Here is a 57,671-nt window from a genome sequence, read left to right as displayed (position 1 = left end):
GCCATGCCGACGATAGTTTCGATTGCCGAGGACGCGCTTTATTCGGTGCCCAAGAGCTATAAAGAAGGCGCGTTTGCTTTAGGAGCTACGCATTGGCAGACAATTTACCGGGTTTTGCTTCCGGCTGCCTCTTCAGGGATTGTCGCCGCGGTAATGCTTGGCATAGGCCGCGTAATTGGTGAGACGATGGCGGTAATGATGATTACCGGCAACGCCGCGGTTATTCCGCAAAGTATTCTTGTGCCGGTGCGCACTTTGACCGCCACCATTGCCGCGGAGATGGGTGAGGCTGTTGTGGGCAGTGAACATTATTTTGCGCTTTTTGCTATCGGGATAGTCTTATTTATCATAAGTTTTATTATTAATGTTACCGCGGATCTATTTTTACATAAGAGGCATTAATGCGTAATACACAAAGGTCGCAAAAGATCGCCTTCCTTTTTCTTCTCCTGGCCACACTTTTAATTGTTGTGCCGGTTGGTTTGATCGTTGTAATTATCATTCAGAAAGGCCTGCCGGCGATTAACTGGCAGTTTTTATCGGATATTCCGCGACAGGGGATGCGTACAGGAGGGATCTTCCCGGCAATTATCGGGACATTTTACCTTGTCCTGGGCGCGATAATCTTTGCCCTGCCTATCGGGCTGCTGGCGGCAATTTATTTAAGTGAATACGCCAAAGAGAATATACTTAACCGCATAATCAAGCTGGCAATCGTAAATCTTTCCGGAGTGCCTTCGGTTGTCTATGGCTTGTTTGGTTTGGCGCTTTTTGTGGTTTTCTTAAAATTCGGGGCATCGATTTTATCCGGTTCACTCACTTTAGGGATAATGATCCTGCCGATAATCATTACTACGTCTCGGGAAGCTTTGGAAAGCGTGCCGCAGTCATTTCGCGAGGTAAGCTTATCTTTGGGCGCAAGTAAATGGCAAACCATAAGGCATATAGTTTTACCCAATGCTATTCCGGGTATTTTAACCGGTACCATCCTTGGGTTAGGCAGGGCAGCGGGTGAAACCGCTCCAATTCTTTTTACCGTCGCCGCTTTCTATCTGCCGCAGCTGCCCAAATCTATTTTTGACCAGGCGATGGCATTGCCGTATCACTTGTATGTAATTTCAACCCAAGTGCCTAATGTGGATGAAAAAATACGTTATGGCACGGCTTTGGTTTTGTTATCTTTAGTTTTGTTTATGAATTTAATTGCCATAATTATCCGTTATAACTTCAGGAAAAAGAAAAAATGGTAAAGTTTAGCGCTAAAAATCTGAACATCTGGTTTAGCCATATTCACGCTTTAAAAAGTGTGAACATCGAGGTAGAGGCCAATGAGATTTTAAGCGTAATCGGCCCGTCCAACAGCGGAAAGACAAGTTTCCTGCGTATGCTCAACCGTTTAAATGATCTGCATCCGGGTTTTAAAATGAGCGGATGGCTGGAGCTTGATCAAGAAGATGTAAGAAAAATAGATATTGAGGTCTTGCGTAAAAAAGTAGGCATGGTTTTTGCTTTACCCCTGCCCCTGCCTCTATCAATTTTTGAAAACGTGGCTTATGGCGTCAGGATGCACGGAGAAAATAACCGCGGCAGGATTTCAGGGGTTGTTGAGCGTGCATTAAAACAAGCCTATCTCTGGGATGAGGTTAAGGATAGGCTGGATGTCTCGGCTTTTAAATTATCCGGCGGACAGCAGCAGCGTCTCTGTATTGCCCGGACCCTGGCAGTTGAGCCGGAGGTTATTTTATTTGATGAGCCTTGTTCCGGGCTTGACCCGATTTCAACCGCCAAAGTTGAAGAGGCAATGCTTAAATTAAAAAAAGACTACACGATAGTTTTAGTAACCAATAATGTAAAGCAGGCAGCCAGAGTGGGGGATCGTACAGCATTCTTTCTGTCAGGGGAGTTGATAGAATTGGACCGGACCGAAAAGATATTTACGGCACCAGGCGACCAGCGTACCGATGGCTATATTAGAGGAAAATTCGGATAATGGCGGAGATTAAGGTAAATAATTTAAATTTATGGTACGCGGATTTTCAGGCGCTGATCAAGGTGAACGCGCATTTTACCCAAAACCAAATTACCGCCATGATCGGGCCATCGGGATGCGGTAAGTCGACTTTACTGCGGGTATTTAACCGGATGAACGACCTTATTGAGGGGGTGCGCGTTGAAGGAGAAGTAATTATCGACGCACAGAATATAATTTCCGATAAAACGGATTTAGTGGGCTTGCGTAAAAAAGTAGGTATGGTTTTTCAGCGTCCCAATCCTTTTCCGTTATCTATTTATGAGAATATTGTTTTTGGCCAGAAGGTGCATGCCGAAGGCCTAACCAAGCTTAAACTTGATGGGGTGGTTGAGGATAGTTTAAAATCCGTTCTTTTATGGGATGAACTTAAAGATAGGCTGAATAAATCCGCGCTGAGCTTATCGCTCGAACAAAAGCAGCGGCTTTGTATTGCCCGGCTGATCGCGGTTAAGCCCGAGATTTTACTGATGGATGAACCCTGTTCGACCCTTGACCCGCAGGCAACCAGCCGTATTGAGGAATTAATGCGTGAACTCAAGAATAACTATACGATAATAATTGTTACGCATAATATGCAGCAGGCAGCGCGCGTTTCGGACCAAACGGGTTTTATGCTTTTAGGCGAGTTGGTTGAGTTTGGTAAAACAGAGGATATTTTTACCAGGCCGAAAGATAAGCGGACAGAAGACTATATTACCGGCCGATACGGTTAAGGAGGAGTCCAATGTTAAGACACTTAGATGAAGAATTAAAGGAACTGCACAAGGAAATTTTAAAAATGGCGGTATTTGCCCAGGAGTCGATATTTAAATCTATCGAGTCGCTAAAGAACCGCGACAAATACCTGGCTCAGGATGTAATTGATACCGATAATAAGATCGATGAACTGGAGTTGGCAATCGATGAGAAATGCATCGATCTTATTGCCCGTTACCAGCCGATGGCAGGAGACCTAAGGTATATTACAACCGGGATGAAGATAAATACGGAACTGGAGCGGATTGCCGATATAGCTTTGGATATTTCACAAAAATCCTTAGGATTGATGGACAAGCCTTTACTTAAGCCATTAGTAGATATTCCCAAACTTTCCCAGGTGGCGCAGAATATGGTAAAGGATGCAATTGACGCATTTGTAAAGAAAGATGCCCAGCTGGCCCGGCAGGTAGTTTTAGCGGATTGCGAAGCTGATAAGCTGCGTAATCTGGTGCAGGATGAACTGGTTAATGAATATCTGGCACGTGATCCCAAAACCGCTGATCGTGCCGTGGCATTGATACTTATTGCCAGATACCTAGAGCGTATCTGCGACCATACTACCAATATCGCCGAAGATGTAATTTATATGGTTGAGGCGAAGGTAGTCAAGCACCATCCCGAAGAATTAAAATAGTTAATTTCCGTCTTTTGCTTTCCTCTAATCGGGGACGTCCTGTTAGGGGACACCCTTTTCTAAGGGTGTCCCCTAACAGGACGTCCCTTAGTAGCGTCCCTTAGTAGTTTTTTGCAAATATATCTCCTTGACCCTCAGAATTTAGTGGTATATAATCCATTCTATATTGAAAAGGCGCGGATATTTGCCATATTTAGACAATACCCCGCGCCTATAATGAATTGCGCGGGTGTGCCCTTGTGGCAAGGAGGAATTGAAAATGGATGAGATTTTAGAAATTTTAGAAAAAGACGGTCGGGCAAGCGTGGAGGATATCGCCAAGATGACCCGCAGGAAACCCGAAGAGGTAAAAAAAGCGATTAAAAAATACGAAAAAGAAGGGGCAATTTTAAAATACAAAGCAGTAATTAATAAGGATTTGATTAAAGACAATGAATCCGAAGTTAGGGCTTTGATTGAAGTAAATATTGTTCCGCAGAAGGATTTGGGTTTTGAGAAAATTGCCGAGCGGATCTATTCGTTTCCCGAGGTAACCAGCTGTTATCTTATCAGCGGAACATATGATTTATTGGTGGTTGTCGAGGGTAAGAATCTGCATACGGTCTCCAATTTTGTGGCGGAGAAGCTTTCCTGTTTAGAGCATGTCCGCGGCACAGCTACGCACTTTTTATTAAAAAAGTATAAGGAAGACGGAGTAATTTTGAAGCAGAAGCCGGAGAACAAAAGGATAGCGATATCCTATTAAAGAGCAAATGCAAATATCAAAAACTGTAGAAAAAATGCAGTCATCGGGAATCCGGGCATTCTTTGATTTAGTGCTTGGGATGAAGGAGGTTATATCCTTGGGAGTAGGGGAGCCGGATTTTGTCACCCCTTGGCAGATCCGTGAGGCAGGGATCTATTCCCTGGAGCAGGGTTTTACCAGTTATACTTCAAACAAGGGTCTCTATAAACTGCGCATAGGAATCCACCGTTTTTTAAAAAGTGAATATGGCTTAGACTATTGCCCGGATGAAGAAATATTAATTACGGTGGGAGTCAGCGAAGGCCTTGATTTGCTTATGCGGGCGATCATTAACCCTGGGGATAAAATATTGGTTCCCCAGCCCAGTTATGTTTCGTATGGCCCGGTTACCGAGCTTGCCGGCGGCACTCCGGTTTATATCGATACTTCCAAAGATGGATTTAAAATCACTCCCAGGCTTTTAGAAAAACATATTGATCAGAAAACTAAAGGCATCGTTTTAAATTACCCCACTAATCCTACCGGTGTTTCATATCATCGTAAGGAGCTGGTGAATATAAATAAAGTTTTATTAAAACATAAAATACTTTGTATTAGTGATGAAGTTTATAGCGACCTGACTTATGATTTTGAGCATGTTGCTTTTCCAACTTTACCGGGTGCCAAGAAAAACACGGTCTATTTTAACGGATTCTCCAAGTCATACGCGATGACCGGCTGGCGTGTGGGATTTGCTTGTGGGCCAAAAGAGGTTATCGCGGCGATGACCAAAATTCATCAATATACGATTATGTGCGTGTCGATTACCAGCCAGATGGCTGCGGCAGAGGCTTTGGTTAGCGGCAGAAGATCAGTAGAGCAGATGAAACGCGAGTATAACCGCAGGCGGGAGCTTATGGTGTCTGAGTTAGATTCTTTAGGATTAAAATGCTTTCGGCCGCAGGGGGCTTTCTATGTTTTTCCTTGCATTAAAAGCACAGGTTTATCTTCTATGGAATTTTCGCGCCAATTATTGGAAGAGGAGAAGGTAGCGGTAGTCCCGGGAACTGCTTTTGGTCCCTGCGCAGAAGGCTATATCCGGATTTCTTACGCTTCTAGTATGGATAATTTAAAGGAAGCTTTAAGTAGGATTAAAAAGTTTTTAGAAAAGAGGAGATAATGGCTGCCAAAAAGAAAGATAATTTTCAGGTTTACGTAAAACAGATCGAGGCAATTTCTAAAGTAGCCAACCTGATTACTTCAGGTATGTACCTTGAAGAACTGTTGCGCCTGGTTGTGCAGGTTACCGCTGAAATTATGAGCTCTAAGATTTCTTCTTTGATGTTGCTTGATCCGGATAAGAAGGAGCTGGTAGTTAAAGCTACGCAGTCAATATCTGAGGCCTACAATAAAAAGCCCAATATCCGTTTAGGCGAGGGCATAGCCGGCGTGGTTGCCAGAGACAACAAGCCGGTGTGTATTTTGGATGTTAAAACCGACGGCCGCTATCTAAACCAGGATCTGGCTAAAAAAGAGGGCCTTTGTTCTTTGGCCTGTGTGCCGTTGGCAGTGAAGGGAAGAGTTATCGGAGCGCTTAACTGCTATACTTCTAAAAAGCACAAATTTTCTAAACACGAATTGGATCTTTTGACGGCTTTGGCAAACCAGGCAGCGATTGCCATTGAAAACGCGGAGCTGGATTTACGCGTTCGCTCGGCAGAAGAGGCTTTGAATATTCGTAAATTAGTCGAGCGGGCAAAGGATATCCTTTCTCAAGAAGCTAATATTCTACCTTCAGAGGCATATCGCTTGATCCAGAAGCAAAGTATGGATATGCGAAAATCCATGCGCCAGGTGGCCGAAGCGATTATTTTGGCAAAAGACATAAGAGCCAAGAAAAATGAAAGATAAGTCTTTACGCGTAGCAATCGCGCAGGTAAATTCCACTGTCGGCGACCTGCAGGGAAATGCCGCTAAAATCATCCGCTATATCGAAAAAGCAAAAGATTACGGCACAGATATAATCTGTTTTCCGGAATTGGCGCTTTGCGGATACCCTCCCGAAGATCTCCTGTTAAAACCAAAATTTATCAGCGATAATATCGATGCCTTAGAAAATTTGGCAAAAAATATCAATGGTAATGTTGTAGCGATTGTGGGTTTTGCTGATGGCAGGTTTAAAGAAACATACAATGCCGCCGCGATAATTTATAACAGGCAAATTAAAGGGGTGTATCGTAAAATTTTTCTGCCCAATTACGGGGTTTTTGATGAGCGGCGTTATTTTGACCCCGGGAATAAATCTCTGGTTTTTGGACTCCGCGATTTTATCTTTGGGGTAAATATCTGCGAAGATATCTGGTATCCGGACGGGCCGACAAAATCGCAGGCAGCATCGGGAGCAAAATTAATCCTGAATATCAATGCTTCTCCCTATTATGCGGCTAAATTTAAGGAAAGGCAGGCGATCATTACCAATCAAGCCAAGACTAACAAGGTATTTGTTGTTTACGCTAACCTTGTCGGTGGCCAGGACGAGCTGGTATTTGACGGCCAGAGTATGATTGTTGATAATAAGGGTAAGATGCTGGCCTGCGCCAAGGCCTTTGCGGAAGATTTATTAATTCAGGATTTAGCTATTCCCGTAAGGAGAATAAGGTTTTCTAAAAAGATAATTAGAATCTCAAGCACAAAGGCACCGGCAAAGAAAAAAATAGCTATCCGGCAAGAGCCTAAAATTTTAGAACCGGCAGCTGAGGTTTATCAGGCATTAGTTTTAGGATTAAAGGATTACGTGCTTAAAAACGATTTCGGAAAAGTTATAATCGGTTTAAGCGGCGGGATTGACTCTTCTCTTGTGGCAACACTAGCGGTTGATGCTTTGGGCCGAGAAAATGTTACCGGCGTATTTATGCCTTCGCGCTATTCTTCCAACCAGTCACATGAAGACGCTATCGCGCTAGCGAGAAATTTAGGGATTAAATTTATCACTATTTCTATCGAACAAATATTCAGGTTTTACCTGTTGGTGCTTGAGCCGCATTTTACAGGTTTGGCAAGGGATACAGCCGAGGAGAACCTGCAGGCGCGCATAAGAGGCAATATCCTGATGGCTTTTTCCAACAAGTTCGGCTGGCTGGTTTTGACTACCGGAAATAAATCGGAGATGAGCACAGGTTACGCCACTCTTTATGGCGATATGGCCGGCGGCCTTGCCGTGATAAAAGATGTGCCCAAAACATTAGTTTATAAATTATCCCGATACCGGAATTCTATCTGTCAGGTTATCCCTGAGCGCGTATTTACCAAGGCCCCTACTGCCGAACTAAAGCCAAACCAAAAGGATCAGGATACTTTGCCGCCTTATGAAACCCTGGATGCGATCCTCAAAGCCTATGTTGAGGAAGATAAGGATTTAGCGAAAATTATTTCTTTAGGTTTTGATAAAGAAATTGTTAATAAGACCGTAGGTATGGTGGATAAAAATGAATATAAACGCAGGCAGTCTCCTCCGGGTATCAAGATCACGCCTAAAGCCTTTGGCCGGGACAGGCGCATGCCGATTACCAATAAGTATCGCGGTTAAGAAAAGGTAAGAAATAAGCTAATCTTATGATTCATAGCGCAAATCATGTGGTAAACTTGATCAATGGATTAGGGGATATCGGTGTCTTTATCGGGATGTTCCTGGAATCCAGCGTTGTGCCCATACCCTCGGAAGTCGTTATTATCGGCGCTAGTTCAGTCGGCATACCGGTAGTTTCTATAGCAATTTTTGGATCTTTAGGGGCTACCTTAGGGGCAATGGTGGGCTATCTTTTGGGTAGATGCGCGGCTATGCCGGTAATCTTAAAATACGGAAAGTTTGTTTTGATTAAGCCTCACCATATCGAGAAAGCGGAAAAATTTGCCAAAAAATATGGTGTTTACAGCGTTCTCATCGGCAGGGTTTTACCCGTGGTGCCTTTTAAGGTATTTTCCATTGCCGCGGGAATTACAAAAATACCTTTTGTGCCTTTTGTGGTCTGTACGTTAATCGGTGTGGTTCCGCGTATATTCCTTTTAGCGATGTTTGGCCTTAGCCTGGCTAAATTTACCAAGCCTACGCTTATGGTTGCCGGCGGTATTGTTTTGATATTTTTAGCTTATAAGGCAAGCCACGCGTTTTATAAAAGTGCTTCAAGAAAAAGAATCAAGTAGCTAAGTAAAAATTTAGGTTACCAATGCCAGCATCTTTTTACTTGTACTAATGTAAGGCATGCAGTGATGCATAAAAAAGACACAGGCGTTCCAAGATAAGGAACGCCATTTTTATTTTTTTATCAGTTGTTTAAGACGCAGGCGTCTTTTAATCCGAAGATGGATAAAAAAGACGCTTTTTAATTTTTATCAACTAACTGTGTAACCAAATGTGAAAGGGGGATTAATATGGCACAAAATCAAAATGACTTATCTCTAGTAAAACCTAAGCTGGGGTTATTAGGTGCGGCGATGAACGCGATGGCCTTGATTGCCCCAGGGGCATTTTTGTGGATTACCTATCAGCTGCAAGCCGCTGCTAGTGCGCCAAGCGGGGCATCTGTTGCAAGCGATATCTGGGCAGGTATTGCGCTTGCTCTGACCGTATGTTTTTTGACAGCCCTATCCTATTCGGAACTTGCAAAAATTTATCCTGAGGCGGGTTTTGCCAGCTGCACCTACTTTGCGGAAAAGGCTTTCTTGGACGCTCGCAAGGAGAAAGTCAGCGGCCCCACTTCAATGGCCCGCATAGCTAAGCTTGTTACTGGTTGGGCAGCGCATCTTTTCTATTGGGTTTATCCGGGAGTTATGGTCGCGATGATGGCGACTCTTATCGGTTATATTTATACACAGTTTACCGGGCATACTTTATCGATAATGAATATGACTGTTATCGGTATTGCATTTACAGTTGTTACCGGCTATATAGCCTACCGGGGAGTGACAGGCTCAACGGTGGTAGCAATCTGGATCAATGTTATCCAATGGATTACCTTAATTATCTTTACCGCCTTAGCCATCTGGTACCGTATTGCTAATCCCCAACACGCAGCGCAATGGGTTTTTAGCGGAGGTGTGGATATTATTAGGATACATTCCTTGCAGGGTATTTTGGTTCAGTCGACCATAGCTATTTTAATCCTGGTTGGTTTTGAAAGCTGCACAGCTTTAGCAGCTGAAACAAAAAACCCTCAATCAACAATTCCTAAGGCGATTATCATTTCTCTTATTGTCCAGGGGTTGTTTGCTTATCTGTTTGAGTATTTCGGCGCAAGCTTTATGATTAGTGAGAAGTTAGTCAATACTACTGGTACCACCACGGTAACCGGTATGGCTGCTGCCGCGGCATCAGGCGCTCCAATCGGAGACCTAGCCAAGTTGATCGGAGATTCTCTGTTCCATGGCTTGGGATTTGGTTTAATGATTACTATGGCAATTACTGTAGCCATTGCGGTAATCGGAACAACCTTAAGCTGTATGAATACGGCAATGCGTGTGAGTGCTGGTATGGCAGAGGACAGAGAGCTGCCTTCCTCGCTAGGTTTTATACATACTAAGTATATTACCCCACATGTTTCCCTTGCAACCTTGATCCTGATTACTTCAGTAGTCGGGGCTATTGGCGTTCGGTCAGTAGTCGGGCTAACGGGTATTACTCTTGCTTCAAACCTAGGAACATTCATACTTTATGGCCTGACCTGTGTATGGACTATTGTGGCATTCAAGGGCAGGGAAGATTTTAATCTTTTAAAGCATGGTATTATTCCTGTGGCAGGCGTCATTGCCAATGTTGTTATGACCATAGGTATCCTTTACCTATATATTATTGGTAATGCCGATGCCAAGTCAGAAGCAAAGATTTGCTTTATGTTCGCCGGAGGATGGGCTCTGATAAGTATTATCTATGTTGCAGTAACTACCGTGCGAAAAACATACCGCTTAAAAATGGTATCTGGCATGATCCGTCCGGAACAGTTGAATATTGTGGTGCAGGCCCTTAAAGAGGACGACTGTATTCTAGGCATGACTGTTACAAAAGTAAAGGGGTTCGGCAGGCAAAAAGGACACCTTGATGGAGAGCCGGAAAGTGATAAAATTAGTTTTATCCCCAAGATTAGGATTGATGTCGTAGTTAAAGAATGGGATGTTCCTCAAATAATGGATATTATAAAGGAGGCCGCCTGTACCGGTAATGTCGGTGACGGTAAGATCTTCGTGACCGATGCATCGGAAGCTATGCGTATCCGAACAGGAGAACAAGGGGTTTGGGCAATATAGACAACATAAATGTAGCGTGAAATCATGAAGAAGATAGAATGCATTATCCGTTCGGAAAAACTAAAAGAGCTGACTGAGGCGCTGCTGGGAGCCGGGATAGGGGGAATGACAGTAAGTGAAGTGCGTGGTTTTGGCATCCAGAGCATAAGGCCGGAAAGTTTCCTTTTTGTGCATAAAACCAAGATCGAGGTTTATGCCCTTGATTCTCAGGTAAATGAAATTCTGGCCGTAATCTTAAAAGAATGTTTTTCCGGCCATGCCGGTGACGGCAAAGTCGCTGTAATGCCATTGGATAACTGCATTCGTATACGTACAAAAGAAAAAATGGATAAGGCAGTTGTTTAAGAGGAAGGAGAAAAATGATGGAGAAGTTTGGGAGTATATTTAAAGGTATCGTAAGCGGTAGTATGGTAGTAATATTTTTGGGATTATGTTTTCTTGGAGTAAATATTCCTTCTGTTTTGGCGGAGGATGCCGGCAATATGGCACCAGCAGCTGCGCCTGCGGCCACACCTGCGCCAGCGGCTACACCTTCGCTTGCGCCATTGATGAGTATTTTGGACAAGGCAGGACTGGCTAACCCTTTGAGCAAACTTGGGATTAACATCTATGGCTACAGCCAAGCCGGTTACATGTACGATAGTACAGTACCAAAAAAGGGCCAGACCTTTATGGGATTCAATAACTTAAAGAACACCCCGCTTCTTGACAAGATTGGTTTAACTATTGAGCGGACAGTAGATCCTTCTAAGAGACAGCTTGACTGGGGTTTTCGTTCGAAGACTATCTGGGGTTTTGATTCAAAATGGATACATTCAAACGGCCTTGTTGCTACGCAGACCGGACGCTACCAATGGGATCCTCTGGAAGCATACGTAGACGTAGCGCTGCCTTATGTGCCTATGAAAATTCGCGTCGGAAAATGGATTGAACTTGCCGGTTTTGAGCAATTCGACGCCAACATATATGGCGCATTCGGAGATCCATCCAGGGCACTATATTCCTATAGCTACTCGTTCCTCTATGCGGAGCCGGGTACGCAGACAGGGGCCTTTGCTACCTATATATTGAATCCTCAATGGACCTTTGACGCCGGCCTTACACGGGGTTGGAACCAGTCAACGCGGGATTCTAATGGTACTTCTGACTTCTTGGGCCGCGTTACCTATACGCCTAGCGATAAGACTTGCGTTATTTTCGTTATGACTGAAGGTCCGGAATACCCTATAGCTGTAGGAAGTAATTTACCTGCTGGCGACAACAAACATTGGTGGACTGCGTTGGATTTGGTGGTAACACAGAAGGTAACCGACAAATTGAGCCTGGGTACAGGCCTTGACTATGTTGACGCTCCGCAGATCCCCGGCTTAAAAAATGGCACCAAGCAATGGGGAGCCGTGGATGGCTATGTAAGCTATGCTTTCGATCCACACTTCACGCTTAATGGGCGGTTGGAATGGTACAACGATTCATCCAATGGTTTTGCTACTGGCGCATCCACCGGTGCCAATTACTACGAGTCCACAGTGGGCGTGGCTATCAAGCCGTTTCCAAAAGACAAGATTTTATCTAATTTGCTGCTAAGGCCGGAAGTCCGCTATGACTGGGCTAACCGCAAGGTCTTTGACAACAAGGATAAAGGTCAGTTGATGTTAGGCGGGGACATCTTGTTTACTTTTTAGAAACGCTCTTTTTGAGTTTAGCAGTCATTTTTTAGACAGATATCGATTCCTAATAAAGGGGTGAGACTATGAAAAAGATAGAAGCTATAATTCGTCCCGCAAAAGTCGGCGATGTGTGCGCTGCCCTGGAGAAGGTTGGACATCCGGGGATTATGATTACTGAAATCGAAGGGCACGGCAAACAAAAAGGCATAGAGCAGGAATTCCGCGGCAAAACCTATAAAACAGAATTACTGAGCAAGGCAAAACTTGAGGTTGTGGTCAATGACCGGGATTTGGATAAGACAATCAAAGCTATGCGCGAAGCTGCTTTTACCGGGAAGGTGGGGGATGGTAAAATATTTGTTTATCCGGCAGATAACGCAATCAGAATCCGCACCGATGAAAAAGGAGAGGACGCGGTATAGCCGGAGGAATTTCTAGATGTTGGATACGGAATTAATTAGCAAACTTTTACAGTTTAAAGAAGAAAGAAAGTATACTCTTTACGATCTATCTAAGAAACTCGACCTCCAAGTAACTACTATAGAAAGATGGTTCAGGACTAAGCACATTAATAAAGTTTATGCCAGATTAGTCAGGGAAACATTGAACATAGATTAATTTTATTCATTATTAAATAAATTAGAGAAGTTTTGAGCTTGACAAAGGTATTTTTTGCGGTATATTTATTTTAATAAGCTTAATCTTTTTTTAGACTTGTATGTGAATCTAAAAAGATAGCGGGGAATCCAAGAATCCGATCGACTAAAATGATCTTGGGGCCAATATCTGGAAATATCAGATTAGGGTTACTCGACCCGAGCCCGACAGCTAACCTCGTAAGCCAATTTTGAGAGAACATGCCAGGGAAAGCGTTCTCTGGTTTTTTATTTGTATGAGAACGCTGGTATAAAAGGAGAGCAAGAAGTGAAAATCGCGGATTTGGTATATAAGGATCTATTAAGCGTAAACTTGAAATCCCGTACAAGTGAAGGTGTAATCCGGGAGATTGTCGACCAGCTTTATAAAAGCCGCAAAATTAAAGACAAAAAACGTGTTTTAGAAAGCCTTCTCAAAAGGGAAAAGCTTGGCAGTACCGGAATCGGGGATGGCATAGCTATCCCCCATGCTAGAATAGCTGAACTAAAAGAGGGATTGATATTTGTTGGCATCTCAAGGGAAGGAATAGATTTTTCTTCCATTGACAAGAAGCCGGTGCATTTGGTTATGTTTTTTCTGACTCCGCTGGTAGAAAGCGAAATGCATCTTAAAATTTTATCGAAGCTGGCCGTACTCTTGGATAATAAAGTATTTGTCCGGCAGATCCTGAACTGCTCAACCAACGAGGAGCTCTATCGGGCCTTAAAGTATGGAGGAATCGAGAAAGAAGGTTTTATCGCTTTAAGCAAAGAGGAGATTTATCTTGAATTGGCAAGCAGCGATAACGGTATCTCTGAAGTTTCCGCGGGAAAACGGCTGGAGGTATATGGAACCAATAAATTGAAAGCCGTTAAAAAAACCCCCTTGATTATAAGGTTCTCGCTCCATCTTACTAATTTACTGGCGGTGATGATGTGGATTTGCGGCGCCCTTTGTTTTTGGGCGCAGATGCCGGAGGCAGGTTGGGCCTGCATTGCCGTAGTCTTTATTAACGCGATATTTAGTTTTTGGCAGGAGTTTAAAGCGGAGAAGGCGATTGAGGCGCTTTCCAAACTGATTCCATCTAATGCCCGTCTAATCAGGGAGGGCAAGGAGAAGCTCGTGCCTACAAGCGAGATTGTCCCGGGAGATATCATTATGCTGGAGGAAGGAGATAACGTCCCCGCGGATGCCAGGTTGATCGAAGCTGCCGAATTACGCTTGAACAATAGCGCCTTCTCCGGAGAATCCAAGCTGGCCTATAAATTTTCAGAGGAATTTCATGACGGAAAGGATTTTCTGTGGCTGGAAATGCCTAATTTGGTTTTTGCCGGAACCAGCGTTGCCTCAGGCATGGGAAAAGCGGTGGTCATTGCCACGGGTATGGGGACCGAGATTGGTAAAATCGCCTACCTGACGCAGACGGTCAAAGAAGATCTCAGCCCGCTGCAAAGAGAGGTCAATCGCATCGGCAAATTGATTTCATTTATATCGGTAGCTATGGGTTTGGTTTTTTTCTTTGCGGGTTTATTTTTTACTAAATTGACGGTTTTTGCTTCGGGAATGTTTGCGATAGGTATTATTACGGCCAATGTTCCTCAGGGGCTCATGCCTACTTTGACCCTTGCCTTGGCCATGGCCGTGCAGCGGATGGCTAAGCGGAAAGCCCTGATCAAAAAACTTTCTTCAGTAGAAACGTTGGGTTGTACCAACGTTATTTGCACGGATAAAACCGGCACGCTGACAACCAATCAAATGAGTGTCCGGAAAATTTGGATCGATGATAAGGTTATCGAAGCCTCCGGAAGCGGATATGAACCGGCAGGAGAATTTACTTGTAAGGGCAGCGTTCTTTTAAAAAATGTTCTTCGGAGCGCTGCTTTTGATCAGCTGATGCATATTTGCGCATTATGCAATACCGCAAAGCTAAATTCTCCCTCAGAGACGATAACGTATTGGAGTATTATTGGCGATCCGACGGAAGCCGCATTATTGACCTTAATGCGAAAAGCCGGTTATGACGCCGACCAAGAGCGCCTAAAATATCCGGTACTAAAACGTTTTCCATTTGAATCGATACGTAAGAGAATGAGCTCTATCCATACTCTTCCCGATGGAGATACTTATGCGTTGGTTAAGGGCTCTCCTAAAGAGATCCTGGAGCTTTGTAATAAGGTTATGCTTGGAAACGATATCGCGGATTTGACTGTAGAGAAGAAATCGGAAATATCCGCTTCTGTAGAGAGGTTTGCCGAAGAAGGTTTAAGGGTTTTGGGTTTTGCATTTTGTAAAATTAATCCCAAGGATATTTCCGGGGCGACGGCGCAGTCGGTTGAAAAAGAGTTGGTTTTTGTCGGAGCCACGGGTATGTATGATCCACCCCGGCCGGAAGTAAAAGATGCTGTCGGGATTTGCAAAAAAGCCGGAATTCGCGTGGTGATGATTACCGGTGATTATCAGGTAACCGCCCTATCTATCGCCAGGCAGGTAGGGATTGTGTCTTCGCAAAATTACGAAGTTATTAACGGAACAGATTTGATTCATATGAGCGATGAGCAATTAAAGGAGAAGGTTGGCAGCAAAGAAATTATTTTTGCCAGGGCAAATCCCGAGCATAAATTAAGGGTGGTAAATACTTTTAAGGAGATGGGTAATATCGTGGCGGTGACCGGAGACGGCGTCAACGATGCCCCTGCCCTTAAGCGTTCCGATATTGGCGTGGCGATGGGGCTGCGCGGGACTGACGTGGCCAAAGAATCCGCCGAGATGGTTCTGCTCGACGATAATTTTGCCAGTATCGTTTCGGCTATTGAAGAGGGCCGGGCGGTATTCGATAATATCAAGAAATTTATTACCTATATCTTCGCCCACCTTGTACCCGAGGGGATACCTTTTATATTCTATGTTTTATTTAAGATTCCCGTGCCGATTGCCGTACTGCAGATTTTAGCTATTGATTTGGGCACGGAGATTTTTCCCGCCTTGGCCTTAGGCGCGGAGAAACCCGAGCCGGGGATAATGAACCTTCCGCCAAGGCCTAAGAATAAAGGAGTGATTGATAAAATGGTGCTCTTTAGAGGTTATATCATTTTGGGGCTGTTGAGCACGGCGGCAACCTTAGGTTCCTATTATCTTATACTTTTTCAGGGAGGATGGAAACCCGGAATGCAGCTTGAGCCAAATGACACTACCTTTACTAATCCGCTGCATCTGAAGGCAATGACCATTCTTTTTGTTGGTATTGTCGTGATGCAAATCGCCAATGTTTTTAATTGCCGCAGCGAAAAATATTCAACATTTAGGATCGGGTTTTTCAGTAATATGCGTATTTTCTGGAGTATTGCCATTTCGTTTATTTTTACCTGCGTCTTGATCTACGTGCCGTTTTTTCAGAAGATATTCAATACTACGGGTTTAAGCTCAGGGGACTGGGTGATATTATTTCTATTTATGCTATCGATATTTGCTATCGAAGAATTGCGGAAACGTTTTGGGAATTTTAGTTGACAAATCCCTGAAATGTGTTAAACTTTAAATAGATTACAGCGTTGTAGCAAAAGACACAGAAGTCTTCTGGCGAGAAAGGTTTGCCGGAAGGCTTTTTTATTTTGTCAGGACTAAGGCGTCCTTTGCCCACCAGGGCACACCCGCGCAATACATTATAAGCGCGGGGTGTACCCATATGGGACCAAAGGACGTTTTTGTTTTAACAAGGGAGTAAACTATGGGTTTTGAGGAGTTGCACCGGAAACTGTCGCCAACCATTAAGCGGATTGCCTATAAGTTAAACGGACGCTATCGTTCGTTTAGCCATGAGGATCTGTATCAGGAGGCCTCAATCCACCTTTGGAGTAATTTTCTAAAAGGCAAGCTTAGCGATAAGACCGACAGCTATATCTTGCAGGGATGTTATTTCCACTTGAGGAACTATATCCGTAAAGTAAATGAGCGTTCCAATATTATTAGTATGGATGCTTCTTTGAATACCAATAATGAGGCAACCGTAGAAGAGGTATTGGGGAAATATTGGTCTTGTCCGGATTGCCGGCAGGATTTACACAATAAGTTTTTAGCGCAAAGCATCCGGGATAATGGTTTTAACCCGAAAGAGAAAAGGCTGCTTGATTATTTTAGCCAGGGCCTGACTACCAGAGATATAGGCAAGCGTATGGGGATATCCCATGTCAGCGTGGTTAAGCTGATGCGCAAGATCAGGGCTAAATCCCAAAAACATTTAGATAAAATTTAGTTACCAGATTTAAGTATTTTTTACTTGTAGTAATGTAAGACACATTGAAGTGTGAGACTTAAACATAGGCGTTCTATGAAAATAGAGCGCTTTTTTATTAACTTTTTTTGCACATTTGTTTTATCAAATGCATATGTAATTTCCATGATTGACGGAAAATTGATCGATAAATTGATCCAGCTAAAAGAAGAAAGAAGCTATACCTTGTATGATTTATCCAAAAAGCTGGATATTCAGGTGACTACAATTGAGCGCTGGTTTAAGACCAAGCGCATCAATAAAGTTTACGCGCAGATGGTGAAGGATAAATTAAGAATAGATTAATATAAGAAAAGGAGAGCAAGATGATTAATTCAGGCGATACGGCGTGGGTTTTGATTTCATCAGCGCTGGTTTTATTGATGACTCCCGGCCTGGCTTTTTTCTACGGCGGCATGGTCAGGCGCAAGAATGTGTTAAGTGTTTTGATGCAATGTTTTATCATTATGTGTGTTTTAAGCCTGCAATGGGTTTTGGTGGGTTATAGTTTATCTTTTCACCCGGGAAATGGATTCTGGGGAGGGCTGCAATGGCTGGGTTTAAATGGAGTAGGTTTAGAGCCTTATGCGGACTACTCCGGAACGATTCCGCATCAGGCCTTTATGATCTTTCAGGCGATGTTCGCGATAATCACTCCGGCTTTAATCATCGGTGCGTTTGCCGAGAGGATGAAGTTTTCGGCTTTTTTAATTTTTACCCTGCTTTGGGCAACCTTTGTTTATAATCCTCTATGCCACTGGGTTTGGGGAATAGGTGGATGGCTGAGGAATTTGGGAGCTTTGGATTTTGCCGGAGGCACTGTCGTGCACATCAACGCCGGTATCGCTGCTTTAGTGACGGCAATTGTGTTAGGTAAAAGAAATAACCTGGAGAAAAATGTACCTACACCGCATAATATGCCTTTTGTGGTCTTAGGCACGGCGCTTTTATGGTTTGGCTGGTTTGGTTTTAATGCCGGAAGCGCTTTAGCGGCAAATGGCCTGGCGGTAAACGCTTTTGTCGTGACCAACACTGCCGCGGCGGCCGCGGGTTTAAGTTGGGCTTTGATTGAGTGGATCCGTAATGGTAAACCGACTATCTTCGGCCTTTGTTCGGGCGCGGTTGCCGGATTAGTTGCGATTACTCCAGCGGCGGGTTTTGTCAGTGTTATCCCGGCAATTATTATCGGTTTATTGGTAAGTGTATTTTGTTTTATCGCTGTAACCGTAATCAAACCTTTGTTTGGTTATGATGATTCGCTGGATGCTTTTGGCGTGCATTGTGTCGGAGGAATTTGGGGGGCATTGGCTACCGGGTTATTTGCCTCCAAGCTGGTTAATTCCGCCGGTGCCAACGGAGTATTTTTTGGTAACCCCAAACAGTTCCTGGTTCAGCTTTTAGCTGTAGGGGTAACTGTTGTTTATACGGGAGTTATGACCTTTATCATCTACAAATTAGTAGATATTTTTATCGGGGTCAGGGTGGATGAGAAGTCAGAAGCTATGGGCCTTGACCTGACACAGCATAGAGAGAGGGCGTATACCATATTAGAATAGCGAAAAACACGGGGACGGTTCTGGATTTTCCAGAACCGTCCCCTGGATTCTCACAAGGAGGTTTTTATGAAATTAGTCATTGCGATAATTCAACCGTATAAATTAGAGGAAGTAAAAGAAGAATTGTATAAAGCGGAAGTAAACCTGATTACCGTAAGTGAAGTTTTAGGGCACGGCCGGCAGAAAGGCGTGACGGAAGTTTACCGTGGTTCGAAGGAAACCGGAAACCTTTTGCGTAAAATTCGTCTTGAGATTGCCGTGAATGATAACTACCTTGACCAGACAATCAAAGCTATTGTTAAAGGGGCTAAGACCGGTGAAACTGGCGACGGTAAAATCTTTATCCTGGATCTTAAGGAATGTATCCGCATCCGCACCGAAGAGCAGGGAAACTCGGCGATAGGATAAAAATTTAAGTTACCAAAACAAGCAATTGTTTACTTGTATGATTATAAGTTAATATAGGCACGCTGTAGTGTTTATATTGAATAGCGCAATGTCGGCGCCAATACGGTTAAGAAAAAACCGTAAAGGCGCTTTTTTATTTACCCAAATTTTACACAGTTGATTATCCAGTTGTGTAGTATAAGAGGAATTAATCGAAACAGTTTCCGCTTCAACTTGGAAACTGTTTCGAAGCTAATCGGGAAATGGGGCTTAAGAGAAAGAACTATTTATGGGAGGTGAGATGATTAATCAAGCAGATACGTTATTCGTTTTGATGTCGGCGGCCTTTGTAATGTTGATGACCCCCGGCCTGGCTTTTTTCTACGGCGGCATGGTCAGGCGCAAGAATATCTTAAGTGTCTTAATGCAATGTTTTGTGGCCTTATGTTTATTATCTTTGCAATGGATACTTTTTGGTTACAGCCTTGCATTTGCCCCGGGCAACGGATTTTGGGGAGGGCTTAGTTGGTTTGGCTTAAACGGAGTGGGGGCGACTCCTTACGCGGGTTATTCCGCGACTATCCCGCATCAGGCATTTATGGTTTTTCAGATGATGTTTGCCGTGATTACTCCGGCTTTAATTATCGGCGCTTTTGCCGAGCGGATGAAGTTTTCGGCATTTTTAGTTTTCACTTTGCTCTGGGCAACATTTGTTTATGATCCTTTGTGCCACTGGGTTTGGGGAGTTGGCGGATGGCTCAGGAACCTGGGTGTCTTGGATTTTGCCGGAGGAATTGTCGTGCATACCAGCGCAGGCATCGCCGCTTTAGTTACGACGATTGTTATCGGTAAGCGAAAAAACCTGGAGCATACGCCATCGCCGCATAATCTTCCTTTTGTAGTTTTGGGGACTGCGCTTTTATGGTTTGGCTGGTATGGTTTTAATGCCGGAAGCGCTTTAGCGGTAAATGGAGTTGCCGTAAGCGCTTTTATTGCTACCAATACTGCCGCAGCAGCAGCGGGTTTAAGCTGGGCATTTTTGGAGTGGATCCGTAATGGCAAGCCCACGGTATTTGGAATCGTAACCGGTTCAATTGCAGGACTTGCTACTGTTACTCCTGCCTCAGGATTTGTCAGCCCGATTTCAGCCATTATTATCGGGATTGCCGCCAGCATAATTTGTTTTATCGCGGTTGCCGTAACCAAACCGCGGTTTGGTTATGATGATTCTTTGGATGCTTTTGGCGTGCATGGCGTCGGAGGGATACTTGGCACGCTTTTGACAGGGGTATTGGCTTCTAAGATAATTAACCCGGCCGGCGCAAATGGATTATTCTATGGTAATTCTAAACAGCTGCTGATACAATTAGTTGCGGTTGTGGTTGCGGTTAGTTACACTTTCTTTGCCACTTTCGTTATTTACAAACTGGTAGATGTCTTCTTTAGGATGCGGGTAAGCGAAAAGGATGAGCTGGTTGGCCTTGACCTTACCCAGCATCGTGAACGCGCATATACAATTTTAGAATAACACCCCGCGCTTATAAGGAATTGCGCGGGTGTGCCCTTGTGGGCAAGGAGGGATACATGAAATTAGTCATTGCGATAATTCAACCGTATAAATTAGAGGAAGTAAAAGAAGAGTTGTATAAAGCGCAGGTGAATTTGCTTACGGTAAGCGAGGTCCTAGGCCATGGCCGGCAGAAAGGCGTGACGGAAGTTTATCGGGGGGCCAGGGAAACCGGAAACCTTTTGCGTAAAATTCGTCTTGAAATTGCCGTAAATGATAATTATCTTGAGCCGACAATCAAAGCCATTGTTAAAGGGGCTAAGACCGGTGAAACCGGGGATGGCAAGATCTTTGTTTTGGATCTTAAGGAGTGTGTGCGTATAAGAACTGAAGAACGCGGGGCAATAGCTATTGGGTAAGAAAACAGGTTACCAGAAGCGCAAGTTTTTTACTTGTACTTAGAGAGAACAGGGGCGTTCTGGGACCTTAAAGAATGCCTCTTTTAATTTTTACTGATTGTGGTAGAATAAATTAACTATTTCATGCAACACCCCGCGCTTATAAGGAATTGCGCGGGTGTGCCCTTGTGGGCTAGGAGGAAGAAATGAGTATAAGACAGAAAGTTTTATTTAAAATTAAAAGTACCGAATTAGAGAAAATAGATTCTCCTAAAAAAGTTTCTTCTTATTTCGGTGTGAATACCTTCAGCACCGAGACCATGCAAAAGCATATTTCCAAAGGTACTTTTGAGGCATTCAAGACCTGGATGTCCGAAGGTAAAACCATAACTTTAGCGCAGGCAAATGAGATTGCTAACGCGATGAAAGACTGGGCAATGGCAAAAGGCGCTACTTATTATACGCACTGGTTTCAGCCGATGACCGGGCTTACCGCGGAAAAGCATGACAGTTTTATTTCGATAACCGCTCCGGGAAAAGTAATCGAAAAATTCTCGGGGAATAAATTAATCCAGGGTGAACCGGATGCCTCCAGTTTTCCATCAGGAGGAATCCGGGCAACCTTTGAAGCCAGAGGTTATACTGCTTGGGATCCTTCCAGCCCGGCATTTATTATTGAAAGCAAGCTCGGTAAGACTCTCTGTATTCCCACGATATTCATTTCTTACCATGGAGAAGCCCTGGATAAGAAGCTGCCGCTTTTACGTTCGGATGAAGCGTTAAACAATGCCGCTTTAGGCCTGATTAAACTTTTCGGCCATAAAGATGTAAAAAAGATATTTTCTACCTGCGGGCCGGAGCAGGAATATTTCCTGATCGATAAGAACTATTACAATTTACGCCAGGATTTGATCATGACCGGCCGGACCCTGGTTGGAGCGCCATCTCCTAAAGGCCAGCAGTTAGAGGATCAGTATTTCGGCACGATTAAAGAGCGGGTGGTTAATTTTATGTTTGAGGTGGCTGAAGAGGCTTATAAATTGGGTATACCGGTAATGACCCGGCACAATGAAGTTGCCCCGCATCAGTATGAATTTGCTCCGATATTTGAAGAATCAAATATTGCCGCCGATCACAATCAGTTGCTTATGGAATTGATGAAAAAAGTTGCTTTACGCCATGGCCTGGTTTGTTTATTGCATGAGAAACCTTTTGCCGGAATCAACGGCAGCGGCAAGCATTTAAACTGGTCGCTGGCAGATGATAAAGGCGATAATTTACTTAATCCGGGACAGACTCCGGAAGATAATTTACAATTTTTAGCCGTCCTAGCCGCGGTTTTAAGGGCGGTTTATCTGCACGCCGATTTATTGCGCGCTTCAGTTGCCCTTGCCGGCAACGAGCACCGCTTAGGCGCTAATGAAGCCCCTCCGGCGATTATTAGTGTATTCTTAGGGGAGCAGTTAACCTCTATTTTAAATATGATTGAAAAAGGGGTTAAGTCTAAAGTTTCTAAAGCTGATATTATTGATTTAGGCATAGCCCGCTTGCCTAAATTCAACAAGGACTCAACTGACCGTAACCGTACTTCGCCTTTTGCTTTTACCGGCGCAAAGTTTGAATTCCGTGCCGTCGGTTCATCGCAGAATATCTCCACACCCATTGCGGTAATCAATACCATCATTGCTGAAAGCCTTGATTATGTCGCTGAACAGATCAAGCGGGCCAAATCTACGGGAAAGGATTTTAATTCCGCGGTGTTAATGGTAATTTCCAAGATTGTTAAAGAAACCAAAGATATCCGCTTTGAAGGAAATAACTACGCGGAAGAATGGATTAAAGAAGCCAAGAAGCGAGGGTTACCGAATATCGCTTCAACTTATGAATCCCTGGAAGCTTTAACCAAAAAAGAGAATATTGCCCTTTTTGAGAAGTACAAAGTCTTCTCTAAAGAAGAGTTGATTGCCCGTTACCATATCTGGGTCCATATGTATAACTTGATTCTTGAAATCGAGGCCAATACCTTAAACGAAATGGTTAATGCTTCGGTAGTGCCGGCAGGCTATGAATATGAAAAATTGTTGGCGGCAAACCTGGACGCGTTGGTCAAGTTGCAGAAAGATGCCGGCTTAAAAGTAGATATCGCGGCATTAAAAGACAAAAAAGAACATTTGGCTGAAATAGTCGCTAAGATATATTATGTGCGCAGAAATGTTGGTGAAATGGTTAAGCTGCTTGAGGATGCTAGGAAGCTAAGCAATGAAAAACGCGCCAAGCTTTATTTTGATGAGCTTAAACCTTTGATGGAGCATATTCGAAAGCATGTTGACCAGCTGGAATGCGTAGTTTCCGATGATGCCTGGGATTTGCCTAAGTATCGCGAAATGCTGTTCATTAAATAGTGGCATAGTAGTATAAGATTATAGTAAGCACAGCGTAGTGCTTAAGACATAACAAAAAGAACATAGACGTTCATGCTGGCTAAAACTGTTTTTTGCCAAAATGAACGTCTTTTTTGTCAGTAGCGATGCATAAAATTTAGGCAGGATATGATTACCATACTTATTACCGAAGATGAAATTAAAACAAAAGAAGCCTTGGCTAAAATGCTAAAGCAGGAGGGATATACTTTATCCCCGGATACAAGCCAGGAAAACGTGATCCGCGTCGTGAAAAAGGATTGTATAAGGGACCTGGCTTTTATCAAAGATAGGGTGGTGGAATTAGAAAATTCATTGTTTATTGAGAAAAAAGGAGTATTATATAAATCCGTTTTAGAAGCAATCGAGAAACCTTTGCTCGAACAGACACTAGAGCGTTGTGAAGGCAACCAGCTTAAGGCCGCCCGCATCCTGGGGATTAACCGTAACACAATGCGCGTGAAAATAAACAAATTAGGTATTGATGTCTCAAGGTGGAAAACAAATTTATGAAACAGGTACATTTGCCAAAAAAGCAGGGTTTATACGATCCACGGTTTGAGCATGACTCATGTGGAGTGGGATTTGTTTGCAATATCAAAGGTAAAAAGAGTAATGATATTGTCAAGCAGGGCCTGGAGGTTTTACGCCGCCTGAGCCACCGCGGAGCAACCGGCGCAGATCCTAAAACCGGTGACGGAGCAGGCCTGCTTATTCAGTTTCCGCATGAATTTTTTTCTTCTGTATGCGAAAAAGAAAATATCCGTCTGCCTAAAGAAGGTGAATATGCCTCAGGGTTAGTATTTTTGCCTCAAGATACCAACGAGCGCAAATTCTGCAAAGAAACATTTGAAAAAGTCATTCATGATGAAGCTTTAGTATTTTTAGGCTGGCGCAGTGTGCCGGTAAATAATCAGGATATCGGTAAAACCGCCGTAGATACCCAGCCGCAAATTGAGCAGATTTTTATCGGGCGCGGTAAAAAAATAACCGATTGCCCGGCTTTTGAAAGGAAGCTTTATGTTATCCGCAAGCAGGTTGAAAATATTATCCGCGCTTCCAGAATAAAACAAAAAACTTTTTTCTATATTCCCAGCTTATCCAGCCGCACCTTTATCTATAAAGGCCTGCTTATGCCGCATCAGGTGGAAAACTTCTTTTTGGATTTGAGTTCCCAGGAGATTAAAAGCGCTTTAGCCATGGTGCATTCACGTTACTCCACCAACACTTTTCCTACCTGGGACCTGTCTCAGCCGTTTAGGTTTATCGCCCATAACGGAGAGATCAACACCTTAAGAGGTAATATTAACTGGATGCGCGCCCGCCAAGATTTTTTAAAGAGCGAATTGTTTGGCCAAGACCTAAAGAAAATATTCCCGGTAATTGTGCCCGGCGGTAGTGACTCGGCGACCATTGATAATGTTTTTGAGCTCCTAACCTTGTCCGGGAGAAGCCTGACGCAGTCAATCTCGATGCTTATACCGGCTGCCTGGGAGCAGAATAATCTGCTTGCCCAAGAGGTAAGGGCTTTCCATAAATATCATACCTGCCTTATCGAACCTTGGGATGGCCCGGCAGCCATGGTTTTTACTGATGGTGTGTCTATCGGAGCGGTCCTTGATCGTAACGGATTGCGGCCGTGCCGCTATATTGTGACCAAAGATGATTTTGTGGTGATGGCTTCTGAGGTCGGAGTTCTGGATATTGAGCCTTCCGCTATTCTGCATTCAGGACGGCTTGAGCCGGGCAAGACATTTTTTATCGATACAAAAGCCGGATGTATAATTGAAGACAGCCAGATAAAAAAAGAGCTCAGCGAAGATAAGCCATATGAGCAATGGGTTAAGAAAAATATACTAGAACTAGATAAAAATAGGGACAGCGCCCATTTTTTCTTGAATAAAGAGGTGAAGAAAAAAATGGTCGCTGTCCCTATTTTAACCCAGCTAAAGGCTTTTGGTTATACCCGCGAAGATCTGAAAATGCTTATTAAGCCAATGGCTGAAAATGCTCAAGAGCCGGTGGGCTCGATGGGTAATGATACTCCGCATGCCGTGCTTTCAGCTAAGCCGCAACTTTTGTTTTCTTACTTCAAACAATTATTTGCCCAGGTAACTAACCCTCCGATTGATCCGATCCGTGAGGAACTGGTAATGAGCCTGGCTAGTTATTTAGGCCCGGAAAAGAATATTTTAAGCGATGGCGAGGATCACTGCCATAAATTATTAGTGGCCCGACCGGTCTTAAGCGATATCGAGATTAAGAAGATTCGCAGAATAAGAAAGAACGGTTTTAAAACCAAAACCATTTCATTGCTTTTTAAGGTAGGCGGCAAAACAGACTTTTCTAAAGCGCTTAAGAAAATATTTCAGGAAGCAGAAGAAGCGATAAAAAAAGGCTATACTTTTATTATTTTAAGCGACCGCGGAGTGAATAAAAATTATGCCGGCATTCCCAGCCTCCTGGCGGTTTCAGCACTGCACCATTATCTGGTGCGGCATTCTTTGCGGACGCAGATCAGCATTATTCTAGAGAGTGCCGAGCCCCGCGAGGTAAACCATTTTGCCCTGCTTTTTGCCTACGGAGTTGATTGCGTTAATCCCTATCTTGTTTTTAAGCTCCTGGAGGAGATGGCAAAAGAAAAAGAACTCAATCTTGGTTTTGAAAAGGCCAAGCATAATTATATAAAAGCCATCGACAAGGGGATCTTGAAGGTTCTCTCCAAAATGGGTATATCGACCTTACAGAGCTACCGGGGGGCCCAGATTTTTGAAGCAGTGGGATTAAGCCAAAACGTGATTGATGAATATTTTACCGGTACCGTTTCCAGGATTAATGGTGTATCTTTAGACGTAATTGTTAAAGAAACTATCCTGCGCCATAAGGAGGCTTTTGCCGTAAGGAGCCAAGGTGAAAATCATCTGGCTTCAGGCGGCCTTTATCAGTGGAGGCGCGACGGAGAATTTCATCTCTGGAACCCGGATAGCATCGCCGCTTTGCAGGACGCGGTGCGCAATAATGATCTTAAAAAATATCAGGAGTTTACTAATTTTATCAATGATCAGTCAAAAAATCCGACTACCTTAAGGAGTTTACTTAAATTTAAAACACAAAAATCTATACCATTAGATCAGGTTGAGCCGGTTGAAGAAATTGTAAAAAGGTTTGCTACCGGGGCGATGAGTTTTGGCTCAATCAGCCGCGCCACGCATGAAACGATTGCTATCGCCATGAATAGGTTAGGCGCAAGGTCCAATACCGGAGAGGGCGGCGAAGACCCCGCGCGTTTTGTTCCGTTGCCCAACGGAGATTCTGCCAGAAGCGCGATAAAGCAGGTTGCCTCCGGGCGTTTCGGCGTAACCACAAATTATTTAGTTAATGCCGATGAAATCCAAATAAAAATGGCCCAAGGCGCAAAACCCGGCGAAGGCGGGCAGCTTCCCGGGCATAAGGTAAGCGCGATAATCGCCAAGACCCGTTATACTACCCCCGGAGTTACTTTAATTTCCCCTCCTCCGCACCATGATATTTATTCAATCGAAGATTTAGCGCAGCTTATTTTTGATTTAAAAAACGCGAATCCTAAAGCGCGTATCAGCGTAAAGCTGGTTTCTGAAATCGGCGTAGGCACAGTCGCAGCCGGCGTAGCCAAGGGGCATGCCGATATGATCCTTATTTCCGGCCAGGACGGAGGTACCGGAGCCTCTCCTTTAAGTTCAATTAAACACGCCGGCCTCCCCTGGGAGTTGGGGCTTTCAGAAACGCACCAGACTTTAGTCTTAAATGATTTAAGGAGCAGGGTACGCCTGCAGACTGACGGGCAGATGCGCACCGGACGCGATGTGGCCATTGCCGCGTTACTTGGCGCTGAAGAATTCGGCTTCTGCACCGCGGTGTTAATCGTCTTGGGCTGCGTGATGCTGCGCCATTGTAATTTAAATAATTGTTCGGTCGGGATCGCTACCCAGGATGAGGTTTTGGAGAAAAGATTTACCGGCAGGCCGGAATATATCATCAATTATTTTACCTTTATTGCCAATGAACTGCGCCAGATCATGAGTTCTCTGGGCATAAAAAAATTAGAAGAGATGGTCGGCAGGGTGGATCTGCTGGAATTAAATCAGGGGATTTTACCCTGGAAGGCAAAAGAAATCGATTTTTCTAAAATTCTTTATAAACCTCAGGTGCCAGAATCAGTAATTACGCATTATTGTAAGCAGCAGGATCACGGCATTGATAAGATCCTGGATTTAAGGCTGATTGAGTTATCCAATCCGGCATTAATAGAAGCTAAAAACGTTGAAATAAATCAAAAGATTGAAAACATAAACCGCGCCACCGGGGCAATGTTAAGCGGAGAGGTCTGCAAGAGGTTTGGCGAAAGCGGGCTGCCCGAAGATACGATTAAATGTAATTTTAGAGGGGTAGCCGGCCAAAGTTTCGGGGCTTTTTTGGCCAAAGGGATTACTTTTACTCTTGAAGGCATGGCTAATGATTATGTGGGTAAAGGGATATCCGGAGGTAAAATTATAATTTACCCGGATAAGTCAGTTGAATATAAACCGGAAGAAAATATTATTATCGGCAATACTACTTTTTACGGGGCAATTAACGGGGAGGCATATATCCGGGGGGTTGCCGGAGAGAGGTTCTGTATCCGCAATTCCGGGTTAAATGCGGTTATTGAGGGTTTGGGAGACCATGGCTGTGAATATATGACTGGAGGAAGGGTGGTTGTGCTGGGCAAATGCGGCAGGAATTTCGGGGCAGGGATGTCCGGAGGGATTGCTTATTGCCTGGATGAAAGAAACGATTTTAAGAAAAGATGCAATTTGGAAATGGTGGCTTTAGAGAAAATAGACGCCCAAGACGCCGAGACGATCAAAAAGTTGCTTTTTAATCACCACAAATACACGCAAAGCCCCAGAGCAAAAGAGATCCTCGATGATTTTCATAAGTACACCAATCTTTTTATCAAAGTCATGCCTTTAGAGTACAAACGCATATTGGAAGAGAAAGAGGCGGTTAAGAAGGCTGACCTGGGAGAATATACTGATGGGTGATCCAAAAGGATTCTTAAAAGTTAAAAGACAGCCCGGGACCTACCGTCCGGTTTGCGAAAGAATAAAAGATTTCGCCGAGGTTAATTTATTGCGGACTGAATTTCAAAGCAAGGAGCAGGCATCGCGCTGTATGGATTGCGGCACGCCTTTTTGCCACTCTGGCTGCCCCATCGGTAATTATATACCGGAATGGAATGACCTTCTTTTCCATGGCCAGTGGGAAAAAGCCTTTAGTTTACTTAAGGCCACTAATAATCTTCCCGAGATCACCGGAAGGATTTGTCCGGCGCTTTGCGAATATGCCTGTGTTTTGGGGATTAATGATGACCCGGTAACTATCCGGGAAAACGAGTTGAGTATTATCGAGTATGCCTTTAAGAATGGTTTAATCCAGCCGCGAATTTTAAAAAAGAGAACCGGGAAAAAAATAGCCATAGTCGGTTCCGGGCCAGCCGGCCTGGCTTGCGCCGACCAGCTAAATTCTGCCGGGCATAATGTTGTGGTTTTTGAAAGAGATGATGCTCTTGGAGGAATCTTACGTTATGGTATTCCTGAGTTTAAGCTGGAGAAGAAAATAATCGATCGCCGGATAAAGATTCTGCAAAAGGAAGGGATAAAATTTAAGACTTCTTCAAATATAGGGGTTGATTATAAAATTAAGAAACTGGTGGATGAGTTTGATGTGGTTTGTATTGCCTGCGGGTCACGGCAGCCGCGGGACCTGAATATCGAGGGCAGGAATCTTTTCGGAATCAATTTTGCCATGGATTACCTGATCCAGTCCAATAAGAGGATTAAGGGAGAAAAAATTCCAGCTGACCAGTTAATTGACGCTAAAAATAAACGCGTAGTGGTTGTCGGAGGCGGGGATACCGGCGCGGATTGCGTAGGAGTGGCGCATCGTCAAGGCGCATCCTGCGTTATGCAGATCGAGATTATGCCTAAACCAGCCTCCTGCCGCACTAAAGATTACCCTTGGCCAAAGTATCCTTTATTGCTTAAATCTTCGACCAGCCATGAAGAGGGAGGCAATAGGGATTGGTCGATATTAACCAAAAAATTTACCGGCTCAAGCGGAAAAGTTAAAAAACTTTCCTGCGTAAGGGTGGAGTTTAAAAAAGATGCTGCGGGGTGTCCGGTTATGCAGGAGCTAAAGGGTTCAGAGTTTGAAATTGAAACGGACCTGGTAATTTTGGCTTTGGGTTTCTTGCATCCTGAGAAAAAAGGAATAATTGAAGAGCTTAAATTGGATTTAGACCAAAAGGGAAATGTAAAAACAGGCGATAATTTTATGACTTCCAAGAAAGGCGTGTTTGCCTGTGGAGATATGCGCCGCGGCCAATCCCTGATTGTCTGGGCAATTGCCGAAGGCAGGCGCTCTGCCCACCATATCGACAAATACCTTATGGGCGGTTCAATCCTGCCGATGCTTTAAGGAGAAAATTTTGTATTTATTAGAGTTTTTAATCATATTTCCGTTATTCATATCCGTAATCCTGCTTTTATTAAAAGGGGAAAGATTGCGGGCTGGTCTAGTAAAGATATCCGCCTTGGCCATTTCTTCAGCGGTCATTGTCCTGCTCATCAGTACTTTTCATCAAAGTATCCAATATTTTAAGGCCGAGTCCCATCTGGTTGATAAAATCATGTTTTTTACGGAATGGGCTTTGGCAGGTTATATTTTATATTTAGGGATAAAATTCAAACGCGCCTGGGTAACCCTGCTTATTTTACTCCAAGCAGCCTTAATGTTTTATTTTGAGTATTCCTGCGGGGCAAAGGTTATTTCAGAAAATAATTTATTCATCGATAAATTTTCGATTATCATGTCCCTGGTAGTAGGTATTATCGGCAGTCTAATCTGTATTTATTCTACCGGATATATGGAGGATTTTCACCGTGACTATCATAAGGAGATAAAAGATAGGCGTAATTTCTTTTTCTTTGCTGTTTTTGTATTTCTTTCGGCGATGTTCGGGGTGATTTTTTCCAACAATCTTCTCTGGCTTTATTTTTTCTGGGAGATTACTACGATTTGTTCCTTCCTGCTGATCGGGTATAAGCGGACGCAGGAGTCAAGGAACAATGCCTTCCGGGCTTTGGAATTTAATCTTTTAGGAGGGCTGGCATTTTTGGCGGCAATCATTATTTTTTACAGGACAACCGGGAGTATTGAGTTGAGCAAAGTAATGTTATTGGGTAAGGCCTGGGCTTTGATTCCGGTGATGTTGATTTGTTTTGCCGGCCTGACTAAATCCGCGCAGCTGCCTTTTTCTTCGTGGTTATTGGGAGCAATGGTTGCGCCAACTCCGGTATCGGCGCTCCTGCATTCCAGCACCATGGTTAAAGCAGGGGTATATATCATTTTGAGATTTGCCGCGGTTTTACAAGGAACAATGGCCGGTTTTGCTCTGGCATTAATCGGGGGAATAACTTTTCTGGTTGCTTCGTTTGCGGCTGTTTCACAGAGCGATGCCAAGAAGATTTTGGCTTATTCTACTATTGCCAACCTAGGGCTGATTGTTTTATGCGCCGGCATCGGAACATATGAAGCGATGTGGGCGGCAATCCTGCTTATAATATTTCACGCTACTGCCAAGTGCCTTTTGTTCCTTTGTGTCGGTACGGTGGAGCATAAGATCCACAGCCGTAATATTGAAAACATGTCCGGGCTAATTATTACTCTGCCCAAGCTCTCGATTATGCTCCAGATTGGCATGGCCGGTATGTTTTTGGCCCCCTTTGGCATGTTAATCAGCAAATGGGCAGCGCTTAAAGCGCTGGTAGATTACAATCCTTTGCTTGCCATATTTGTAGTTTTCGGAAGTTCGGTAACGCTTTTTTTCTGGGTAAAATGGATGGGTAAGCTCATCATCGTTGCCGAACCTAAAGATGAAATTGAGCAGGGGATCAGCAAGAGCCAGTGGTTTCCGTTGGGAGCCCTATCGGTATTAACGCTGAGTGTTTGCGGGTTTTTTCCGGTGGTTTCCTCGGTTTTAATTGAGCCGTATTGCCTTGAAATTTATGCCCGCACGATTACCATGAGCCAGGGGAATATCGTGATTATGTCGATCATGCTGGCGATGGTTATGCTTTTTCCTTTGAGTTTTATTAATTACGGTAAGCGGGTTAAAGTCGTGGATGCCTATTTGGGCGGGGCAAATATCAATAATAACGTTGAGTTTCGCGGCTCATCTGGGAGAGTTAGGAGTATGTCGATGTATAATTATTATCTGGGAGATTATTTTAACGAAACAAAACTACTTAAATTCGGAATAATCATCAGTATTATTTTAGTCATTGCCATGTTGGGTCTATCGTTATTATGAATATATTCCTGAATATTTTATTATATTTGATCCTGGCTCCTTTAACCGGAGGGCTTCTGGCTGGATTAGACCGCAAGATTACCGCGCGGATGCAGTCCAGGATCGGGCCGCCGATCTTACAGCCGTTTTTTGATGTTTTAAAATTAATCCAGAAAGAGAACCTGGTAGTAAGGAGATCCCAGAATTTCTACATCGGGTTTTTTCTAGTCTTAGTCGTTTTCACCGGCGCCCTGTTTTTTACCGGAAAAGATATATTGCTGGTGATCTTTGCTTTTACACTAGCGGCCATATTTTTTGTCTTAGCCGGATTTAAGGCCAGCTCCCCGTACAGCTTTATCGGAGCCCACAGAGAATTATTGCAGATGATGGCTTATGAGCCGATCATTATTTTAAGCGCCGTGGGTATGTATATGGTTACGCGCAGTTTTTATGTTTCCGATATCGTTTCCTTCGCCCGTCCGTTGATTTATTACCTGCCGGGAATCTTGTTTGGTTTATTGTATATCCTGGCGATGAAATTCAGGAAATCACCCTTTGACCTGTCTACTTCGCACCATGCGCATCAGGAACTGGTTAAAGGGATTACGACGGAGTTCTCCGGAAAGGCTCTGGCGATGATTGAGTTAGCGCATTGGTATGAAAATATGCTGGTTTTAGGTTTTATTTATTTGTTCTTCGCCCATCTGCCGATTGCCGGAGTGCTTTTGAGTTTATTGGCCTATTTTCTGGTTATCCTTATTGATAATACTTTTGCCAGAGTAAAATGGCAGCTGGCTTTATTAAGCTGCTGGCTGGTAACTTTAATTTTTGGTTTTGGGAATATTTTAGTTTTGTTTATTTTACCCAAATAAAATGTCATATTTAAAAAAATCTCCCTGGGTTATTCATTATGATGCCTCAAGTTGTAATGGCTGCGATATCGAGGTATTGGCTTGCCTTACTCCGGTCTATGACTTGGAGCGTTTTGGGATAATCAATACCGGCAATCCCAAGCATGCCGATATTTTTCTGGTTACCGGCTCAGTGAACGAGCAGAATAAAGAAGTAATCCAGAATATTTATCATCAGATGCCTGAACCAAAAGTGGTTTTGGCTTTGGGTATTTGCGCTACCTCCGGAGGAGTATTTAGGGAATGTTATAATGTTTCCGGGGGAGTGGATAAGATTATTCCCGTGGATATTTATGTGCCGGGATGCGCGGTGAGGCCGGAGGCAATTATTGACGGGGTGGTTAGGGGGCTTGCGATCCTGGAAGAAAAACATAAAAAGTTCCAGGAAATCAGCGCAGGTAATGGGGAACTGGTTATTACCGAAGCTGCTATTGAAGACGCGCAGGAAATACTGGATTTACAAAAATTAGCTTATCAAAGCGAAGCTGAGATCTATAATGATTTTAGCCTTTCTCCGCTAACCCAGACCCTTGAGGAGTTAAGGGGGGATTTTAAAAATAAGGTTTTTTTAAAAAGTGTGATGCATGACAGGATTGTCGGTTCGGTGCGCGCTTATCTGGAAGAAGGTACTTGCCATATCAGAAGGTTGATCGTGCATCCAACTTATCAGAATTACGGCCTGGGCAGAAAACTGATGCGCAGGATTGAGGCCAAATTTGGGCAGGCCAAAAGGTTTGAGACATTTACCGGGCATAAGAGCAGGCGTAATATTTATTTTCACCAGAGATTAGGGTATAAAATATTCAAGCGGGAGCAGGTTTCGCAATTACGTGACAGGGTATTCATGGAAAAATTGGTTAAGAAAGAATAAAGATGATCGAAGAGCAGAAATTAATTAATATCGAGATTAAGGATTTGTTAAGCCAGGCCGTAGATTTTTGTAAATCCGGCCACCGCTTGGTGCAGATCGGGGCTACCAAGCTACCGGAGTGCCTGGAGATAAACTACTCTTTTGATAAGGGGTATCATTTTACCAATGTTAAGATCAAACTTGTGGATTTAAATATTGAGGTTCCCAGTATAAGCAGTATTTACTGGTGCGCTTTTTTATATGAAAACGAAATTCATGATTTATTCGGCGTAAAATTTAAGGACATCGCCTTAGACTATAAAGGTAATTTTTACCGTACTTCTATAAAGAGAGGGTTCAATCCGCAAAATGAACAGCCCTAAGAGGACAATTATACCTTTTGGCCCGCAGCACCCGGTGTTGCCTGAACCGATCCACTTGGATCTGGTGGTTGAGGATGAAAAGGTAATCGAGGCGATTCCTTCGCTGGGATTTATCCATCGCGGGCTTGAGAGGTTAGTAGAGAAGAGGGATTTCATCGATTTTGTTTATGTTGCCGAAAGGATTTGCGGCATCTGCAGTTTTATCCACGGCCTGACATATTGCATTGCGATTGAAGAGATCATGCAGATAGAGGTGCCTAAGCGGGCCAATTACTTGCGCGTAATTTGGTCGGAGTTATCGCGGATCCACAGCCATCTTTTATGGCTGGGATTAATGGCCGATGGTTTTGGTTTTGAAGCCCTGTTTATGCACACCTGGAGATTGAGAGAAAAGATCCTGGATATTATCGAAGAGACTACCGGAGGCAGAGTGATCTTTGGTTCAGCCAAAATCGGCGGAGTAAGAAAAGATATCTCTCCGGAAAAATTAGCAGAGATAACGGCAAAATTAGAAAATTACGCCAAAGAAATCAGAGAGATTACCAATGTTTTTATAAATGACAGTTCAGTTAAACACCGTTTAGTGGGGGTCGGCGTATTAAGCAAGGAAGATGCCTATATTTTAGGGGCAGTCGGTCCGACACTGAGGGCCAGCGGGGTCAGTTTAGATACGCGTAAATTAGGTTATGCTGTTTATAAAGAAATTGATTTTGAGCCGATCACCGAGACAGCCGGGGATAGTTATAGCCGCTGCCGGGTAAGGATACGGGAAATTTTTCAATCTATCGACATGATTAAGCAGGCAGTTGGAAAAATCCAACCTGGGGATATTGAAGTTAAAGTGACCGGCACGCCAAACGGTGAATTTTTTGCCCGCACTGAACAGCCGCGGGGCGAGGTAATTTATTACGCCAAGGCGGACGGTTCGCGGTTGCTCCAGCGCCTAAGGGTGCGCACTCCCACATTTGCCAATGTGCCGGCGATGGTTAAATTATTGCCGGGATGCCAGCTGGCGGATGTGCCGATTTTAGTTTTGACCATTGATCCCTGTATAAGTTGTACGGAGCGATAAGAATGAAGATATTCGTGATGGCCAAAAAGGTTTTAAAGAGTTTGTGCGCCAAGCCGGCAACCTTTCGCTATCCTTTTGTGCCTAAAACTTACTATAAGAATACGCGCGGCAGCATTACCATAGATATAAATAAGTGTATCTATTGCGGTATGTGCCAGAGGAAATGCCCTGCCCAGGCAATTACCGTAACCAAGGCGGATAAGCAATGGAAGATTGATCGCTTGCGTTGCGTTTCCTGCGGCTATTGCCCGGAGATCTGTCCGGTAAAATGTTTATCGATGAAGAACACCTATTCTGCCTCTACTCAAATCCGGGAGGAGGAGGTTTTTAGGCGTGCATGAGTATCATCTTGTTGAGAAGATTATCCGGGACGCTTTAACTCAAGGCAAAGGAAAAGAAGTCTTGGAAATTATTTTGTCGGTTAGTGATTCCAGCGGTTTGGATCCGGATGCCATCAAACTTTATTTTGATGAGATTAGAGAAAAAGATAGCCGGCTTAAAGATGTCGAATTATCCGTTCACCCGGTAGAGACAAAATTATATTGTCCTAAATGTAATTTGGATTTTGAACGCATAAATAAAAGTTTTCTCTGCCCCAAATGTGCCGGGGGAGGCCAGCGTTCTGCGGCAAACCGGCAAATACATATCGAAAAAGTGGTATTTAAATCTTAGTTGTGCTATATTATCTCCAATAACGATTATTTTCTATCCTTATTTTAGTAAACAGGAGGATTTTCATCATGAATATCTGGGGATTAATCAAAGTCGGCGGTTTTACCATGATCATACTTTTGGCTGCATCGGTTTTGTCGGTTGCCATTATCCTGGAAAGAATTATTTTTTATCGCCTGAAATCCAGGTTAAAACGCAAAGATTTCATGCTCAAGATCCGCCAAGAGATTAAAAAAGGAAGCCTGAATTCGGCGGTTAAAATATGTAAAGACAGCCCGGCTCCTTTTGCCCAGGTAGTTTATGCGGGCTTAAGTTTTTTTGACTGCAGCGAGAAAGAGGCCTCCAATAATATGGAGCGCCAGGTCATTATTGAGACCACGATACTTGAACGTTTTACCGCTATAATCGGCACTATCGGCAGCGTCGCTGTCTATATCGGGTTATTCGGGACAGTTTTAGGCATTATCCGGGCTTTTCACGATATCTCCGCCAGCGGCTCAGGAGGAATAAGCGTGGTCATCAGCGGGATATCCGAAGCCCTGGCTTGTACTGCCGCCGGCCTCTGCGTGGCTGTGCCCGCAGTGGTTGCCTACAATTATTTTATGAAAAAAATCGATGATTTTATCAAAGATATGGAATTAGCCGCTTCTGAAACCATGGATTTGGTGAGCGCGATAAAAAAATGAGGCCTCCTGCCAGAAAACAAAAACTGATCGCCGAAATAAATATTACTCCGTTTACGGATGTGATCTTGGTGCTTTTGATCATATTCATGATTACTACTCCACTCATCCTGCAATCGAATATCCGGGTTAGTTTGCCCAGTTCGGCGACGGGAAGCCCGATGCAGGAGAACCGGCAGATCAGTATTACGGTGACCAATGAAGGGTTGATCTATCTGGATAATAAACTTACCTCCCGCAAAAGCCTTAAGGCAGAAGTTTCCAGGATCCATCGGGATAATCCCGGCTTAGAGGTAATTTTGTTTTCGGATAAAATGGTCAGGTTCAAGGATATAGTCAATCTGTTGGATATCTTTAATGAACTGGGTATACAGAACTTAAATATCGCCACTAGAACTGAATAAAGAGTAATTGACAAACCTCGATTTTATGTTATCATAATATGAACTTACAGAGGTGTTAGCAGTAGTTAGGAAAATGAAGACGTCCTAAATCCGATAGTGGATAGCAGACGTCAATTTTTTTATCAGTAGTTTATGCGTAAAGAAAATTTTTATAAAGGGGTAAAAACTGTGGGCTTTGTCACTTTTATCCCATTTATGCTGGCAGTCGGCCCGCTTTCAGGTTACTTTGTGGGGGATTTTATACAAAAGAAATTTAACCTGTCTCCCCATGTAGTTTTATTGAGTGTTGCCATTGGTTTTATAGCCGGAGTAATGGAGATGATCAGGATTTTAAAAATGGTAGCCAGGATGAATAAGAAATGAGCCAGAATATCGCCGCCCCAGAGCTGCCGGATATTTTTGCCGTATTAGCCGAGAAGTTTCCGGCAAATCCGTTATTTAAATTTATTCATCTCTGGGAGCATGTCAGTTATTCCCTGGTTATTGTTTTGGTGTTGGGTATCCTGGCTTATTTTGCTTCCAGAAAGAATAATTTGATTCCCGGACGCCTTCAAAACTGCGCTGAGGTGGTTGTGGGAGGGCTGAATGATTTTATTTGCGGGATCCTGGGGCCTAAGGGCAGAAAATATACTCCTTTTATCGGCACACTCTTTGTTTATATACTTTTTATGAATCTTTCCGGGCTTATTCCGTTTGTAAAAGCCTCCACCGCCAGCTGGTCCACGACGCTGGCCTTGTCACTGTGCGTATTTTTTTATGTGCAATATACCGCGGTAAAAGAGATGGGCTTTCTAGGGTATGTGGACCACTTGGCCGGCAAGCCGCGGGGCGTATTGGCCTTTACGGTTATTTTGCCGTTATTTATGTTTTTTTTGCACATTATTACCGAGCTTATTCGCCCGTTAAGCTTATCTCTGCGTCTGCGGGGAAATATTTGGGGGGATGAGGTTTTAATCGGTTTGCTTTCCGGTTTTGGCATTAAAGGATTTCCGATTTTATTTTTTAATATGTCGATGGCGGTATTAACCGCAATTGTTCAGGCAGTAGTTTTTACTTTGTTAACGACAATATATTTTGCACTGGTATTAATTCACGAAGAAGAAACTGTATAATAAAAGGAGGATGAAATGGATTTTAAAGCAGCTTTAGATTTAGGCGTTCCTTTGTCGCTGGGCTTAGCAGCATTAGGTTCAGCGCTCGGTTTAGGTATAGCGGTAGCTGCGGCATTGGGGGCGATCGGTAGGCAGCCGGAGGCAACCAATAAGATCATGATGAATATGATTATCGGTTGCGCTTTTATCGAAGCAATTACCATTTATGTCTTGGTTTTTGCTTTTATGTACGCCGGAAAATAATCGGAAAGGAATAGTCAGGTGGAATTATTGAAGATGCTCAGCGCAAATGAGATTTTTGCCCAAATTTTAAGTTTTTTTCTGCTGTTATTTCTGCTCAAGCATTTTGCCTGGAAGAAAATCCTTGGTCTCCTGGACCAGCGCAGGGAAAAAATTAGCTCTGAGCTTGGTGAGATAGAGAATTCTAAGCTTGAGATTGCCAAGCTTAAGTCTGATTATGAGGCTAAGATTTCTTTAATTGCCGATCAAGCGCAGGCAAAGATTAAGGAGGCCATTGAAGAAGGTAAGGAGATAAATTCCCAAATGCGCAAGAAGGCTTATGAGGAGGCGCAGGACATTATTACCGATGCGCGCAATCAGGTAAAATACGAGGTCTCTAAGGTTCAGGAACAGCTCAAGGATAAGATTGTGGATATTGCCCTGGGCGCTGCTAAAAGCGTAATCCAGGAGAGGCTCACTGAAGACGGTGACCGCAAAATAGTGGAAAATTTTATTAAAGAAATTGAGAAAGTGGAATGATCAAAGATAAAGCAGTGGTCAGCAGGTATGCCGAAGCTTTCTTAAGTTTTGCTAAGGCCAATTGCGGAACAGATAAAGCCCTGGAGGATCTGGTAATTGTAAAGAATATTATCCGCGATAATCCGGGGTTTGGCCAGTTGCTGGATAATCCGGAGATCTCTTACCTTGAGAAGTGCCTGATTATCGATGGAGTAATCAAGGACGGTGTTGCTGATGAGATGCGTAATTTATTAAAGCTCCTTCTTGAAAAAAAACGTTTCAATATCTTCTTGGATGTTGCCGAGTACTTACGTGCAAAATACAGCCATCAAGGGCAGGTTGATGTGCTGCTTAAGACTGCTTTCCCGTTGGATCTGGATCTGATTAGAAGAATAGAGGCGGCTTTAAAGAAAAAATTTAAACAGGACCTAAGATTTTATATAAATTTAGACGGCAGTTTGTTAGGAGGAGTCCAGATAATTATCGGTAATACTATTATTGACGGTTCGGTAAAAAAACGCCTCGAGGGCCTAAGAGAGAGGCTTACTACAGTAAGGATGGATTGATATGGTTTTAAAACCGGAAGAGGTTACTTCAATAATTAAGAAGGAGTTAGAAAAATATAAGACGCGCCTGCGTACCGAGTCTATCGGCACAGTTATCCAGGTGGGGGATACCATCGCGCGTATTTACGGTTTGGATGATGTAATGATGGGAGAATTGGTCCAGTTTTCCGATAATATCATGGGGATGGTTTTAAACTTGGAGGAGGATAGCGTCGGGGTAGTAATTTTTGGCACGGACAACCCGGATAAAAATATCCGCGAAGGGGATATTGTCAAACGTACAGGTAAGATTGTGCAGGTTCCTGTAGGTGAAGCTTTGGTTGGCAGGGTAGTCAATGCCTTAGGCCGGCCAATCGACGGTAAAGGCCAGGTCAATACGCAATCGGCGCGGCCGCTGGAATCCTCTGCCCCTAATGTGGTCCAGAGGCAGCCGGTAAAAGAACCATTGCAGACCGGGATAAAGGCTATTGATACGATGACCCCTATCGGCCGTGGCCAGCGCGAGTTGATTATCGGAGACCGCCAAACCGGAAAAACCGCCATTGCCATCGATACGATTATTAATCAAAAAGGCAAGGATGTTTATTGTATTTATTGCGCGATCGGCCAAAAGTTATCCAGTGTGGTGGCGGTAAGTGAAGTACTTAAAAAACACGGGGCAATGGATTACACTACGATTGTCAGCGCTTCCAGCCGGGCTTCGGCAAGCCTGCAGTATCTTGCTCCTTACGCGGCCACCGCTATGGCCGAAGAATTTATGTATGCCGGAAAGCACGTCCTGGTAATTTACGATGACTTATCCAAACACGCCCAGGCTTACCGGCAGTTATCTTTACTTTTAAGGAGGCCTCCGGGAAGAGAAGCTTATCCGGGCGATATCTTCTATTTACATTCGCGGCTGCTTGAGCGAGCCGCAAAATTAAACGATCAACTGGGGGCAGGCTCAATAACGGCGATTCCAATTATTGAAACTCAGGCCGGAGATATTTCAAGTTATATCCCCACCAACGTAATTTCGATTACTGACGGACAGATCTATCTGGAAAGCGATCTATTTTATGCCGGTGTGCGGCCCGCGGTAAATGTGGGATTATCGGTTTCCCGCGTGGGAGGCAAGGCACAGAGCAAGGCGATGCGCCAGGTGGCTTCAAAACTCCGGTTGGATCTTGCGCAGTACCGGGAACTGGTAACCTTTACGCAATTCGGCACGGATCTGGATAAAACTACGCGCGCTCAGCTAACCCGCGGCGAAAGGATGGTGGAGGTATTAAAGCAAGTGCAGTATGAGCCTTTGGCAACAGCAAAACAGATAATTATTATTTACGCCGGCACCAACGGGTATTTGGATGACCTGCCTCTTGTCGCGGTTAAGAGGTTTGAGAGCCAGCTTTATAAATTTATCGAGCAGAAATATCCGGAAATTCAAGCGGAGATTACTTCAAAGAATGAATTGGATTTAAACCTGAAAAACAAGTTGGATAATTTAATTGCTGATTTTAAAAAAGAATTTTTGATTAAACCTTAAAAAATTATGCCGCAGCCCATAAAGCAGATAAAAAATCGTATTCGCAGTGTTGAGAATACTAAAAAAGTAACCGGGGCCATGCAGATGATTTCGGTTGCCAAGCTTAACCGTATCGAGGACCTGTTATTCGCTTTAAGGCCTTATGCCTTGAGGCTGGAAAATCTTATGCATAACCTGGCTGGTTTATCATCGGGGGATCCGGCGGGCTATTTTAAAAAATCTTTTGGCTCAGGCGATATCGCCCTCTGCGTGGTTGCTTCCGACAACGGCTTATGCGGAGCATATAATCAAAATATCATTCGCGCTGTGGAAGGATTCTTGGATAAAAATGGTACAGATAAGGTGAAACTAATTTTGATTGGCCAGAAGGGCTTAAGCTATTTTAGGGCCAGGCCGGTAAAAATTATAAATTCATATGTAGGCTTAAACGCGAAATTTACACAAAGTACTTGTGATAAGATTGCTACGGAACTTATGCAATTGTTCTTAAGCGGCCAGGTTGGTTCGGTTTATTTGGCTTATACCTATTTTGAAAATTCCATCGTGCAGAAGGCAAATATCGAGCGCCTCCTGCCTATTGAATCAAAAGAAGGAAAACCGGCTGAATATATCGTCGAGCCGGATTTAGAAAGTATACTGGAGGATTTAGTCCCGCAATACCTTTTGGTTAAAATGCGCCTTGTTTTTTTAGAGGCTTTTACTTCCGAGCACGCCGCCCGGACTATATCCATGAAAACCGCAACTGATAACGCCAAAGAACTCTTAGAGGGGTTGCTGCTTTTGAGGAATAAGGTCAGGCAGGCGGGAATTACCCAGGATATTTTAGAGATCACTTCATCATCTGAAGCGTTGAAAGGATAAAATTATGGCAGAGGGGCAGATTATTCAGATTATCGGGCCAAGCGTGGATATTCGTTTTCCGGAGGGCCAGGGGCCGCAGCTTTTGAACGCGATTAAAGTCCAGGAGGAAGGAATTAACCTTACTCTGGAGGTTGCTCAGGATATCGGCAACAGCACCGTGCGTTGCATTGCTTTGGGGTCTACAGACGGTTTAGTGCGCGGTATGAAAGCAAATGATACCGGCAGCCCGATTACCGTGCCCATAGGCAAACAGACTTTAGGCCGGATATTTAATCTTTTGGGTGAACCGATTGACGGTAAGGGTAAATTAGAGCATCCGGAAATAAGAAATCCTATACATAGGGATTCGCCAAATTTTGAGGAACAGCTGCCCATTGAGAATATTTTGGAAACAGGATTAAAAGTGCTTGACCTTTTGGCGCCTATTCCTAAAGGGGGAAAAGTAGGATTATTCGGCGGGGCAGGAGTAGGCAAAACAGTTATTGTTATGGAATTAATCCGGACCATTGCTGCGGAGCACGGGGGTGTTTCGGTTTTTGCCGGAATTGGCGAACGCACCAGGGAAGGAAACGAGTTATGGCTTGAGCTAAATGAATCCGGGGTAGTTAAAAACAGCGCCCTGGTTTTTGGCCAGATGAATGAGCCGCCGGGAGCGCGCCTGCGTATCGGTTTATCCGCTTTGACCATGGCAGAGTATTTTCGCGACCAGGAGAGAAAAGACGTGCTCTTATTTATTGATAATGTCTACCGTTATATCCAGGCAGGCTCGGAAGTTTCTACCTTGCTTGGGCGTATGCCTTCGGCAGTAGGTTATCAGCCGAATCTTTCAACGGAAGTGGCCCAGCTTGAGGAAAGGATTGCCTCCACCCGCAACGGTTCGATTACTTCTATCCAGGCAGTATATGTTCCGGCGGATGATTTGACTGATCCTGCCCCGGCTGCCGTATTTTCACATCTTGACGCTAAAATTGTCCTGTCGCGCCAAATTTCCGAGTTGGGCATATACCCTGCGGTTGATCCGCTGGATTCTACCTCGCGGATTATGGACCCGCGCCTCCTGGGCGACGATCATTATAACACCGCATTAGCCGTGCAGAAGGTCCTGCAGCGTTATAAAGACCTGCGCGATATTATTTCAATCCTGGGAGTCGATGAATTATCGGATGAGGATAAATTAACCGTGCAGCGGGCGCGTAAAGTGCAAAGATTTTTTTCCCAGCCGTTTTTTGTGGCGGAGAACTTTACCGGGATGAAGGGAAAATATGTGAAGCTTGAGGATACGATTAAAGGGGTTAAGATGATTATCGACGGCTCGCTTGACCATTTGCATGAGCAGGCATTTTATATGGTGGGCACAATCGAAGAAGCGATAGAGAAAAATAAACAGCTGCTTAATAATAAATAGGATATGGCTAATATTTTTCAGATCGGTATTTATTCCAGCGATAAGACAATATATGAAGGAGAGGCGGTTTCTCTGGTGGCTCCTTCGGAATCAGGTTATCTTGGCATTTTAGCGTTTCATGCCCCGGTGATTGCCAAGCTCAAACCCGGGGTAATTACTTTTAAGGATAGCACCGGCCTAACCAAGGCTATAGAAACAAAACAAACCGGGTATCTTGAGGTCCTGCAGAACAAAGCCACGATTCTTCTTAAGTAAGATGTGTATAATAAAAATATGGAATTTTTAAATAGATTTAAGCTTTTCCGCAATAATCAACTCCTAGCAAAATTTATATTTTTTTACCGGAAACGGATCCTCGTATTATTTTTATTGGGTCTTTTTTCTTCCAGCCTCGCGCTGATCACGCCGTATCTTTCCAAGTTGTTTATCGACAAGGCGTTTATCGCCAGAAACTTTGACAAATTCCTGAACCTGTCTATTGTGGGAGCGGCGATATTCATATTCACTATATCGGTTAAGGCCGCCGAAGATATCATAAAAAACAAAATAGCCATAAAGTTAAAGCTCGATTTAGCCGGCCGGTTTATCAGAAAATTCTATTCCCTGGATTTAAGTTTTTTTCAATCCCAATCCGTAGGCGAAAATGTTTACAGGCTTTCCGATGTAGAGAACGTTGCCAACTTTATCCTCGAACAGTTCCCGCGCCTCTTGGTGGATATTTTCAAGTTATTCATTATTCTGGGGATTTCGTTTTGGATTAATGCCCGGATGACTGTGTTTTTGCTTATTCTAAGCCCTCTCTTTATCCTGCATAGTGTCTACCTGCAGAAAAAACTCAGGCCCATTTATCAAGAGCTCTGGAAATACAGCGCTTTAGTTTCCAAAAAGGTTTATGAAGCTTTTTCCAGGGTTTTGATTATTAAGGCATTCGGCTTGGAGTCATATCAAAGGCGGAGTTATTTAAGATCTTGGATTGAGAATATCCGCTGGAGGATAAAAAGTTTTCGCTGGACCACAATCAATTCTTTGAGTTCGTCTTTTTTAACCAAGGCGATCTACGGGGCAATCACTCTTTATGGCGGGTGGTTGATAATTAAAGGAAGAATGACGCTGGGCAGCTATACCGCGGTTATGCTGTATCTTACTCAGTTAGGAGGGTTACTGGGGTCTCTGAGCAACAATTTCGCTTTTCTTACGCAGGAAGCGGTCTCCCTGAATAACTTCTTTGAGATTATGAATACCCGGCCTTTGATAAAAAGCGCGCCAGAAGCAAAAACATTACCCGCCATAAAAGGAGAAATTCTGTTTAAAGATGTGCGTTTTGGGTATAATGGAAAACCCGTTATCAATGAGCTTAATTTTAAGATCCCTGCTTGTTCATGGACCGGGATAGTCGGACCTTCGGGATGCGGCAAAACCACGCTGATTAATCTGATCCTGCGGTTATACGATCCTGACGCGGGCCGGATATGCTTGGATGGTTTGGACTTGAGAGAAATAGAATTAAAATCCTTAAGAGAAAGAATAGCTGTCGCTACTCAACAGCCGTTTTTATTTGATGTTTCCATAAAAGAAAATATAAGGTATGGTTTTAAAAATATTAAAGAAGAATTGATAATCGAGGCGGCCAAAATTGCCTGTGTTCACGATTTTATCAGTCAATTGCCTCAGGGTTATCATACTTTGATCGGCGAGGATGCCTGCCGCCTCTCACAAGGGCTTAAACAGCGGATTTCTATCGCCCGGGCGATATTAAAAAATCCCCATTTGCTTATTCTTGATGAAGCCACTTCTTCCGTGGATTCTTTTACCGAAGAGCGGCTATTCAAGGCTTTGAGGCAAAAGAGGCAGGGTTTAAGTACCCTAGTTATTTCTCACCGGCTGTTTTCGATAAAAGACGCGGATAGGATATATTTTTTAAGAGGGGATGGAAAAATAGAAGCAGGCGTCCATGACCAGCTTTTATCCGAAAGCCAGGCTTACCGGGATTTTTTTCATAATCAGTAATTTATTTCTATTTTTAGATGCATAAAACTATTAATTTTTTAGGCATAGAGGTTGGGGCGCTGGCTGCCGATGATATCATAGGGAAAATTCTGGAATACGCCCTTACGGATAAGGCTAAATTTATAACCTATCTTAACGCGCACTGTGTAAATACCGCCTTAATCGATAATGAATATAAAAAAATTCTGCAAAAAGCAGACTTGGTTTACACCGGAGGCCAGGGCGTGGTCTGGGCCGCGAGATTTTTAGGTAACCCTTTGCCGGAAAGGGTAAACATATTGGATTTTTTTGATAGGTTAGTTTCCGAACTGAAAGATCGAAAGATAACCATTTATTTATTGGGAGGCCGGGAGGGAACCGTTAAAAAGACAGCAGAAGCATTGAAGGCCAAAGGATTAAGAATTGTAGGCAGCCGGGAGGGTTTTTTTGCTAAATCCGAAGAGCAGAAAATCATTCAAGAAATTAACAGTTTAAAGCCAAATATATTAATGGTTGGGATGGGGGTTCCGAAACAAGAAAAATGGATAGCTAATAATATAGGTGCGTTAAATGTTAATTTATATTGGGCTGTAGGCGCCGTGTTTGATTGGTTGTCCGGCCAACGAAAAAGAGCGCCGAACTGGATGATTAAATTTGGGCTTGAATGGCTGCACAGATTGTGGCAGCAGCCGAAAAGGTTGTGGAAGAGATACTTATTGGGGAATCTGATTTTTATTCACCATATTCTTAGGTGTAAATTAAGCGGATATGAAAAGAATAATTAAAAGAAATATTTACCTAGCTGTTTTTATAATTATTTTAATCGACGGGGTTATTGGTTATTCGTTATTCAAAAGCCGCGCGTTTTCACATTTGGCTGTCTGGGATATTATTGAGTCCGTTAACCCGGATGATTTTTACTGGCAGCCGGATAAGGCCCCGGGATATTTTCATCTCGAACCGGATAAGCCCGGGCTCGATATTTTTAAAAATGAGATCCGGCCTTTAATCAGGAACAAAAACGATGACTTTGAAGCTATGCTTGAAGCCGCAAAATATGTAATGAATATATTTTCGAATAATAACCGTACGGGCCGAGTTTTAAAATGGGATTCTCCCGATGGCATGCTCAGGCAGATAAGAGAGGGAGCCCGGGGCGCGAATTGTTTTCACCGCTCGATTTTATTCTCCGCGTATTTATCCGGTTTAGGCTTAAAATCAAGATTATGGGCTTTAGAAAGCGAGAAGTTTAAGCCGCTGGCTCACTCGGTGAACGAAGTTTATATTAAAAGCTTAAAAAAATGGGTATTTGTAGATACAACGTTTGGTTTTTACGCTACCGAGCGGGGCAACCCGCTTTCCTTTTTAGAATTAAGAGAAAGGCTGCTGGATGATCGAACCGGAAATATTTTGATTCAGAGAATAGGAAGTGGGGCAGAGGAACACAATGCAATGCCGGTTTCTTACTCGAAGCTTTTAAAATGCGTATTTTTGCGCACAGGAAACGATTTTATCGATAAGTATAATACCAGATATGGATTTTTTTCTGTATTCCAAAGCTACATTGATAAGCTTCCCAATGGCATCAGAATAGGGACGAGTTATCTATTTGGCGGAGAAGATAGGTTTGTTCATTACGTGGATAGATTTAGTAAAAGCTTAAAATCAGATATTATTATAGCCAAAGCGCTTTTTTACTTCCTGGTTTCCACAATATTTCTTATCGGTATTCTCGGTATAGCGTTTGTTTTAGTCTTTTTGCGGGCCCGTCTGCCGATAAATCTTTCGACAAAAGATACCCGCCAGAGATAAAGGAAGAAGTCTAAAAGGCGGTCAAAAAGTAAAAACCGCAAAAACGTGGCTTGCCATTTTTTAAAAGTAAAAAAATTATGTTTGTTTATCGATAAACTTATCAGGGCGTTTTTAATGATATTTGGCCGGAATTCATTTAAGATTTTGCCGGCAACAGGCATATCCAGCAGTTCTTTCGTGATATAAAGAGAAAGATAAACGGTTGTTATCATATGGCTATCTTGGGCCGATTTCTTTATATATTTCCAATCAAGGTTTTCGCCGCTCGCGCTTAACAATTCAGAAATATCGACTATAAATTTTAAAGTTAGCCTCCGCAGATGCCTGCGTAAATGCAGGGCTAAGGATAAAAATGTGTCTTCCGCGGATAAAAGCGATATTTTCTGGCTATTAATGTTTATTTCCCGGGTTCTTTCCCAAAGTTGCGGGAGTTTGAGCGGGTAAGGGCGGGCAGGAGAAAGCTCGGTGTGGATCTCTATAATTGACGAAAAACTCGCGGAAAGCTTTTTTGAGAAGACGTTTTCGAAAGCGATTTTATTGCCAATAGTATCCGTATTTTCTATATAGCCTGTTTGGGTAAGAATATTTTTTATTTTCGGAAATTCAGTTTCTTTTACAAGTATATCGACATCAACCATTATCCTTAGCTCAGGATTGCTCTGGTATATTGTTTGTATTAAGCTAAAGCCTTTGAAAGGCATAATGGTTATGCCCGCGGAATTGGCCGATTTCAGAATAAGCGCAGCCTCTTTTTCTAACATTGAGTTTCTAACAAGGTTAGAATAATGGTAGTTTTTCATTATTGCGAACATCTCCTGAGGGATGGAATCTTGAAGATTCAGCCTGTTTAAGTTATAATACAGAAAAGGCAGGATTTCTTGCCGGACGGAGAATTCTCTTATTCTATTCCAGTTAAGCGGCCCATTTAGAAGGCCCAAGATTTCATTCCGGTTAGGTTCGTTTATCTTTAATCTTGTACAAAGCAAGATTAATTTATGTTCACTGGGTATTTTCCTTTCGTTCATATTCAAATTATAACATAAGAGATACAGCTTAAATAGAAGATTAATATGACAATTAAAATAAGGAATAAGAATAAATATGTTTACGGCATAAGATCAAAGGTTAGGAGATTCCTGCGCCGCAGCAATTTTATGCAAAAGAATTATCTCAAATTAAAAGAAATTGTTATTAAAAATAACTTCCGGGTGCCTGCGGATAAAAATAAGTTGTTTGATAAAGTATTTATTGAGACCGTTTCTTATTGTAATAATGATTGCGCTTTTTGCCCGGCGTCGGCAAAAGCTGGAGCAAAAAATCCCAAAAACCTTATGCTCGAGAGTTTATACCTAAAGATACTTAATGAATTGGCAAATTTATCTTTTATTGGAAGCATTGCCTTTCATTGCAATAACGAACCGCTTTTGGATGCGCGTTTATCCTCTCGGATAAGAATTGCCAGGGGCCTATTGAAAAACAATTTTTTTTATCTGTATACTAACGGCATTTTGATTAACGCGAATTTAGTGAATGAACTATTCGAATCCGGTTTAAATAGGATTATCATAAATAATTATAATGATCAGCACAAATTGAATCCCTCCATAAGGAAACTGCTAAATAATTCAGCTGTTTTGGGTGGCGAAGTTATAATTAATTATAGGGCTAAAACCGATTACTTCGGCAATCGTGCCGGCCAAAGCCCAAACGCGGGAGTTTTTTTAAAAAATCCGCTAAAGATCCAATGCCTGAGGCCGTTAACCGAAATAGTTATTGGTTATGATGGGACTGTGCCTTTATGCTGCGCGGATGGATTGTGGAAGGTAGTTATGGGGGATGCCAAAGATTCAACTCTTAAGGACATCTGGTTTTCAGATTTTTTTAAAAGCGCCAGGCGATCGCTAGCAAAAGGATCCCGAAGCTGTTCAGAGATTTGTAAAGTTTGCGACGCGTTGAATTTTCCCGCGCCGAAAGGGATCCGTGAATAATTCCGAAGATCTATTATTTTTTGAAACCTCCGGGTTTAGTATGTGGCCGTTTATCCGGCCGAAAGAAAAACTGGTGATTAAAAAATTCCCGGCAGATGATTTAAGAGCCGGGGATATTATTTTATACCGGGTAAATAACCAATTGATTTGTCATCGGCTAGTAAGGAAAAATAAGGATTTTCTCTATACGCGGGGAGACAATTCTCTGTCTGCGCCGGAACCGATAACCCGAGAAATGTTTATCGGTAAAGTGGTTGGTATTATAAAAAATAATAGGATGATCAATCTTACAATTTGGAGAAATAGGTTGATCAATAGCTTTATGGTGGTCATTGTCCCTTTGATTATTAAGTCTTTAAAACCTGTTTATATGAAACTTCGCAAAAGATGAGTAAAGGCGTGTTCCTTATCGAAGACCATGATGCAGCGCTAACCATTTGGCGGCAGAAGGGTTTTAAAAACCTTGATTTGGTGCATATTGACGCCCATATTGATTTTGGGTTTTATCAGGCAAAACCGATAGATAATATAATTCGGGATGCAAAAACTTTGAAGGAATTAAAAAGCGATTTAGAGCATAGTTTAGCTTATCAACAGTATGAAAATGATTTGGATAAGCAGGCAAATATCGGCAATTATATTTATCCGGCAATGCAGGAGGGCATTGTCAGGGATTTTTACTGGGTGGTGCCGGGAGCTGGCAGTATACCGCAAGCCGCTCTGTGCATGCAAAGAAAATTATCAAACAGGCTTTCTGGCAGGAGATTTATTGTCTGCACCTTAAAAAATCTGCCTATTTTTAAGCAGAAGGTTTTGCTTGATATCGATACTGATTTTTTAGTTATAGATAGCCTTGTGAATGCAAACAATACAGTCGATATAGGCAAAAGAAAACCTTGGATTACGCCAGCTCATTTGGTAGAAACGCTTAAGGGAAAGATACGACAGCCGCAAATAATCACTATCGCCTATTCGGTAAACGGCGGTTATACACCAATGGAGTATAAGCATTTAGGTGATGAGCTCGCCTATAATTTTTCTCCCGGAGAATTTAGAAACCGTTTCCGGGCCGCTTTAGCGGCAGCCGAGAATTTTAATCTTTTTAGGTCCACGGGAAGAAAAGAATACTACGAAAAAGCAATCGCCTGTGATCCCGCTTACAGGGTTTCAGATAATAATTATGGGCCGCTTTACTTATCTCTGGGGAAGTTTTCTTTAGCGAGAAAAGAATTTTCAAAAATATTGAAAGTTGATCCCAAAAACCCCGCTTGCTTTCTGGGTTTGGGCCAAATTTTCCTGCAAAGAAATAATTTTAAAAAAGCAAAAACATATTTTTCCTTGGCTTTAAAGCAGGGCAATCAAGGATTGTTTAATAAGCTAGAAGAGCAATACCTCTTGGGAATGGCAGCCGCGGAATTTAAACTCGGCAATATTCATAAAGCCAAGAAATTATTGTTAAGGTATCAATCATTTGAACGTTTAGACGCGCAAAGCCATTATCTTTTAGGCCGGATATATGAAAAACAAAGAAAATTCCCCAAGGCGGCTGTTTTTTATAAAAATTCGTTGATCTTAGGTTTTGACGCGTTGGAAACGACTTTGCGCCTATTAAAGATTGCCTTTTTGTTAAAAGAAAAACATGCTATAATTGATTTGGTTACCGGTAGATATAATGCGTTTAAGGCGGCATTTCTGAAAGAAAGAAAACTAAAAAACAATAGGTCGATAAAAAAGTGGGATAAAACTGAAAAAAAGATGTGGGCGATAGAGAAGATTCTTTCAAGAGGAGGTAAAACCAATGCAAGAAAAGACTGTTTTACGCAAGAATTCCGATATGGTAACTCGGGTGATTGAAGATGAGACCATACTTCTGCCGATTTATAAGACCTCAGATGAGATAAACTGTATCTATACTTTAAATAAAGTTGCTTCAAGGGTTTGGGAATTGCTCGACGGCAAAAGGACGCTGACCGAGCTTAAAAGTAAGCTCCTGAAGGAGTTTGATACCACGCCCGAAGAAGTAGACAAGGAGATGCAGAAATTATTAAAAGACTTAAAAGAGATCAAAGCGGTAAAATAAATTGCTAATCCTGGAAAGGAGAAGTAAGATGCCCAAAAAACCTAAATTTAAGCCGGTGATTACGCGGGTAAAACTCAACCCTGAGCAGGCGGTGTTGTCGTGTAATTGTTACGGTTGGGGGTACCAAACCGCAATCGCTGGACCGTCCTTGAAAGGGTATTCGCACAATAAAGGGGCGGTTTGGGGCTGCATATTCCCTTCAGGATCAGGTCCATTAATTAATTTTACTAGAACCACGACAGGCACTTCATAAGCCATTTTAATTGGGAACACAATATCTAATTAATGATGAACGAGGCTGCGACTGGGTTATTGAGCAGCGCTTCCTCCTGAACCCTTTTTATTTTTTTGGTGATTTACCTAGTTGTTTATTTGAATTCCGGGGGCATAGTACTTAATTACCTTTGAAATTCGTGTGGATTAGCGTTTGAAAGAATGGAAAAAAATAGCCTCGGTCGTTTTATTCGTAAATTAAATAGTAAAAAAGAGCATTATCCCTGGAGCGGCCAGCTTGAATTCACCTATCGTTGTAATCTAAACTGCGTTCATTGCTATTGCAAAAGTTCGGAAGACAGAGAATTGACTGCTGAGGAGTGGAAGAAAATTCTTGATACGCTTCAGCAAGAAGGTTGTCTTTGGCTTACTTTTACCGGCGGAGATCCTTTAGTCAGGGGTGATTTTTTAGAAATCTATTCCTATGCTAAAAGTAAGGGTTTTATTATCACGCTTTTTACCAATGGTTACAGCCTGAGCAAAGAAATTGTCAATTATTTGGCGAAATATCCTCCTTTTTCCATTGAGATAACTCTAAATGGCATAACCCAAGAATCCTATGAATCAATTACCCAAGTTAGCGGTTCTTTTTTTCGGGTAATTAAAAATATTAAGTTATTATCAAAGAACAATACTAAACTTATATTAAAATCCAATTGCCTAAAACAGAACAAAAATGAGATTGCCAAGATAAAAAGATGGACAGAGGAGCTTTTAGGCAAGCCTGCGGACAATAAGTATCGTTTTAAATATGACCCGATGATTTATCCTCGGGTAAATGGCGATAAGGCGCCGTGTAATCACCGGCTTTCTTTTGAAGAGCTGGTGGAGTTAAGAAAACAAGACCCGGATATCTGGGGAGAATATCAAAAGGGGCTCCATAGCGATTTTCCCGATTTAAAACAGGAGAGAAGCCTGCTTTATCATTGCAATTCCTGGATGCAGCAATTTTTTATTAATCCTTATGGACGGCTTAAGTTTTGTATATTTTCAGATCAATTTAGCATAGATTTAAAAACTACACCATTCAAAGAGGGTTTTTATCGTTGGCCTACACAAATATTAAATGAGCGCTTTAAAACCGACTCTAAATGCAAAGATTGCTCTTGGCGGCCAATCTGCTATCATTGCCCGGCAAGGGCGTATTTAGAGACGGGTGACGAAGAAGCGCCAGTGTTATATTATTGCCAATTGGCAGAAGAAACAGCAAAAAAGATGATGGTAAAAGCAAAGGCCGGCAAAAGAATGAAAATTTATCCTGAAAGGAGCATCGTGTCATAATGATAGACTACAAGGTTAATCTTAAAATCGCGGATACGGTTATCTTGATGCAAAGTTGTTTCCCTTTAGAGCAGTTTAGCGCGGAAGGACAGAAGCTGGAAGCTGCTGAACGGTTTGATAATTTCTTCTATAAAGGAAGCCAAAGGCCGGATATTGTAATTGATATCGAAATAGCGGATAAACTTCCCGATGTCTTGAATACAAAACCGGTATTTATTACCTATCATTTTCAGGATAAAAACGAGAACTGGCGCCTGCTTAAAAGAGGCGATATCTATATCTATAAATGCCCGCTTGAGGACAAAAAACAAATTATGCTGGTAAATAAAACTTTTGATAGAGTAAAAGTTTATCTATTGCCTAAGAAGAATAAAGGCAAGGTTTGGAATACCTCGGACATAATCTATGATTTTCTTCAGGTGCTTTTGATAAATTATTTTGCCCAGAGGAATCAGGGTATCTTTACTCATTCTGTGGGAATAAAAGATGTCGGTGGCCGGGGTTTGCTTTTCGCCGGTAAATCCGGGGCAGGCAAAAGCACCACCGCCAGACTCTGGCATAAACACTCAAGGGCGACGGTCTTAAATGATGATCGTATAATTATACGTAAGTTCAACGGTAAATTTTTCATCTACGGCTCTCCCTGGCACGGTGAATTTAGCGATTATCTTGCTTCTAGGATTGAATCAGCGCCGCTTAAAAGAATATTCTTTATCCACCATTGTCCTAAAAACACCATAACACGGATTCCGCCAAAACAAGCATTTAGCCTGCTTTATCCTGCATTATTCCCCACCTTCTGGGATAAAGATTGCTTAGAAAATATAGTTGCATTTTGCGATGATTTAGTAAAGAATGTTTCCTGCTATAGTTTAGGCTTTATGAATAATGAGAAAGTAATTAATTTTGTGAGGAGGTGTAAAGATGGGAAGAAAAACCAAATTTAAACCGGTGATTACGCGGGTAAAACTCAACCCCGAGCAGGCGGTGTTGACGTGTAGTTGTCACTGGGGAGTTATAATTTCATTTGGCGCATATACAAACCTTGGGAGTCAATTTACTGCATGTAGTTCTTTTGGTAGGTCAAGGACTTTTCGAGAATGTAGTGGTAATTTGGGTGGGGATAGTTCTGGTACTTTTCCAATAGGAGGTCCAACTGTTAGCTCGTAATGCTTTGTGATTTTTTTGGCACAATACTTAATTAATGATGTGAGCGAGGCTGCGGCTGGGTTATCGAGCAATGTCTCCTCCGGAGCCTTTTTTGTTTTTTAGGATCCCGGTAATTTCGGGGGCATGGGTAAAAACTTAACTTATGGACATATTCAGTCGATTAGAAAAGATAAATTGTATTGGGATGATTGTTTTATTTTTATGGATATCTTTTTTTGCTCCCTGCGTTAGTGAGCAGTGGCCGTTTAAATTTATTATTTTGCCCTGTGTTTTATTAATGGCGGCGTTCTGGCTTAAAAAAGATATTTATAAGTCAATTTTTAATAAAGTGGAAATACCTTTTTGCGTGTTTTTATTAACAATGATCGGCGGCCTGGTTAGCGTCAAGGATCCCGCGGTTGCTTATCGGTATTTCTGGTTGTTTATCTTTCCGATACCATTTTTATATTTTTTCGCCAAAACCGCTTTTAAAGAAAATTACGGGCGGTTAATCATCAGAAGCCTCTGCCTGATGGCAGTATTAATCTGCGTTTATGGAATTATCGAGTTTTTGACCAAGCAGAATTTTATTTATACCTGTTTCGCCAGAAATATGTATTTTGAAGTTTTTAAAGGACGCAGGATGATGTCCACGCAATTCCATCCCACCCCGTTAGGGACTTATTTTGTAGCTATTTTGCCATTGGCTATCGCGCTAAAATCACTGGAAAAGAAACCATTTTTAAAGTTAATGTCTGTGATTTACGCGGCGATTATATTTATCGGCATAATTTTGACTTTTTCCCGGGGAGCTTTTTTAGGTTTTTTCGCGGCGATGTCGGTGATGGTAACTTTTTTAATTAAGTCCAAGAAGTGGCTTTATCTTTGGGCGTTAGTATTGCTCTGCGCGATAATAATCGGAATTTGTTCTCTATGTTTTCCTTCCGTTCGCTACTCTCTGCAGTCGCTGGCTGCCCCGCATTCTTATTCCGCTAAGCTAGGCCGAATTATGTCCATCGGGCCAATTTTAAAGGACAATCTGTTTTGGGGATTAGGCTTTGGGCATTACCGGGTATTTTTTGACCATTACCTGCCGCGTTTAGCCGATTATTCCAATTATGATGGGAAAGTCGCTGATTGTATGTACATAACGATATTAACCGAAACCGGGATTATCGGCCTTAGCGGATTTTTAGTATTTATTGCTTTTCTTTTTGCGCGGATCAGGGATAGGTTGAGAATATTATTAAAAAACGAAGATAAGCTTTTGTTGGTATCTTTTTTATCCGGATTTATCGGGATGCTCTGTTCTTTTTTAACCTATGACGGGCTTTATTGGGTCGCGCCGAGTTATTTATTTTGGAGTTACGCGGGAAGCTTATCTTTTTTAAGCGGCCCGGCTAAGATTTCTTTACAGATTGATAATTGTATTGACAAAGTGTAAATTATAATATATACTTTTATCATGATAAAACGAGCTATTTCAGAAAAGGTCCTTCACTATGCCCACCGATATCCCGTAGTTACTCTTACGGGGCCCCGCCAATCCGGGAAAACTACTTTATGTAAAGCGTTATTTCCTAAAAAAAAATACTTTTCGCTTGAAAATATCGACACACGCGATTACGCCAGGACCGACCCAAGGTCTTTTTTAAACGAATGCCTTAAAAATGGGGCTGTTATTGATGAAATACAGCGTGTTCCGGAACTGGTGCCGTATATCCAAGAGATAGTGGATACAAAAGATAAACCGGGACTTTTTATTCTGACGGGAAGCCGGAACTTTCATCGCTCGGATACGGTTAGCCAGAGCCTTGCCGGCAGGACAGCCTTAGCCGTTCTTCTGCCATTTTCATATACTGAAATCTACGCTAATAAAGCAGTCTCTATAGACAAAGTCCTTTTCACGGGTTTTTACCCCCGCATCCACGATAAAAAACTTAATCCTAGCGAAGCGCTTTCTTTTTATGTGAGCACATGCCTGGAGCGTGATATCCGCGCGCTAATAAACGTCAAAGATCTCTCAAAATTCGAGAAATTTCTCAAGCTGTGCGCCGGCAGGGCGGCTCAGATTATAAATTTGTCAAACCTCGCCAATGACTGCGGTATTAATCATAACACCGCCAAAAGCTGGCTAGGCGTGCTTGAGGCAAGCTATATCATATTTTTTGTGCGCCCGCATCATGTTAATTTCGGCAAGCGGCTGATCAAAGCTCCGAAGCTTTATTTTACCGATTGCGGCCTGGCCGCGTATCTATTGGACATACAGAACGCTAAGCACATCGCTAACCATCCATTAAAAGGTGCGCTTTTTGAGAATTTTGCTGTTGCCGAACTTCTGAAGGCGCGGACAAACCAAGGTAAAAACAGTAATATTTATTTTTTCCGCGATAATATCGGAAATGAAGTCGATATTCTTCTTGAAAATGGCGTTTCCGTTAAGCCGGTTGAGATAAAGCTCGGAAGCACGATAAACGATGATTATTTTAAAGGTTTGCGGTATTATCAGAAGATTAATAAGAAAAATGCCATCAAGCCGGCATTGATTTACGGTGGCAATGAAGATCAGCATCGCGGAGCAACCGGTATATTTAGCTATAGAAATGCGGAGAAAGTTAACCTTTAATTTAATAAAATAAATGAAAATAAAATCACCCCTTACTCATAAAAAAGAAGTCGCGCCTTTATGCGCGGCAGGCGCGGATGAGTTTTTCTGCGGTATCGAGCCGTATAGCTGGAGGAAAAGGTATGAGGATTTTTCCCTAAATCAGCGTTCAACGGGAGCTAATTTTACTAAATTAGCGGATTTAGAAAAGGCGATTCAGGTCGCGCATCGATATAAAACTAAGGTGCACATAGCAATGAATGCCTTTTTCTATTTAGCAGAGCAGTATAAAGCAGCGCAAACGATTATTAAAGATGTATTGGATATAGGAGCGGATGGAATAATTTTTGCTGATCCGGGATTACTTCGTTCCTGCGGGGCTGGCAAGGATGTGATTGCCGGCTGTGACGCGGCCATTTTTAATTCCGCGGCTGTTAAATTCTATAAAAATTTAGGGGCTACGCGGATTGTTTTCCCGCGGTCAATGGCCATTGAAGAGATAAAGGATGTTGTTGAAGCGGATAATTCCTTAGAATATGAAGTATTTATTATCCATGACCTTTGTTTTTTTGAAGATGGATTTTGCGCCTATTGCAAAGAGCAGGCAGGCAGCGTAAAAAAAGAGGGTAGAGCCAGGGGTAATGCGTATTTTTTTACCGTTTCGCGTTTGCCTTCTCGCGGTTATGGAGGCGGTTGCCGCACATCCTTTAAGCGGCAGAAGATCTCAGTAGCTGATAATAAACAAATAGGAAAAATTAAGCCATTCACATTTTGGATGAAAAAGCATATTGAAGGCTGCGGCGCCTGCGCGATTTACGATTTTAAAAAAATCGGAATAACTAATCTTAAAGTATTAGATCGGAACCTGCCTACGGAAGATAAGATTAAGGCAACCGCGTTTATAAGGAAATCTTTAATCTTTTTAGAGAATAGCAATATTTCTAAAACGGATTATATAGAGAAATGCAAGGAGTTATTTAAAAATACATTTAAGATTAAATGCAATCATTATGACTGTTATTATCCGCCAGGCTGTTAAATGATGGAAAAGGCTATCCACATAACCAATCTTGGAAACCTAAAATATTTCCAGAAAGATAAATATCAACGGCTATATTGGGGGATAGAATTTTGCCAGAATCTTATTCCTTTACTGACAGATACGGAAAAGGTTTTAGGGTTTGCGGAGGATAATAACCTTAGCTTGAGTTTTGTCAGCCCTTTTGTTGCAGAGTGTGGATTAAAAAGATTGAAAGAAATATTCTGCTGGTTTAGGAAGCAAAAAGTTAAGGATCTTGAGATTATAGTAAATGACTGGGGAGTTTTAGAATATCTACGCACTGAATTTAATGGAACATTTGAAATTGCTTTAGGCAGGCTTTTAGCCCGGCAGCAAAGAGATATGGGAATAAAAAAGGTTTTAGAGAAACAGCCGCCTATCGCGGTAAGAGGTAAAGATGGGAAGATAAATATAATTATTCATAAGGTTCCTGATCAACAGTATCAGGATGGGGCAAGGCAATCTTATGTGAATTCTCCTTTTGTTCAAGATCTTTTAACCGAACTTGGCGTCCAGAGGGTGGAGTTGAATAATCTTTTGCAGGGGGTTAATTTAAGAAGAATCCGGCTTAAGAAATCACTATATACGCCATTTGTGAAT

At 42.7% G+C, this 57,671-nt stretch carries 57 protein-coding genes, 1 pseudogene and 1 riboswitch (1 of these 59 running past the window's edge); of the genes and pseudogenes, 57 read left to right on the top strand and 1 reads right to left on the bottom strand.

The features are described 5' to 3' along the window. From pstC to PHG87_06210, 47 genes and pseudogenes are all read left to right on the top strand, one after another. On the top strand, positions 1-402 hold the end of the coding sequence (gene pstC / locus PHG87_06440; protein ID MDD5477814.1) for a phosphate ABC transporter permease subunit PstC. 462 nt of this gene lie to the left of the window's left edge; 402 of the gene's 864 nt are visible here — the last part of the coding sequence; the start codon falls outside the window, past its left edge; its stop codon occupies positions 400-402. Further along, complete coding sequence (gene pstA / locus PHG87_06435) at positions 402-1,250, top strand: phosphate ABC transporter permease PstA (GenBank protein ID MDD5477813.1); 849 nt, start codon at positions 402-404, stop codon at positions 1,248-1,250. The genes pstC and pstA overlap by 1 nt, the downstream gene beginning before the upstream one ends. Then, positions 1,244-1,990: a phosphate ABC transporter ATP-binding protein gene (locus tag PHG87_06430; GenBank protein ID MDD5477812.1), complete on the top strand. Its 747-nt coding sequence runs from the start codon at positions 1,244-1,246 to the stop codon at positions 1,988-1,990. Before pstA ends, PHG87_06430 begins: the two co-directional genes overlap by 7 nt. Continuing rightward, positions 1,987-2,745, top strand: a complete 759-nt coding sequence (pstB, locus tag PHG87_06425) for a phosphate ABC transporter ATP-binding protein PstB (protein ID MDD5477811.1) — start codon at positions 1,987-1,989, stop codon at positions 2,743-2,745. The genes PHG87_06430 and pstB overlap by 4 nt, the downstream gene beginning before the upstream one ends. Before the next feature lie 11 nt (positions 2,746-2,756). Further along, positions 2,757-3,425: a phosphate signaling complex protein PhoU gene (phoU, locus tag PHG87_06420; protein ID MDD5477810.1), complete on the top strand. Its 669-nt coding sequence runs from the start codon at positions 2,757-2,759 to the stop codon at positions 3,423-3,425. 259 nt (positions 3,426-3,684) lie between these two features. Next, a complete protein-coding gene (locus tag PHG87_06415) occupies positions 3,685-4,170 on the top strand; it encodes an Lrp/AsnC family transcriptional regulator (protein MDD5477809.1) in 486 nt (161 codons plus the stop codon). Positions 4,171-4,177: 7 nt separating this feature from the next. Next, a complete protein-coding gene (locus tag PHG87_06410; GenBank protein MDD5477808.1) occupies positions 4,178-5,329 on the top strand; it encodes an aminotransferase class I/II-fold pyridoxal phosphate-dependent enzyme in 1,152 nt (383 codons plus the stop codon). Further along, positions 5,329-6,060: a GAF domain-containing protein gene (locus PHG87_06405; GenBank protein MDD5477807.1), complete on the top strand. Its 732-nt coding sequence runs from the start codon at positions 5,329-5,331 to the stop codon at positions 6,058-6,060. The genes PHG87_06410 and PHG87_06405 overlap by 1 nt, the downstream gene beginning before the upstream one ends. Next, complete coding sequence (locus tag PHG87_06400; protein MDD5477806.1) at positions 6,050-7,735, top strand: NAD+ synthase; 1,686 nt, start codon at positions 6,050-6,052, stop codon at positions 7,733-7,735. The genes PHG87_06405 and PHG87_06400 overlap by 11 nt, the downstream gene beginning before the upstream one ends. Positions 7,736-7,761: 26 nt before the next feature. Further along, the gene (locus PHG87_06395) at positions 7,762-8,349 is read left to right on the top strand and encodes a DedA family protein (GenBank protein ID MDD5477805.1); all 588 of its coding nucleotides are present in this window, start codon (positions 7,762-7,764) and stop codon (positions 8,347-8,349) included. A gap of 228 nt (positions 8,350-8,577) precedes the next feature. Next, complete coding sequence (locus tag PHG87_06390; GenBank protein MDD5477804.1) at positions 8,578-10,446, top strand: P-II family nitrogen regulator; 1,869 nt, start codon at positions 8,578-8,580, stop codon at positions 10,444-10,446. Positions 10,447-10,470: 24 nt separating this feature from the next. Further along, complete coding sequence (locus tag PHG87_06385; GenBank protein ID MDD5477803.1) at positions 10,471-10,791, top strand: P-II family nitrogen regulator; 321 nt, start codon at positions 10,471-10,473, stop codon at positions 10,789-10,791. 14 nt (positions 10,792-10,805) lie between these two features. Next, complete coding sequence (locus tag PHG87_06380; protein MDD5477802.1) at positions 10,806-12,128, top strand: outer membrane beta-barrel protein; 1,323 nt, start codon at positions 10,806-10,808, stop codon at positions 12,126-12,128. 68 nt (positions 12,129-12,196) lie between these two features. Next, on the top strand, positions 12,197-12,535 hold the full coding sequence (locus tag PHG87_06375; protein MDD5477801.1) for a P-II family nitrogen regulator: 339 nt from the start codon (positions 12,197-12,199) through the stop codon (positions 12,533-12,535). 262 nt (positions 12,536-12,797) lie between these two features. Beyond that, a riboswitch (cyclic di-AMP (ydaO/yuaA leader) is annotated at positions 12,798-12,972 on the top strand. A gap of 65 nt (positions 12,973-13,037) precedes the next feature. Beyond that, positions 13,038-16,256 (top strand): HAD-IC family P-type ATPase, encoded by a 3,219-nt coding sequence (locus PHG87_06370; protein ID MDD5477800.1) that lies wholly within the window; start codon positions 13,038-13,040, stop codon positions 16,254-16,256. A 217-nt stretch (positions 16,257-16,473) separates the two neighbouring features. Next, on the top strand, positions 16,474-16,998 hold the full coding sequence (locus PHG87_06365) for a sigma-70 family RNA polymerase sigma factor (GenBank protein MDD5477799.1): 525 nt from the start codon (positions 16,474-16,476) through the stop codon (positions 16,996-16,998). 144 nt (positions 16,999-17,142) lie between these two features. Then, the gene (locus PHG87_06360) at positions 17,143-17,322 is read left to right on the top strand and encodes a hypothetical protein (protein ID MDD5477798.1); all 180 of its coding nucleotides are present in this window, start codon (positions 17,143-17,145) and stop codon (positions 17,320-17,322) included. A 20-nt stretch (positions 17,323-17,342) separates the two neighbouring features. Continuing rightward, positions 17,343-18,572 carry an ammonium transporter gene (locus PHG87_06355; GenBank protein MDD5477797.1) on the top strand — a complete coding sequence of 410 codons (1,230 nt, stop codon included), beginning with the start codon at positions 17,343-17,345 and terminating at the stop codon, positions 18,570-18,572. Between the two features lie 66 nt (positions 18,573-18,638). Continuing rightward, on the top strand, positions 18,639-18,980 hold the full coding sequence (locus tag PHG87_06350; protein MDD5477796.1) for a P-II family nitrogen regulator: 342 nt from the start codon (positions 18,639-18,641) through the stop codon (positions 18,978-18,980). Positions 18,981-19,260: 280 nt separating this feature from the next. Beyond that, positions 19,261-20,487 (top strand): ammonium transporter, encoded by a 1,227-nt coding sequence (locus PHG87_06345; GenBank protein MDD5477795.1) that lies wholly within the window; start codon positions 19,261-19,263, stop codon positions 20,485-20,487. A gap of 56 nt (positions 20,488-20,543) precedes the next feature. After that, a complete protein-coding gene (locus PHG87_06340; protein ID MDD5477794.1) occupies positions 20,544-20,885 on the top strand; it encodes a P-II family nitrogen regulator in 342 nt (113 codons plus the stop codon). A 185-nt stretch (positions 20,886-21,070) separates the two neighbouring features. Beyond that, positions 21,071-23,266: a glutamine synthetase III gene (locus PHG87_06335; GenBank protein ID MDD5477793.1), complete on the top strand. Its 2,196-nt coding sequence runs from the start codon at positions 21,071-21,073 to the stop codon at positions 23,264-23,266. Positions 23,267-23,413: 147 nt separating this feature from the next. Next, positions 23,414-23,797, top strand: a complete 384-nt coding sequence (locus tag PHG87_06330; GenBank protein MDD5477792.1) for a helix-turn-helix domain-containing protein — start codon at positions 23,414-23,416, stop codon at positions 23,795-23,797. Continuing rightward, positions 23,794-28,347 carry a glutamate synthase large subunit gene (gltB, locus tag PHG87_06325; protein ID MDD5477791.1) on the top strand — a complete coding sequence of 1,518 codons (4,554 nt, stop codon included), beginning with the start codon at positions 23,794-23,796 and terminating at the stop codon, positions 28,345-28,347. Before PHG87_06330 ends, gltB begins: the two co-directional genes overlap by 4 nt. Beyond that, positions 28,340-29,782 (top strand): glutamate synthase subunit beta, encoded by a 1,443-nt coding sequence (locus PHG87_06320; protein ID MDD5477790.1) that lies wholly within the window; start codon positions 28,340-28,342, stop codon positions 29,780-29,782. The genes gltB and PHG87_06320 overlap by 8 nt, the downstream gene beginning before the upstream one ends. Positions 29,783-29,792: 10 nt before the next feature. Then, positions 29,793-31,676: a proton-conducting transporter membrane subunit gene (locus PHG87_06315; GenBank protein MDD5477789.1), complete on the top strand. Its 1,884-nt coding sequence runs from the start codon at positions 29,793-29,795 to the stop codon at positions 31,674-31,676. Beyond that, positions 31,673-32,527 carry an NADH-quinone oxidoreductase subunit H gene (locus PHG87_06310; GenBank protein ID MDD5477788.1) on the top strand — a complete coding sequence of 285 codons (855 nt, stop codon included), beginning with the start codon at positions 31,673-31,675 and terminating at the stop codon, positions 32,525-32,527. Before PHG87_06315 ends, PHG87_06310 begins: the two co-directional genes overlap by 4 nt. A gap of 1 nt (position 32,528) precedes the next feature. Next, positions 32,529-32,942 (top strand): annotated as a pseudogene (locus PHG87_06305) (NADH-quinone oxidoreductase subunit B family protein). Further along, the gene (locus PHG87_06300) at positions 32,922-33,437 is read left to right on the top strand and encodes a GNAT family N-acetyltransferase (protein ID MDD5477787.1); all 516 of its coding nucleotides are present in this window, start codon (positions 32,922-32,924) and stop codon (positions 33,435-33,437) included. The pseudogene PHG87_06305 and the gene PHG87_06300 overlap by 21 nt, the downstream one beginning before the upstream one ends. Before the next feature lie 2 nt (positions 33,438-33,439). Continuing rightward, positions 33,440-33,799, top strand: coding sequence for an NADH-quinone oxidoreductase subunit C (locus tag PHG87_06295; GenBank protein MDD5477786.1), 360 nt, complete (start codon positions 33,440-33,442; stop codon positions 33,797-33,799). Further along, positions 33,786-34,871, top strand: coding sequence for a nickel-dependent hydrogenase large subunit (locus PHG87_06290; GenBank protein ID MDD5477785.1), 1,086 nt, complete (start codon positions 33,786-33,788; stop codon positions 34,869-34,871). Before PHG87_06295 ends, PHG87_06290 begins: the two co-directional genes overlap by 14 nt. Before the next feature lie 2 nt (positions 34,872-34,873). Beyond that, complete coding sequence (locus PHG87_06285; protein ID MDD5477784.1) at positions 34,874-35,212, top strand: 4Fe-4S dicluster domain-containing protein; 339 nt, start codon at positions 34,874-34,876, stop codon at positions 35,210-35,212. Then, positions 35,205-35,543: a hydrogenase maturation nickel metallochaperone HypA gene (locus PHG87_06280; GenBank protein MDD5477783.1), complete on the top strand. Its 339-nt coding sequence runs from the start codon at positions 35,205-35,207 to the stop codon at positions 35,541-35,543. The genes PHG87_06285 and PHG87_06280 overlap by 8 nt, the downstream gene beginning before the upstream one ends. Before the next feature lie 68 nt (positions 35,544-35,611). Continuing rightward, positions 35,612-36,229 carry a MotA/TolQ/ExbB proton channel family protein gene (locus PHG87_06275; GenBank protein ID MDD5477782.1) on the top strand — a complete coding sequence of 206 codons (618 nt, stop codon included), beginning with the start codon at positions 35,612-35,614 and terminating at the stop codon, positions 36,227-36,229. After that, on the top strand, positions 36,226-36,630 hold the full coding sequence (locus PHG87_06270; protein MDD5477781.1) for a biopolymer transporter ExbD: 405 nt from the start codon (positions 36,226-36,228) through the stop codon (positions 36,628-36,630). Before PHG87_06275 ends, PHG87_06270 begins: the two co-directional genes overlap by 4 nt. 132 nt (positions 36,631-36,762) lie before the next feature. Further along, entirely contained in the window at positions 36,763-36,993 is a 231-nt protein-coding gene (locus PHG87_06265; protein ID MDD5477780.1) for an AtpZ/AtpI family protein, read from the top strand. Continuing rightward, complete coding sequence (atpB, locus tag PHG87_06260) at positions 36,990-37,742, top strand: F0F1 ATP synthase subunit A (GenBank protein ID MDD5477779.1); 753 nt, start codon at positions 36,990-36,992, stop codon at positions 37,740-37,742. Before PHG87_06265 ends, atpB begins: the two co-directional genes overlap by 4 nt. A 15-nt stretch (positions 37,743-37,757) precedes the next feature. Further along, a complete protein-coding gene (locus PHG87_06255; protein ID MDD5477778.1) occupies positions 37,758-37,985 on the top strand; it encodes an ATP synthase F0 subunit C in 228 nt (75 codons plus the stop codon). An 18-nt stretch (positions 37,986-38,003) separates the two neighbouring features. After that, the gene (gene atpF, locus PHG87_06250; protein ID MDD5477777.1) at positions 38,004-38,501 is read left to right on the top strand and encodes a F0F1 ATP synthase subunit B; all 498 of its coding nucleotides are present in this window, start codon (positions 38,004-38,006) and stop codon (positions 38,499-38,501) included. Then, complete coding sequence (gene atpH, locus PHG87_06245) at positions 38,498-39,046, top strand: ATP synthase F1 subunit delta (GenBank protein ID MDD5477776.1); 549 nt, start codon at positions 38,498-38,500, stop codon at positions 39,044-39,046. Before atpF ends, atpH begins: the two co-directional genes overlap by 4 nt. Before the next feature lies 1 nt (position 39,047). Beyond that, positions 39,048-40,571, top strand: a complete 1,524-nt coding sequence (gene atpA, locus PHG87_06240; GenBank protein MDD5477775.1) for a F0F1 ATP synthase subunit alpha — start codon at positions 39,048-39,050, stop codon at positions 40,569-40,571. Positions 40,572-40,577: 6 nt separating this feature from the next. After that, positions 40,578-41,432: an ATP synthase F1 subunit gamma gene (gene atpG, locus PHG87_06235; protein ID MDD5477774.1), complete on the top strand. Its 855-nt coding sequence runs from the start codon at positions 40,578-40,580 to the stop codon at positions 41,430-41,432. Positions 41,433-41,436: 4 nt separating this feature from the next. Next, positions 41,437-42,837: a F0F1 ATP synthase subunit beta gene (gene atpD, locus PHG87_06230; protein MDD5477773.1), complete on the top strand. Its 1,401-nt coding sequence runs from the start codon at positions 41,437-41,439 to the stop codon at positions 42,835-42,837. Between the two features lie 3 nt (positions 42,838-42,840). Further along, positions 42,841-43,092 (top strand): F0F1 ATP synthase subunit epsilon, encoded by a 252-nt coding sequence (locus tag PHG87_06225; GenBank protein MDD5477772.1) that lies wholly within the window; start codon positions 42,841-42,843, stop codon positions 43,090-43,092. Positions 43,093-43,110: 18 nt separating this feature from the next. Next, positions 43,111-44,844, top strand: a complete 1,734-nt coding sequence (locus PHG87_06220; protein MDD5477771.1) for an ABC transporter ATP-binding protein — start codon at positions 43,111-43,113, stop codon at positions 44,842-44,844. Positions 44,845-44,861: 17 nt separating this feature from the next. Further along, entirely contained in the window at positions 44,862-45,608 is a 747-nt protein-coding gene (locus tag PHG87_06215) for a WecB/TagA/CpsF family glycosyltransferase (protein ID MDD5477770.1), read from the top strand. Continuing rightward, a complete protein-coding gene (locus PHG87_06210) occupies positions 45,592-46,635 on the top strand; it encodes a hypothetical protein (protein ID MDD5477769.1) in 1,044 nt (347 codons plus the stop codon). The genes PHG87_06215 and PHG87_06210 overlap by 17 nt, the downstream gene beginning before the upstream one ends. On the opposite strand, the gene PHG87_06205 is transcribed toward PHG87_06210, so the two are convergent. Continuing rightward, positions 46,518-47,660, bottom strand: a complete 1,143-nt coding sequence (locus PHG87_06205; GenBank protein ID MDD5477768.1) for a nucleotidyltransferase family protein — start codon at positions 47,658-47,660, stop codon at positions 46,518-46,520. The genes PHG87_06210 and PHG87_06205 overlap by 118 nt on opposite strands. Positions 47,661-47,705: 45 nt before the next feature. Between PHG87_06205 and PHG87_06200 the strand changes: the two genes are divergently transcribed. From PHG87_06200 to PHG87_06155, 10 genes are all read left to right on the top strand, one after another. Then, positions 47,706-48,623: an SPASM domain-containing protein gene (locus PHG87_06200; protein ID MDD5477767.1), complete on the top strand. Its 918-nt coding sequence runs from the start codon at positions 47,706-47,708 to the stop codon at positions 48,621-48,623. After that, complete coding sequence (locus PHG87_06195; protein MDD5477766.1) at positions 48,616-49,014, top strand: S24/S26 family peptidase; 399 nt, start codon at positions 48,616-48,618, stop codon at positions 49,012-49,014. The genes PHG87_06200 and PHG87_06195 overlap by 8 nt, the downstream gene beginning before the upstream one ends. Beyond that, on the top strand, positions 49,011-50,477 hold the full coding sequence (locus tag PHG87_06190; GenBank protein MDD5477765.1) for a UPF0489 family protein: 1,467 nt from the start codon (positions 49,011-49,013) through the stop codon (positions 50,475-50,477). The genes PHG87_06195 and PHG87_06190 overlap by 4 nt, the downstream gene beginning before the upstream one ends. Beyond that, positions 50,422-50,703 carry a PqqD family protein gene (locus PHG87_06185; protein MDD5477764.1) on the top strand — a complete coding sequence of 94 codons (282 nt, stop codon included), beginning with the start codon at positions 50,422-50,424 and terminating at the stop codon, positions 50,701-50,703. Before PHG87_06190 ends, PHG87_06185 begins: the two co-directional genes overlap by 56 nt. Positions 50,704-51,138: 435 nt before the next feature. Continuing rightward, a complete protein-coding gene (locus PHG87_06180) occupies positions 51,139-52,257 on the top strand; it encodes a radical SAM protein (GenBank protein ID MDD5477763.1) in 1,119 nt (372 codons plus the stop codon). Next, on the top strand, positions 52,257-53,204 hold the full coding sequence (locus PHG87_06175; GenBank protein MDD5477762.1) for a hypothetical protein: 948 nt from the start codon (positions 52,257-52,259) through the stop codon (positions 53,202-53,204). Before PHG87_06180 ends, PHG87_06175 begins: the two co-directional genes overlap by 1 nt. Positions 53,205-53,569: 365 nt before the next feature. Then, on the top strand, positions 53,570-54,850 hold the full coding sequence (locus tag PHG87_06170) for an O-antigen ligase family protein (GenBank protein MDD5477761.1): 1,281 nt from the start codon (positions 53,570-53,572) through the stop codon (positions 54,848-54,850). Between the two features lie 21 nt (positions 54,851-54,871). Further along, a complete protein-coding gene (locus tag PHG87_06165) occupies positions 54,872-56,032 on the top strand; it encodes an ATP-binding protein (GenBank protein MDD5477760.1) in 1,161 nt (386 codons plus the stop codon). A 13-nt stretch (positions 56,033-56,045) separates the two neighbouring features. Next, the gene (locus PHG87_06160; GenBank protein MDD5477759.1) at positions 56,046-57,050 is read left to right on the top strand and encodes a U32 family peptidase; all 1,005 of its coding nucleotides are present in this window, start codon (positions 56,046-56,048) and stop codon (positions 57,048-57,050) included. Further along, on the top strand, positions 57,051-57,671 hold a 621-nt coding region (locus PHG87_06155), incomplete at its 3' end, for a hypothetical protein (protein ID MDD5477758.1).

It is taken from the genome of Candidatus Omnitrophota bacterium, from assembly GCA_028716245.1.
Classification (GTDB): domain Bacteria; phylum Omnitrophota; class Gorgyraeia; order Gygaellales; family Profunditerraquicolaceae; genus UBA6249.
Note: the sequence above shows the minus strand (reverse complement) of the source record. Positions and strands in the feature narration are given on the sequence as shown.

What these genes read in the sequence shown, in the direction of transcription:
- pstA (MDD5477813.1), top strand. Translation starts at nt 402, where the DNA reads ATGCGTAATACACAAAGGTCGCAAAAGATCGCCTTCCTTTTTCTTCTC.
- PHG87_06430 (MDD5477812.1), top strand. Translation starts at nt 1,244, where the DNA reads ATGGTAAAGTTTAGCGCTAAAAATCTGAACATCTGGTTTAGCCATATT.
- phoU (MDD5477810.1), top strand. Translation starts at nt 2,757, where the DNA reads ATGTTAAGACACTTAGATGAAGAATTAAAGGAACTGCACAAGGAAATT.
- PHG87_06415 (MDD5477809.1), top strand. Translation starts at nt 3,685, where the DNA reads ATGGATGAGATTTTAGAAATTTTAGAAAAAGACGGTCGGGCAAGCGTG.
- PHG87_06410 (MDD5477808.1), top strand. Translation starts at nt 4,178, where the DNA reads ATGCAAATATCAAAAACTGTAGAAAAAATGCAGTCATCGGGAATCCGG.
- PHG87_06405 (MDD5477807.1), top strand. Translation starts at nt 5,329, where the DNA reads ATGGCTGCCAAAAAGAAAGATAATTTTCAGGTTTACGTAAAACAGATC.
- PHG87_06400 (MDD5477806.1), top strand. Translation starts at nt 6,050, where the DNA reads ATGAAAGATAAGTCTTTACGCGTAGCAATCGCGCAGGTAAATTCCACT.
- PHG87_06395 (MDD5477805.1), top strand. Translation starts at nt 7,762, where the DNA reads ATGATTCATAGCGCAAATCATGTGGTAAACTTGATCAATGGATTAGGG.
- PHG87_06390 (MDD5477804.1), top strand. Translation starts at nt 8,578, where the DNA reads ATGGCACAAAATCAAAATGACTTATCTCTAGTAAAACCTAAGCTGGGG.
- PHG87_06385 (MDD5477803.1), top strand. Translation starts at nt 10,471, where the DNA reads ATGAAGAAGATAGAATGCATTATCCGTTCGGAAAAACTAAAAGAGCTG.
- PHG87_06380 (MDD5477802.1), top strand. Translation starts at nt 10,806, where the DNA reads ATGATGGAGAAGTTTGGGAGTATATTTAAAGGTATCGTAAGCGGTAGT.
- PHG87_06375 (MDD5477801.1), top strand. Translation starts at nt 12,197, where the DNA reads ATGAAAAAGATAGAAGCTATAATTCGTCCCGCAAAAGTCGGCGATGTG.
- PHG87_06365 (MDD5477799.1), top strand. Translation starts at nt 16,474, where the DNA reads ATGGGTTTTGAGGAGTTGCACCGGAAACTGTCGCCAACCATTAAGCGG.
- PHG87_06360 (MDD5477798.1), top strand. Translation starts at nt 17,143, where the DNA reads ATGATTGACGGAAAATTGATCGATAAATTGATCCAGCTAAAAGAAGAA.
- PHG87_06355 (MDD5477797.1), top strand. Translation starts at nt 17,343, where the DNA reads ATGATTAATTCAGGCGATACGGCGTGGGTTTTGATTTCATCAGCGCTG.
- PHG87_06350 (MDD5477796.1), top strand. Translation starts at nt 18,639, where the DNA reads ATGAAATTAGTCATTGCGATAATTCAACCGTATAAATTAGAGGAAGTA.
- PHG87_06345 (MDD5477795.1), top strand. Translation starts at nt 19,261, where the DNA reads ATGATTAATCAAGCAGATACGTTATTCGTTTTGATGTCGGCGGCCTTT.
- PHG87_06340 (MDD5477794.1), top strand. Translation starts at nt 20,544, where the DNA reads ATGAAATTAGTCATTGCGATAATTCAACCGTATAAATTAGAGGAAGTA.
- PHG87_06335 (MDD5477793.1), top strand. Translation starts at nt 21,071, where the DNA reads ATGAGTATAAGACAGAAAGTTTTATTTAAAATTAAAAGTACCGAATTA.
- PHG87_06330 (MDD5477792.1), top strand. Translation starts at nt 23,414, where the DNA reads ATGATTACCATACTTATTACCGAAGATGAAATTAAAACAAAAGAAGCC.
- gltB (MDD5477791.1), top strand. Translation starts at nt 23,794, where the DNA reads ATGAAACAGGTACATTTGCCAAAAAAGCAGGGTTTATACGATCCACGG.
- PHG87_06320 (MDD5477790.1), top strand. Translation starts at nt 28,340, where the DNA reads ATGGGTGATCCAAAAGGATTCTTAAAAGTTAAAAGACAGCCCGGGACC.
- PHG87_06310 (MDD5477788.1), top strand. Translation starts at nt 31,673, where the DNA reads ATGAATATATTCCTGAATATTTTATTATATTTGATCCTGGCTCCTTTA.
- PHG87_06295 (MDD5477786.1), top strand. Translation starts at nt 33,440, where the DNA reads ATGATCGAAGAGCAGAAATTAATTAATATCGAGATTAAGGATTTGTTA.
- PHG87_06290 (MDD5477785.1), top strand. Translation starts at nt 33,786, where the DNA reads ATGAACAGCCCTAAGAGGACAATTATACCTTTTGGCCCGCAGCACCCG.
- PHG87_06285 (MDD5477784.1), top strand. Translation starts at nt 34,874, where the DNA reads ATGAAGATATTCGTGATGGCCAAAAAGGTTTTAAAGAGTTTGTGCGCC.
- PHG87_06275 (MDD5477782.1), top strand. Translation starts at nt 35,612, where the DNA reads ATGAATATCTGGGGATTAATCAAAGTCGGCGGTTTTACCATGATCATA.
- PHG87_06270 (MDD5477781.1), top strand. Translation starts at nt 36,226, where the DNA reads ATGAGGCCTCCTGCCAGAAAACAAAAACTGATCGCCGAAATAAATATT.
- PHG87_06265 (MDD5477780.1), top strand. Translation starts at nt 36,763, where the DNA reads ATGCGTAAAGAAAATTTTTATAAAGGGGTAAAAACTGTGGGCTTTGTC.
- atpB (MDD5477779.1), top strand. Translation starts at nt 36,990, where the DNA reads ATGAGCCAGAATATCGCCGCCCCAGAGCTGCCGGATATTTTTGCCGTA.
- PHG87_06255 (MDD5477778.1), top strand. Translation starts at nt 37,758, where the DNA reads ATGGATTTTAAAGCAGCTTTAGATTTAGGCGTTCCTTTGTCGCTGGGC.
- atpH (MDD5477776.1), top strand. Translation starts at nt 38,498, where the DNA reads ATGATCAAAGATAAAGCAGTGGTCAGCAGGTATGCCGAAGCTTTCTTA.
- atpA (MDD5477775.1), top strand. Translation starts at nt 39,048, where the DNA reads ATGGTTTTAAAACCGGAAGAGGTTACTTCAATAATTAAGAAGGAGTTA.
- atpG (MDD5477774.1), top strand. Translation starts at nt 40,578, where the DNA reads ATGCCGCAGCCCATAAAGCAGATAAAAAATCGTATTCGCAGTGTTGAG.
- atpD (MDD5477773.1), top strand. Translation starts at nt 41,437, where the DNA reads ATGGCAGAGGGGCAGATTATTCAGATTATCGGGCCAAGCGTGGATATT.
- PHG87_06225 (MDD5477772.1), top strand. Translation starts at nt 42,841, where the DNA reads ATGGCTAATATTTTTCAGATCGGTATTTATTCCAGCGATAAGACAATA.
- PHG87_06220 (MDD5477771.1), top strand. Translation starts at nt 43,111, where the DNA reads ATGGAATTTTTAAATAGATTTAAGCTTTTCCGCAATAATCAACTCCTA.
- PHG87_06215 (MDD5477770.1), top strand. Translation starts at nt 44,862, where the DNA reads ATGCATAAAACTATTAATTTTTTAGGCATAGAGGTTGGGGCGCTGGCT.
- PHG87_06210 (MDD5477769.1), top strand. Translation starts at nt 45,592, where the DNA reads ATGAAAAGAATAATTAAAAGAAATATTTACCTAGCTGTTTTTATAATT.
- PHG87_06205 (MDD5477768.1), bottom strand. Translation starts at nt 47,660, where the DNA reads ATGAACGAAAGGAAAATACCCAGTGAACATAAATTAATCTTGCTTTGT.
- PHG87_06200 (MDD5477767.1), top strand. Translation starts at nt 47,706, where the DNA reads ATGACAATTAAAATAAGGAATAAGAATAAATATGTTTACGGCATAAGA.
- PHG87_06190 (MDD5477765.1), top strand. Translation starts at nt 49,011, where the DNA reads ATGAGTAAAGGCGTGTTCCTTATCGAAGACCATGATGCAGCGCTAACC.
- PHG87_06185 (MDD5477764.1), top strand. Translation starts at nt 50,422, where the DNA reads ATGCAAGAAAAGACTGTTTTACGCAAGAATTCCGATATGGTAACTCGG.
- PHG87_06180 (MDD5477763.1), top strand. Translation starts at nt 51,139, where the DNA reads ATGGAAAAAAATAGCCTCGGTCGTTTTATTCGTAAATTAAATAGTAAA.
- PHG87_06175 (MDD5477762.1), top strand. Translation starts at nt 52,257, where the DNA reads ATGATAGACTACAAGGTTAATCTTAAAATCGCGGATACGGTTATCTTG.
- PHG87_06170 (MDD5477761.1), top strand. Translation starts at nt 53,570, where the DNA reads ATGGACATATTCAGTCGATTAGAAAAGATAAATTGTATTGGGATGATT.
- PHG87_06165 (MDD5477760.1), top strand. Translation starts at nt 54,872, where the DNA reads ATGATAAAACGAGCTATTTCAGAAAAGGTCCTTCACTATGCCCACCGA.
- PHG87_06160 (MDD5477759.1), top strand. Translation starts at nt 56,046, where the DNA reads ATGAAAATAAAATCACCCCTTACTCATAAAAAAGAAGTCGCGCCTTTA.